A 45210-nucleotide genomic window follows, 5' to 3' on the forward strand; every position below is an offset into this window, starting at 1 on the left:
GTACTGCTCAAGGTTGTCGAGAATTTCAATACCGCGATCGAGCAACTCGGCCAGCGGCAGATAGACCGCAGGTTCCCCCAATTGCTCGAAGCGCAGGCAGGCGGCCTGCAACAGATGCGTACGCCCGACCCCATCCTTGCCCCAAAGGTATATCAGGCTCTCGGTCCAGCCGGCGTCGGCTTCGCACAGCCGCTCGACATAGCCGAGTGCAGCGGCATTGGCGCCTGGGTAGTAATTGATAAAGGTGGCGTCGTCACGCAGACGCACACCTAGGGGCAGCTGAATCGGTTTCATCCTGACTGAACAGTTCCAAAGGAACCGTTAGTGGCCTCTGTGTAAAGTTTGCGAAGTTTATACCCGTGAGCCGGGTCGCACAATGCGACAGACAACAAGCAAAATCAAAGGTTTGCGTTAATGCACCGGTTTTATGACAGTTTCTTTGGCGGTGCATGTGACAGTCGCGCGATGCAAGCAGGCTGATCCGGCATGAACCCGGGCAACCCGCCATCAACCATCGACGCCCCTTACCACTCCGGCTCGTCGACACTCCCGTAGATTTCAGAATCCTTATACAAGTCATGCACATGACGCACCAGCACCATGATCACCGCCGCGACCGGCAATGCCAATAGCACACCGGTAAAGCCAAACAGCTCACCACCGGCCAGAATCGAGAAAATCACCGCCACCGGGTGCAGGCCAATCCGGTCACCAACCAGCAACGGCGTCAGCACCATACCCTCCAGCGCCTGGCCGACCATGAACACCGCGACAATGCCGAGCATCGGATAAAGATCACCACCGAACTGGAACAACCCCGCAAGCAGCGCCGCGCCAATGCCGATGATAAACCCCATGTACGGCACGATCGCTGCCAGACCGGCAATCAGGCCAATCAACAAGCCCAGTTCCAGCCCGACCAGCATCAGGCCCGCTGCGTAGATCACACCCAAGGCCACCATCACCAGCAACTGTCCGCGAACGAACGCGCCGAGCACTTCATGGCATTCACCCGCCAGGGATACCGCGCGCGCTTCACGATCACGGGGCAGCAGGCTGCGGATCTTGGCCATCATCAGGTCCCAATCCCGCAACAAGTAGAAGCTCACCACCGGAATCAACACCAGATTCGCCAGCCAGCCAATCAACGCCAACCCCGAGGCAGTGGCATGACTCAGCACCACGCCGACAATATCGGTGGTTTGGCTCATATGCTCGCTGATGGCGGCCTTGAGCTTGTCGAACTTCCAGAAACCTTCCGACAAGCCAAACTTCGATTGCGCCCAGGGCAACGCCGTGTGCTGTAGCCAGTCGAGCATCTGCGGGGCCAGCTCATACAAACGAAACAACTGCCTGGCGAGCAACGGCACCAATACCAGCAGCAGCGCGGTGAAGATCAATGTAAACAGGGCAAACACCGCCACGACGCCCCAGGTTCGAGACAGGCCTGCCTTCTCCAGCCGATCCACCAGCGGGTCGAACAGGTAGGCCAACAGCAGCGCCACCAGGAATGGCGTCAGGATCGGATGCAACAACCAGACAAACGCACAAAGCAGGACCACCCCACCGAGCCAGAACCAACGCCGCGTATCGGCCATGAACCACTCCATTGCTTCTATATAAAGAAAGAAAAACTACCAGCGATAACGCAGTTGTGGTGTCGGGGCTGGCGCTGGGGCAGGCACCGCACCACCGGCGGCAGGCTGAACCGGCACTGCCGGGGCCGGTGCCTGACCCGCAGGCGCTTCCTGCAGCCTCGCCAGCGACAGTTGTGCACGCAGCTGATCGGCGCTGCCATTGACCCTATAGACAATCCGGTCGCCGTCGACACTTTGCACACGCCCGCCAAATGGCTCCAGCAAGCGCCCAAGGGACGCGTAGTGCTCAAGATTCATGCCTTGCACCTCCAGCAATTGCTCACTCGAAGCACCGGCCTTGGCAACAAACCGCGGCGCCAGGCGCTCGTTGACCGCCAGCATCACCGCATCGGCCACGGCGGCCTGATTGGCGCCTTGCACGCTACCCGCCTCTTTTTTATCCCCCAGCCACAATTGCCACTTGGCTTGCCACTGCCCGCCCTCTTCCTTGGCGTGTACCGCGAGCAGGGCGTCGGCGTTGTAGCGTTCCGATGCCGCTTGCAAAGGCGCGGGATCTGCGCCCTCCAGATTCGGCGCGGTCGCGACGATCTGCTCATTCAAGTCCGCCAACGGCAAGCGCAATGGCAAGCCACGGTGCTGGGCCGCCCGACGCAGCGGCGCCGCGCTGGCCTGACCGTCGCCCACCAGGCTTGAACCCTCGGTGGAGTCATTCAACCACCAGCCGAGGATCGACGGCCGATTGCCCCCCCACATCGCCAGGCCGGCGCGGCGCAAGGCCTGCTCGGTGGTGCCCGGATCGAAATCGACTTTCAGGACTTCCGGCGGCCCCGCCTCAAAGCCGTATTGGCTGATGATCTGTTGCGGGTCTTTGCGAATCGCTACCAGCCCCGGACTTTGAGCGGCCTTGGGGTCGCCGGTCAGGCGCAACACCAAGGTGTCCAACGCACGCTGGGTCGCCTGGTCGCGCTCCTCGGACGATTGGCCATTCACCGGCTCGCGCACCTGGTAAAGGCCTTTGACGGTTTCGGCGTGACTGACCAGGCTGACTACTGACAAACAACTCACAAGCAAGAATTTACAAAAACGCATGGAAGATTCCTGACGACAAGAGCGGCTGGAACAGACCGCATGAAGACGATCGAGCAAGACTGTGACCGTTGCCCGACGCAAAACATTCACACGTTCCGGGTAAGTTTTCGCACTGTCATAACGATAGACGGTTAATCGCGATACCTTATACAGCCATGCAGGATGCCACCGACACCGCGCATCAACGGTTTTTTTTGAACGGATATGGCCCTGCTGTCGGCCTGAGGATGGCCGCTGCGGCTCAAGCCTGATAAAATCGCGCGCCTTCGCAGACCGGCAACAGCCGGGTAGTGTCCGAATAGCGCGCATGGTTCTCGCCTACGCAGTTTCGGCGCTCCCGACGGACTCGGTCGTTACCCAGAAATCCCCCCCTAAAGGCCTGGATCATGAGCAAGCAACCCTCCCTGAGCTACAAGGACGCCGGTGTAGACATCGACGCCGGTGAAGCATTGGTCGAACGCATCAAGAGCGTCGCCAAGCGCACTGCGCGCCCGGAAGTCATGGGCGGCCTGGGCGGTTTCGGCGCCCTCTGCGAAATCCCGGCCGGCTACAAGCAGCCGGTGCTGGTTTCCGGTACTGACGGCGTCGGCACCAAGCTGCGCCTGGCCCTGAACCTGAACAAGCACGACAGCATCGGCATCGACCTGGTCGCCATGTGCGTCAACGACCTGGTGGTGTGTGGCGCCGAGCCGCTGTTCTTCCTCGACTACTACGCCACTGGCAAACTGAACGTCGACACCGCTGCCCAGGTTGTGACCGGTATCGGCGCTGGCTGCGAACTGTCGGGTTGCTCCCTGGTCGGCGGCGAAACCGCTGAAATGCCGGGCATGTACGAAGGCGAAGACTACGACCTGGCCGGTTTCTGCGTCGGCGTCGTGGAAAAATCCGAAATCATCGACGGCTCCAAGGTTGCTGCTGGCGATGCCCTGCTCGCCCTGCCGTCTTCCGGCCCGCACTCCAACGGCTACTCGCTGATCCGCAAGATCATCGAAGTGTCCGGCGCCGACATCGAAAACATCCAGCTCGACGGCAAGCCGCTGACCGACCTGCTGATGGCCCCGACCCGTATCTACGTGAAGCCGCTGCTCAAGCTGATCAAGGAAACCGGCGCTGTCAAAGCCATGGCCCACATCACCGGTGGCGGCCTGCTGGACAACATTCCGCGCGTTCTGCCAAAAGGCGCGCAAGCCGTGGTTGACGTGGCCAGCTGGAACCGCCCGGCAGTGTTCGACTGGCTGCAAGAGAAAGGCAACGTTGACGAGAACGAAATGCACCGCGTGCTGAACTGCGGCGTGGGCATGGTCATCTGCGTGGCTCAGGAGCACGTTGAAGCCGCCCTGAACGTTCTGCGCGAAGCGGGCGAGCAGCCTTGGGTCATCGGCCAGATCGCCACCGCTGCCGAAGGCGCGGCTCAGGTCGAACTGAAGAACCTTAAGGCACACTAATGCCTAAAACCTGTGATGTGGTGGTGCTGTTGTCCGGCACCGGCAGTAACTTGCAGGCCCTGATCGACAGCACGCGGACCGGCGACAGCCCGGTCCGCATCGCTGCGGTGATTTCCAACCGCGCCGACGCCTACGGCCTGCAACGCGCCAGGGACGCGGGTATCGATACCCGCACCCTGGATCACAAGGCTTTCGAAGGTCGCGAGGCCTTCGACGCCGCGCTGATCGAACTGATCGACGCCTTCAACCCCGAACTCGTGGTACTGGCCGGATTCATGCGCATTCTCAGCGCTGGCTTCGTACGCCACTATCAGGGTCGCCTGCTCAATATCCATCCTTCGTTGCTACCCAAATACAAAGGGTTACACACTCATCAGCGCGCACTGGAGGCCGGCGACACCGAGCACGGCTGCTCCGTGCACTTCGTCACCGAGGAACTCGATGGCGGACCACTGGTCGTACAGGCTGTAATACCGGTAGAGTTACAGGATTCGCCGCAGAGTCTGGCGCAGCGGGTCCATGTTCAGGAACACCTGATCTACCCGATGGCCGTACGCTGGTTTGCCGAAGGTCGTCTGACCCTCGACGAGCAAGGTGCTTTACTGGATGGACAGCTACTCGCGGCCAGCGGCCACTTGATTCGAAACTAGGAGATTTTATGCGTCGCGCCCTGCTCTTCGCTTGCGCTCTGCTCGCCTTGCCCTTCGCCCAGGCGGCGGACCTTCAACCCTTCTCCGCCAGCTACACCGCCGACTGGAAACAGCTGCCCATGAGCGGCACTGCCGAGCGCAGCCTCGAAAAAACCAGCGACGGCAAATGGAAGCTCAGTTTCAAGGCGTCGATGATGATCGCCAGCCTGTCCGAGGAAAGCACCCTGACCCCGGACAAGGACACGCTTCTTCCAGTGTCGTACCACTTTGAACGTGGCGGTTTGGGCAAGGCCAAGAAATCGGATCTGGATTTCGACTGGAACACCAAAGTGATCACCGGCACCGATCGCGGCGACGCGGTCAAGGTTGCGCTGAACCGCGGCATGCTCGACAAATCCACCTACCAGTTGGCCTTGCAGCAAGACGTTGCCGCAGGCAAGAAAAGCATGAGCTATCAGGTGGTCGACGGCAATGAAGTCGACACCTATGACTTCCGCGTGCTGGGCACTGAAAAAGTCGACACCAAGGCCGGCAAGATCGATGCGATCAAGGTTGAACGAGTACGCGACCCGACACAAAACAAGCGCATCACCGTGATGTGGTTCGCCAAGGACTGGGATTACCTGCTGGTCCGCCTGCAACAGGTCGAAACCGACGGCAAGGAGTACAACATCATGCTCCTGGACGGCACGGTCAACGGCAAGACTGTCAAAGGCAGCTGATCCGGATCGGTACCATGAAGCCCCGCAATCGCGGGGCTTTTTTGTGGGTTCGAAAATTGGAACACCCGACAAGCGCAATGGTTCTATACCTTCAAGGTCTTTTTTGATCGAATGAGTTTTCCTGATACCTGCGAGGTTTCCCATGACTGTCACCGTCAACACTGTCTGCGCCGAAGGTTTTCGCCACAGCGTACAAATCGATGACCACGAACTCTTCGCCGACGTGCCCGTCACGGCCGGCGGTGATGGCTCTGCGCCGGAACCGCACGATTATTTCGATGCCGCGCTAGGCGCCTGCAAGGCCCTGACCCTGAAGCTGTATGCCAGGAAGAAGGACATCCCGCTGACCGGTGTCGGCGTGGAGGTCAAGCGCGACAACAGTCAGGAACAGAAAGGCCAATACGCGCTGCACGTCAAACTGACCCTCAAGGGCGTACTCACCGACGCCCAGCGTGAAGAACTGCATCGCGTGGCCGATCGCTGCCCGATCCACAAGCTGATGACCACGTCTGAAGTGAGCATCGAAACGCATTTGTCCGAAGGCGCGTTCAGCCAATAGCGGCAAGGGCTGCGCAAGCGGGTTATGCTCGAACGCATCACCCGCTCAGCCTGGAACGCACCATGAACACTCCGCTCGTGATCCGCCCCCGCACCGAAGATGTCGAAGGCCAGCCGATTCTCCGCCCGTTGCCATCGGCCAAGTGCCGCAACGTCGGGCCATTCGTGTTTTTCGACCACATGCTGGAAACCCGTTATCCGCCGGGCAAAGGCATGAACATCCGCCAGCATCCGCACATTGGCCTGTCTACCCTCACCTACTTGTTCCAGGGGCAAATCCAGCACAAGGACAGCCTCGGTTCCGATCAAGTGGTCGGGACTGGCGATGTCAGCTGGATGACGGCCGGTAGCGCCATCGCCCACGTCGAACGCACGCCTGAGGCCCTGAAAGAAAGCGGCTTCACGATGCACGGCTTGCAGATCTGGCTGGCTTCGCCCAAGGACAAAGAGCAAGGTCCGGGACATTACAGTCACCATCCGGCGTCGACTTTGCCGGTCAGCGAAAACCTGGGGGTGAAGATCCGCATGATTGCCGGGTCGGGCTTTTGCCTAGAATCACCAGTGCCGGTGCTTTCTCCTACGCTGTACGCGGAACTGCACCTGCAAACGGCGACGACATTACTGATCCCCACCGAGCATGAAGAACGTGCGCTGTATGTGTTGAGCGGCGAGGTGCAACTGGGTGGCGAGCCGCTGGAGCCGCATTCGCTGGTGGTACTGCCTGCCGGGGAAGAGATGACCCTGTTTGCTGAAAGCGACAGTCACGCCGTGTTGTTTGGCGGTGCTCCGCTGGACGGACCACGGCGGATCAACTGGAACTTTGTCGCGAGCGATCCGGCGGCGATTGATGAAGCACGCCGACGCTGGGCGGCCGGGGATTGGCCGACGGTGCCGGGGGAAAGTGAGCGGATCGAGCTGCCTTAAGCACTGTATTGCCTGCCAGGCCGCCATCGCCGGCAAGCCGGCTCCTACAAGGGAATTGCGTCATACACATTATTTGCCAACGACTCGATCAACTGTAGGAGCTGGCTTGCCAGCGAAAGCGTCCTCAAGATCGCCTTCGCCGGCAAGCCGGCTCCTACAGGGATCCGGATCAGCCCTTGAACACTTCATCCAGCAAGTTATGCATCGACGTGAACGCCCGGGCAGCTACCTTCGCGTCATACATCATCATGCCCGGCACCTTGGCGTGCGGGTCGGTGAACGAGTGGAACGCACCGCCATAGCTCAGCAACTGCCAGTCCACACCCGCCGCGTTCATTTCATCTTCGAACGCCGGCAACTGCTCTTTCGGCACCAATGGATCGGAAGCACCGTGCAGCACCAGGACCTTACCCTTGATGTTTTTCGCATCGACCGGATTCGGTGTGTCCAGCGTGCCGTGAAACGATACCGCGGCCTTCACCGGCGCGCCGGTACGGGCAAACTCCAGGGCGCAGCAACCGCCGAAGCAGAAACCGAAAGTGGCCAGTTTCGAAGTATCGACAGCCACTTCACCCTGGCTTTGCAGCTGTTCGAACGCCACCTGCATGCGCTTGCGCAGCAACGCACGGTCATTCTTCAACGGCATCATCGCCGCGCCCGCCTCGTCATTGTTCGTCGGACGAACCGATTGACCGTAAAGGTCGGCGACCAGCACAACGTAGCCGTTGGCCGCCACCGACTTGGCGATCTCCTCGGCACCGGCGCCGACGCCCATCCAGTTCGGCGCCATCAACAAGCCCGGGCGCGGGCCTTTATGGTCGGCATCGAAGGCCAGACGGCTTTCGTAAGCCTGGCCGTCAATCTGATAGGCAACGGAACGTACAGTGATTTGGCTCATTTCTGACTCCTGATGTTATAGCACCGGAATGAAAAAACCCGCCGAAGCGGGTTTTCTGCAACACAATCAAGCCGATAGTTCGACCAACAGCTTGTTCAGACGGCGCACATAGGCCGCCGGATCTTTCAAACTGTCGCCGGCCGCCAGCGCCGCCTGATCGAAGAGGATGTGCGACAGGTCGCCGAAGCGCTCGTCACTCTGCTCGTTGTCGAGCTTCTCGATCAGCGGGTGCGCCGGGTTGAATTCGAAGATCGGCTTCGAATCCGGAACCTTCTGGCCGCTGGCTTCCAGGATCTGGCGCATCTGCAAGCCCAGGTCCTGCTCGCCGATGGCCAGGATCGCCGGGGAATCGGTCAGGCGGTGGGAAACCCGCACTTCAGCAACGGATTCACCCAGCGCGGCCTTCAAACGCTCGACCAGACCTTCTTTGGACTTGGCGACTTCTTCCGCGGCTTTCTTGTCCTCTTCCGAGTCCAGGTTGCCCAGGTCCAGGTCACCGCGCGCCACGTCGACGAAGCTCTTGCCGTCGAAGTCGCTGAGGTAGCTCATCAACCACTCGTCGATGCGGTCGGTCAACAGCAGCACTTCGATGCCTTTCTTGCGGAAGACTTCCAGGTGCGGGCTGTTTTTGACCTGCGCGTAGGTTTCGCCGGTCAGGTAGTAGATCTTGTCCTGACCTTCCTTGGCGCGCGCCAGGTACTCGACCAGGCCAACAACCTGTTCGCCATCGTCGCCATGGGTCGATGCGAAACGCAGCAGGCCGGCGATTTTTTCCTTGTTGGCGAAATCTTCTGCCGGGCCTTCTTTCATGACCTGACCGAAGTTTTTCCAGAAGCCTTTGTATTGCTCTGGCTCGTTCTTCGCCAGTTTTTCCAGCATGTCCAGAACGCGCTTGGTCAGCGCCGACTTCATGGAATCGATGATCGGGTCTTTCTGCAGGATTTCCCGCGACACGTTCAGCGACAGGTCGTTAGAGTCGACCACGCCTTTGATGAAGCGCAGGTACAGCGGCAGGAAGGACTCGGCCTGATCCATGACGAACACACGCTGCACGTACAGCTTCAGGCCTTTCGGTGCTTCACGCTGGTACAGATCGAACGGAGCGCGGGCCGGCACGTACAGCAGCGAGCTGTATTCCAGCTTGCCTTCGACCTTGTTATGGCTCCAGCTCAGCGGGTTTTCGAAGTCGTGAGCGATGTGCTTGTAGAACTCCTGGTATTCCTCGTCCTTGATCTCGGTACGCGGACGGGTCCACAGGGCGCTGGCGCGGTTGACGGTTTCCCATTCAACAACTGGCTTCTCCTCACCTTCGGCAGCGGCCACTTCTTTCGGCAGTTCGATCGGCAAGGCGATGTGGTCGGAGTACTTCTTGATGATATTGCGCAGACGCCAGCCATCGGCGAACTCGTCTTCACCGGATTTCAGGTGCAGGACGATGCGAGTGCCGCGTTCGGCCTTGTCGATGGTCGCAACTTCGAAGTCACCTTCGCCCTTGGACGACCAGTGCACGCCTTCGCTGGCAGCGCTGCCGGCACGACGACTGAACACATCGACTTTGTCAGCGACGATGAATGCGGAGTAGAAACCGACACCGAATTGGCCGATCAGGTGCGAGTCTTTCTTCTGGTCGCCGGTCAGGTGCTTCATGAAATCGGCGGTGCCGGACTTGGCGATGGTACCCAAGTGGGTGATCGCGTCTTCGCGGCTCATGCCGATACCGTTGTCTTCGAGGGTGACGGTTTTAGCGTCCTTGTCGAAGCTCACGCGGATTTTCAGTTCGGCGCCACCTTCCAGCAGCTCTGGCTTGGCCAGGGCTTCGAAACGTAATTTGTCGACAGCGTCAGAGGCGTTCGAGATCAATTCGCGAAGGAAAATTTCCTTGTTGGAATACAACGAATGGATCATGAGGTGCAGCAGCTGCTTTACCTCGGTCTGGAAGCCCAGGGTTTCCTTTTGAGTTTCCACACTCATGGTCATCAAACTCCAATCAGATGGCATAAGCCGCGACCTTGAGGGTCGACGGCGGGTTGTCCTCAGAGTTTGGGGCACCGTTCAGGATTTCAAGGGCTCTTCGAGTTTGAAATGTGCACGGGCCGTGGCAATGGGCTCGGCTTCGGTGCTTTGCCAGGCGGTAATCGCCACATTGGCGACCCGGCGACCCTGGCGCCAGACCTGGCATCGGGCCCAGGTATCGCGAAACTGCCCGGCTCGCAGGTAATCCAGGGAGAAGTCGATGATCTTCGGTACCCCGGGCGATCCGGTAAACACCAACAGGTGCAGCGCCGCGGCCAACTCCATGAACCCGGCGATCACACCGCCATGAATCGCCGGCAACAAAGGGTTACCGATGTTGTCCTTGTTCGCTGGCAGCTTGAACAGCAACTCATCTCCCACCCGTGAACATTCGACGCCGATCAGCCGGGCATAGGGAATCAAATCCAGCAGCGAGGCGTAATCGCCCTGCTCGTGGGCCTTTTGCAATTGGTCCTTCAGCGACTCGCTCATTGCGCACCTCCGGCAACCGCGCCACCAAAGCCCTTGGTGCCCTTGATGCCCTTGCCCATGCGCATGAAAGTGCCCATCACATGGGCAATCGGTTGCCCAGGGTCATCCTGATAGGCGAAGCCACGGGCAAAAATCACATCGGTGGTGACCCGATAACACTGGGCAAAGCCGTAGACATCTTTATGTGGCTCGGCGGCGTGCATGTAGTCGATGCGCAGGTCGAGGGTCGGGCAGACCTCGAATTCCGGGAGCACGCAGAGCGTCGCCATGCCACAGGCGGTGTCCATCAGCGAGGTCAGCGCCCCGCCATGAATCACGCCGGTTTCCGGATTGCCGACGATCTGCGGGCTGTACGGCAGCATAATCGTCAGCCCTTCGCTGCTGGCGCTGTGAACGTTTAGTCCAAGTACCTGACAATGTCGCAGCGCCGACAGAAAGCGCATCGCACGCTCAAAAACGGGGTTTTCGGCCATTTGATAAAAACTCTTGTTTATGTCCGTACTGTGCGGTGGCGGTCCGGGTAAAAGTTCCGCACTAGAACAAACTTATATATCTGAAAGACTTAAGGAACTTAACCCTGATGCCTGGGCTCTTAATGCCAGTAGATGCTTTTCATCAGGAGAAACACCCCATGCGTAAGACTTTAGCTATTGCCTTGATGTTGACCGCTTCCCTCGGTCTCGCTGCCTGCGATAAAAAATCCGAGGACAAAGCTCAAGATGCTAACCAACATGCTGAGCAAGCCCAGCAAAAAATGAACGAAGCTCAGGATAAAGTGAACGACGCGGCGAAAGAAAACGCCGAAGCCGCCAAAGATCAGGCTGCTCCGGCTGCTCCGGCCGCTCCGGCCACTCCGGCTGCTCCGGAAGCACCTAAGAACTAATACGGTTTTTAGAGTGGCATAAGAAAACCCGCCAAGTGCGGGTTTTTTTTGCCTTGAAAAAAGTGGTTAGAGCAAAATCGTTCGAAAGGTTGGACTAATCATCAACAACAGCGAACAGATTAATCCCACCAGCCAAACCGGACTGCGCTACCGAGCCAGATCCTTCCAGTAACACACTGGATAGCCAGCACGCGGGTACCCGATCAGGCCGCCTCTTTATTCACCTCGGGCAAGGGCGCCTCTGTAGGGGTATAGACCATCACGTCGAGAACGTCGGAGTGAAACTCGCGGCGATACAATACGAACACCACACCGGCACTCATCAACATGAACAGCCATGGACTAACGAACCAGGCCAGCATGGTCATGCCGAAGTAGTATGAACGCAACCCGAAGTTGAACTGGTTGGCGGCCATGGAGATAACGCGGGCTGCCCGACTCGCAAAGGCTTTACGCTCCTGCTCCGAGACATGACGCTCACCGACCATGGGTGCCGAGCCCACCAGGATGGCCGCGAAGTTGTACTGACGCATGCACCAGCTAAAGGTAAAGAACGCATAGACAAACACCAGCGCCAGGCACAGCAACTTGATTTCCGACATGCCTTGGGACGCCTGTTGCACCATCGGGATATCTGCCAGCAACGAAACCGCCCGCTCGGAAGCCCCGAGCACCGTGAGAATACCCGCCAGGATAATCAGCGTGCTGGAGGCGAAGAACGAAGCATTGCGCTCCAGGTTGCCGATCACGCTGGCATCGGCGATGCGGTTGTCGCGCAGCAGCATGCGGCGCATCCAGTCTTCGCGATAAAGGTGCAGAACACTGGCCAGGCACGCCGTATCACGGCCCTTCCATGTGGCATAGCGGGTGTAACCGCCCCAGCAGATAACGAACCAGATAGCGGCAAGAATGTGGATCAGGTTGGCTTGGATGAACGACATGCAGGTCCTTGTGAAGTAGTAACGGAACACTGAAACCTTGTGGGAGCGAGCCTGCTCGCGAAAGCGGTAGTTCAATCAACATTTCCATTGAATGTAAAACCACTATCGCGAGCAGGCTCGCTCCCACATAAGATTTTGGCAACCCTTCGACGTTAGCGCAGGGAAAAAGACACTGCCTGATGCCCATAAAAAATGCCCCGTATCGATTGATACGGGGCATTTCTGTTTCTGCTCAGAACCCGCTTGTGGCGGGTCGTGAAACGACTTAAGCCAAGGCTTCGGCGCGCTTGCCCAGCAGACGATCGCAAACTACCGCGACCACCAGTGTCATCACCGACGGCACCAGCCAGGCCAGACCCTGCTCGCTCAGCGGCAGGTGGGCCATTTGCGTCGGCATCCAGTCCGCCAGGCCTGCCCCCTTGAGGGCGTCGATCAGGCCGAAGATGAACGACACCAGCATGACCGGGCCGAGGATACGACCCTGCTCATGCCAGAAGTCCTTGCAGAAGCTCAACGCCACCAGAACGATACATGGCGGGTAGATCGCGGTCAGTACCGGGATCGAGAACGCAATCAGCTTGGTGAGGCCCAGGTTGGACACCAGCAGGGAGAATGCAGCAAGGATGATGACCAGCGTCTTGTAGGACAGTGGCAGTACACGGCTGAAGTACTCGGCGCAGGCACAGGTCAGGCCGACCGCGGTCACCAGGCACGCCAGTGAGATCAGCACGGCAAGGAAACCACTACCCAGCGAACCGAAGGTGTGCTGCACGTAAGCATGCAATACCGCCGCGCCATTGCTAGCGCCAGCGGCCACTTCATGGCTGCCCGAACCCAGACGGAACAGGCTGACGTAAACCAGCGCCAGACCCACACCGGCAATCAGACCGGCAATGATCGCGTAACGGGTGATCAGTGCAGGCGACTCGACGCCGCGGGAGCGGATGGCGTTGACGATGACGATGCCGAACACCAGGGCGCCCAGGGTATCCATGGTCAGGTAACCATTGATGAAGCCTTGGGAAAACGGCGCCGCCACGTATTCAGGCGTGGCTTGGCCAATGTCACCGGCCGGCAAGGCGAATGCTGCAATGCCCAGCACGGCCAAGGCGATGATCTTCAGCGGCGCGAGAAAGCGCCCTACGGTATCCAGCAGACGGCCCGGATACAGCGAGATGAAGAACACCAGCAGGAAGTAAACCGAACTGTACAGGAACAACGCCAGCGGGCTCTCGCCGGTCAGCGGCGCCAGGCCCACTTCGAACGATACCGTGGCGGTACGTGGCGTCGCGAACAGCGGGCCAACAGCGAGGTAGCACGCAGCCGCCAGCAGGCCACCGGCGACTTTACCGATCGGGCTGCTCAAGGCATCCATTGCACCGCCGACCTTGGCCAGCGCCACAACGGTGATCACCGGCAGACCAACCGCGGTGACCAGAAAGCCCAGCGCCGCCATCCAGACATTAGGTCCGGACTGCAAACCGACGATAGGCGGGAAGATGATGTTGCCAGCCCCGACGAACAGGGCAAACGTCATAAAACCAAGTGCCAGGATGTCCTGGCCTTTCAACACTTTCATTAAGGAAATACCACACTACTGAATCGGAATTTAGAGAGGGATTTCCCTATGGGTGAGGGAAATGCTGTCGGTCCGTATGAGACCAACCCTTTTAGCGCGTTGCTGCCTTGTGGGCCGCAGACGCAAAAATGGCGCGTAGACTAACGAATTCGGCCGATAAACGCACTGATTGAGGGCGAACTATCCGATACACGACATTTCCATGTCGCGTTTACATATTAAAAGATCAAAAGATCGCAGCCTGCGGCAGCTCCTACAGGGAAAAGTGATCTCATGTAGGAGCTGCCGCAGGCTCGGGCCGCGTTCGGACGATCTTTTGATCTTCAAGAATGACAAAGGCCACCCGAAGGTGGCCTTTGTCTGGTGAAGCGTCAGCCAAGCGCGAGGCTTACTTGACAGCCCAACCAGTCAGCTCGGCCAGGGCCTTGCCGATGTCTGCCAGCGAACGCACGGTTTTAACGCCTGCGTCTTGCAGAGCAGCGAATTTCTCGTCTGCAGTGCCTTTGCCGCCAGAGATGATTGCGCCAGCATGGCCCATGCGCTTGCCCGGAGGAGCAGTCACACCAGCGATGTAGGAAACAACCGGCTTGGTCACGTGTGCCTTGATGTAGGCAGCCGCTTCTTCTTCAGCCGAACCGCCGATCTCACCGATCATCACGATCGCTTCGGTCTTCGGGTCTTCCTGGAACAGCTTCAGGATGTCGATGAAGTTCGAACCCGGGATCGGGTCACCACCGATGCCGACGCAAGTCGACTGACCGAAACCGGCATCAGTAGTCTGCTTGACAGCTTCGTAGGTCAGGGTGCCGGAACGGGAAACGATACCGACCTTGCCTGGCAAGTGAATGTGACCTGGCATGATGCCGATCTTGCATTCGCCTGGGGTGATCACGCCTGGGCAGTTAGGGCCGATCAGGACTACGCCCAGCTCGTCACACTTAACTTTAGCGTCCAGCATGTCCAGGGTAGGAATGCCTTCGGTGATGCACACGATCAGTTTGATGCCGCCGAAGGCAGCTTCCAGGATCGAGTCCTTGCAGAAAGGAGCCGGAACGTAGATCACGCTGGCGGTGGCGCCAGTGGCAGCTACAGCGTCTTTCACGGTGTTGAACACTGGCAGGCCCAGGTGCTCGGTGCCGCCTTTGCCTGGAGTTACGCCGCCAACCATCTTGGTGCCGTATTCGATGGCTTGCTGGGTGTGGAAACTACCTTGCGAACCGGTAATACCCTGGCAGATAACTTTGGTGTCTTTATTGATCAGGACGCTCATTATTTGCCCTCCGCAGCTTTGACAACTTGTTGAGCAGCGTCGGTCAGGCTGGTAGCAGCGATGATGTTCAAACCGCTTTCTGCCAGTACTTTAGCGCCCAGCTCAGCGTTGTTGCCTTCAAGGCGAACAACAACCGGGATTTTCACGCCGACTTCTTTCACAGCGCCGATGATGCCTTCGGCAATCATGTCGCAACGAACGATGCCGCCGAAGATGTTGACCAGTACTGCAGCGACGTTAGTGTCGGACAGGATGATCTTGAACGCTTCGGTAACGCGTTCCTTGGTAGCACCGCCGCCCACGTCGAGGAAGTTGGCTGGCTTGCCGCCATGCAGGTTGACGATGTCCATGGTACCCATGGCCAGGCCAGCACCGTTGACCATGCAACCGATGTTGCCTTCCAGCGCTACGTAGTTCAGTTCGAACTTGGCAGCGTGCGCTTCGCGCGGATCGTCCTGCGACGGATCGTGGAAAGTCTTCAGCTTAGGCTGACGGTACATGGCGTTGGCGTCGATGTTGATCTTGGCATCGAGGCAGTGCAGATCGCCGTCAGCCTTGATCACCAGCGGGTTCACTTCCAGCAGGGCCAGGTCGTGATCCTTGAACAGTTTGGCCAGACCTACGAAGATCTTGGCGAACTGGGCAACTTGCTTGCCTTCCAGACCCAACTGGAATGCCAGCTCGCGACCCTGGAATGGCTGAGCGCCAACCAGTGGATCGATAGTGGCTTTCAGAATTTTTTCTGGAGTGTCGTGAGCGATTTTCTCGATGTCCACGCCACCTTCGGTGGAAGCCATGAACACGATACGACGGCTCGAACGATCAACGACAGCGCCCAGGTACAGCTCTTTAGCGATATCAGTGCACGATTCAACCAGGATCTTGGTGACTGGCTGACCATTGGCGTCAGTCTGGTAAGTCACCAGACGCTTGCCCAGCCACTGCTGTGCGAAGGCTTTGGCGTCTTCTTTGCTGCGAACCAGCTTTACGCCGCCCGCTTTACCGCGACCACCGGCGTGGACCTGGGCTTTGACAACCCACTCGCTGCCGCCGATTTTGTCGCAAGCTTCTGCTGCTGCTTCCGGGGTGTCTACCGCGTAACCGGTGGAAACTGGCAGGCCGTACTCAGCGAACAGCTGCTTACCCTGATACTCGTGAAGATTCATGCTTATTACCGTCTTCGTTAGGTACTGCGCATTCGGTGCTGCACTCATTCAAGTGCCGCACCACCTGTGACTGCTGCTTGCATAGCCTTTCCGGATACCCGGTGCAGCTATGCAAGACTGCGTCCAGCGGATATTCCGCGGTGAGTCTTGCATGCAAGGCTCACGACGGGCCAAACCGCCGTGGTTTCTTATTATCTATTAACGCTTCTTGCGGTTGGCGATGTGGATGGCGCCGCCATTCACTGCCAAAGCAGCTTCGTGCAAGGCTTCAGACAGGGTCGGATGGGAGAAAACCATCATGCCCAGGTCTTCAGCGCTGGTGCCGAATTCCATACCGATCGCGCCCTGCTGAACCAGTTCTGCAGCGCTTGGGCCAATCACGTGGACGCCCAGTACGCGGTCTGTCTTGGCATCTGCGATGACCTTGACGAAACCACCGGTGTCGTTGGCAGCCATGGCACGGCCAGAGGCTGCGAACGGGAAGGTGCCGACGTTAACTTCAACGCCTTCAGCTTTCAAGGCCTGCTCGGTTTTACCAACCCACGCGATTTCCGGGTGAGTATAAATAACCGAAGGGATCAGGTCATAGTTCATCTGGGCCTTGTGGCCCTTGATGCGCTCGACAACCATGATGCCCTCTTCCGAGGCCTTGTGCGCCAGCATCATGCCGCGAACCACGTCGCCGATGGCGTAAACGCCCGGTACGGTGGTGGCGCAGTGATCGTCAACGTGCACGAAACCGCGCTCGTCCAGGGTCACGCCGCAGTCGGCAGCCAGCAGATCAGTGGTCACCGGACGGCGACCAACGGCTACGATCAGCTTGTCGAAAGTGATGTTCTGTTCGCCGTTGGAATCGGTGTAGTTCACCACGACTTCGTCGCCGTTCACTTTGGAACCGGTGACGCGAGCGCCCAGCTTGATGTCCAGACCCTGTTTGGTCAGGGTTTTCAGCGCTTCCTTGGAAACGGCGGCGTCAGCGGCCATCAGGAAGGTGTCCAGGGCTTCCAGGACAGTCACTTCTGCACCCAGACGCGACCAGACCGAACCCAGTTCCAGACCGATCACGCCAGCGCCGATCACGCCCAGACGTTTTGGAACGGTTTGGAATTCCAGGGCGCCAGTCGAATCGACGATCACATTCTGGTCGACCGGAGCCGGCGGAATGTCGATCGGACGCGAGCCTGGAGCCAGGATCACGTTCTCGGCCTGGATGATTTCTACCGAGCCGTCCGGCTTGGTGACTTCAACTTGCTTGCCGGCCAGCAGCTTGCCGTGACCTTCAATGGATGTCACACCGTTGGCTTTGAACAGGGTGGCGACACCGGAAGTCAGGCCTTTGACGATGGTGGCCTTGCGGCCGACCATTGCTGGCACGTCCATGGTCACGCCAGCGTGGTTGATACCGTGGATCGCGAAGCCTTCTTTGGCTTCCTTGTACTTCCAGGAGCTGTCCAGCAGGGCCTTGGATGGAATGCAGCCGACGTTCAGGCAAGTACCGCCCAGAGCCAGTTTGCCTTCCTTGTCGGTGTACTTCTCGATGCAGGCCGTCGAAAGACCAAGCTGCGCGGCCTTGATGGCAGCCACGTAACCGCCAGGGCCCGCACCGATCACTACTACGTCAAATTTCTGCGACATTCAAAAAATCCTCTTTAGCGAAAAGCTTCAAGCCGCGAGCGGCAAGCCAGGCTGCGGGTTTTCCGACAGCTCGACTTGCAGCTCATGGCTGCTTCGATCAGATATCCAGCAACAGACGAGCCGGATCTTCCAGCAGGTTCTTGATGGTCACCAGGAAGGTCACAGCTTCTTTGCCATCGATCAGACGGTGATCGTAGGACAGTGCCAGGTACATCATCGGACGGATAACGACCTGACCGTTGATGGCCATAGGACGCTGGATGATGTTGTGCATGCCCAGAATGGCGGCTTGTGGCGGGTTGACGATCGGAGTCGACATCATCGAACCGAAAGTACCACCGTTGGTGATGGTGAAAGTACCACCGGTCATTTCGTCCATCGACAGTTTGCCGTCGCGGGCTTTCTTGCCGAAGGTGGCGATGCCGCCTTCGATTTCAGCCAGGCTCATCAGTTCGGCGTTACGCAGAACCGGTACAACCAGGCCGCGATCGCTGGAAACTGCAACGCCGACGTCAGCGTAGCCGTGGTAAACGATGTCGCCGCCGTCGATCGACGCGTTGACAGCCGGGAAGCGCTTCAGCGCTTCGGTAGCTGCTTTCACGAAGAACGACATGAAGCCCAGGCGTACGCCGTTGTGGGACTTCTCGAACAGATCCTTGTACTTCGAACGCAACGCCATGACTTCGGTCATGTCGACTTCGTTGAACGTGGTCAGCATCGCCATGTTCGACTGAGCTTCAACCAGGCGCTTGGCAACGGTGGCCCGCACACGGGTCATCGGTACGCGCTTTTCGATGCGCTCGCCAGCAGCGAACACCGGAGCAGCAGCGGCAGGTGCAGCAGCCTTGGCAGGCGCGGCAGCCGGAGCGGCTTTCTTGGCAGCAACGGCTGCAACCACGTCTTCCTTGGTCACGCGACCGCCTTTGCCGGTGCCGGCAACGGAAGCGATGTTGATGCCGTTCTCTTCAGCCAGCTTGCGGGCAGCTGGAGCAGCAACAGGATCGTCTTCGCCTTCGGCAGCTGGAGCAGCAGCCTGGGCAGCAGCCGGAGCAGCGGCAGCAGCTGGAGCAGCAGCACCGCCAGCCTGGATGGAGCCCAGCACTTCGTCAGACAGAACGGTATCGCCTTCGTTCTTGACGATAGCGCCCAGCACGCCGTCAGCGGTAGCCAGCACTTCCAGCACGACTTTGTCGGTTTCGATGTCGACGATCAGTTCGTCGCGCTTGACCGCGTCGCCCGGTTGTTTGTGCCAGGTGGCAACGGTGCCATCGGCAACCGATTCCGGGAAAGTGGGGGCTTTGATCTCGATAGCCATTATCTGTGGTTCCTTAAATTCGGTTTCAGGTGCGCGAAGGCGTTAAACAGTAAAGGCGTCTTGCAGCAGTTGTTCCTGCTGCTCGGCGTGCATCGATGCGTAACCGCATGCAGGTGCAGCAGAAGCCTCACGGCCCGCGTACTCGAGTACGAGAGACTTGTTGAGGTTGCCGACGCTGCGACGCAAGTGGTGTTGGCTGCAGTACCAGGCACCCTGGTTCATCGGCTCTTCCTGACACCAAACGATATGTTTGAGGTTGGTATAAGGAGCCAGGACTTCATTCAAGTCGTCCTCAGGGAATGGGTACAGCTGCTCGATACGCACGACGGCGATGTCGTCACGACCTTCGGCACGGCGTTTTTCCAGCAGGTCGTAGTAGACCTTGCCGCTACACAGAACAATGCGCTCGACCTTTTTCGGGTCTTGGGCATCGATTTCCGGGATAACGGTCTGGAACGAACCTTCGGCCAGATCTTCCAGCGTCGAGATGGCCAGCTTGTGGCGCAGCAGCGACTTCGGAGTCAGGACTACCAATGGTTTGCGCAGCGGGCGAATCACCTGACGGCGCAGCAAGTGGTAGATCTGAGCCGGCGTCGTCGGCATGCACACCTGAATGTTGTGCTCGGCGCACAGCTGCAGGTAACGCTCCAGACGAGCCGAGGAGTGCTCCGGACCCTGGCCTTCATAACCGTGCGGCAGCAGCATGGTCAGACCGCACAGACGGCCCCACTTGTGCTCGCCACTGGTGATGAACTGGTCGATAACGACCTGGGCGCCGTTGGCGAAGTCGCCGAACTGGGCTTCCCAGATAACCAGGGCATTCGGCGTGGTGGTCGAGTAACCGTACTCGAACGCCAGTACCGCTTCTTCGGACAGGAACGAGTCGTACAGGTCAAAACGCGGCTGACCGTCGTACAGGTTCTGCAGCGGGATGTAGGTGCCCGCGTCTTTCTGGTTGTGCAGGACAGCATGGCGGTGCGAGAACGTACCGCGGCCGATGTCCTGACCCGTCATGCGAATCGGGTGGCCTTCGAACGCCAAGGTCGCGTACGCCATGGTTTCGGCGTAACCCCAGTTGATCGGCAGGCCGCCGGCTTGCATCTTCTGGCGGTCTTCGTAGATCTTGGCAACCTGGCGCTGAACCACGAAGCCTTCCGGGATTTCCAGCAGCTTGGCGGACAGTTCCTGCAAGGTCTTGAGGTCGAAACGCGTGTCGTGACGCGCGGTCCAGGCGTGACCCAGGTATGGGCGCCAGTCCACGAACAACTCTTTGTTCGGCTCCTTGACCAGGCTCTTCACTACGTGCAGACCGTTGTCCAGCGCGTTGCGGTATTCGTCGACTTTCGCCTGAACACGCTCTGCGTCCAGCACACCGCTCTGGGTCAGACGATCGGCATACAGCTCACGGGTGGTGCGCTGTTTGGTGATCTGCTGATACATCAGAGGCTGGGTGCCACTAGGTTCGTCGGCTTCGTTGTGGCCGCGACGACGGTAGCAGAACATGTCGATTACCACGTCACGCTTGAACTGCATGCGGTAGTCGATGGCCAGCTGCGTCACGAACAATACGGCTTCCGGATCATCGCCATTCACATGGAGGATCGGCGCCTGGATCATTTTCGCAACGTCGGTCGCGTACTCGGTGGAACGAGCGTCCAGCGGGTTGCTGATGGTGAAACCGACCTGGTTGTTGATCACGATGTGCACGGTACCGCCGGTTTTGAAACCGCGGGTCTGCGACATCTGGAAGGTTTCCATGACCACGCCCTGACCTGCGAATGCAGCGTCACCGTGGATGGAGATCGGCAGAACCTTCTCACCGGTCGGGTCGTTGCGACGATCCTGACGGGCGCGAACCGAACCCTCGACCACCGGGGAAACGATTTCCAGGTGGGACGGGTTGAACGCCATCGCCAGGTGAACTTCACCGCCAGTGGTCATCACGTTGGACGAGAAGCCCTGGTGGTATTTGACGTCACCGGAACCCAGCTCGACCTTCTTCTTGCCTTCGAACTCGTCGAACAGCTCGCGCGGGTTCTTGCCGAAGGTGTTGACCAGCACGTTCAGACGGCCACGGTGGGCCATGCCGATGACGATTTCCTTGGTGCCGTAGGAACCGGAACGCTGGATCAGCTCGTCGAGCATCGGAATCAGGCTCTCGCCGCCTTCCAGACCGAAACGCTTGGTACCCGGGTATTTGGTGCCCAGGTATTTTTCCAGGCCTTCGCCGGCGGTCACGCGCTCGAGCAGGTGGCTCTTGATGTCGGCGGAGTACGTCGGACGACCGCGCACGCTTTCCAGACGCTGCTGGAACCACTGGCGCTGCTCGGAATCGGTGATGTGCGTGAATTCAGCGCCGATGGTGCGGCAATATGTCTGCTGCAACGCTTCGTGAATTTCGCGTAGGCTCGCTTCCTCTTTGCCGATGAACAGGTCGCCGGCACGGAAGGTCGTATCAAGATCGGCATTGGTCAAGCCGTAATGATTGATCGACAGGTCTGCAGGTGCAGGACGCTGCCACAGTCCCAGCGGGTCAAGCTGGGCTGCCTGGTGGCCACGCATACGGTAGGCCTGGATCAATCGCAGCACTTCAACTTGCTTCTTCTCGTGCTCACTGCTCACGCTGCCGGCGGAAACCGGTTGGGCGCGGCGCTGGTTCTTTGCCAGCAAGACGAAATGATCGCGAATTGTGGAGTGCGAAACATCGGTGGCAGTGTTGCCGTCAGCAGGCAACTTCTGGAAGTAGGTGCGCCACTCTTCTGGCACAGCGTTAGGGTCGTGCAGGTAGAGCTCGTAGAGCTCTTCCACATAGGCAGCGTTACTACCGGATAGGTAGGCGCTGTTCCACATGCGCTGCATCACGCTTTCTTGCATGCTTGGTCACCCTCGGTTAGGGGAACACCATCGGTGTCGACACCGAGCAAACTTGCAGAAGTCCGAATGCAGCGACCAAAACAAGCCACTAGGATCACACTGATAGTCCGGGTACCAGCCCGGATGCCCCTGCTTGTCTCATTTCTTCAAAATAAGAGCCGCAGCCTTTTAAGCTGCTGCTCAGGTTAAAACTACGGCGCCGGTTGAAGCCCGCGCCGTAGCATCTACGGGTACTGCGGTCCTACGGGTACAGCAGCTGAATCACACGCCGCTCGAGAGCAACATGTTACGGATGTGACCGATGGCCTTAGTCGGGTTCAGGCCTTTCGGACATACGTTGACGCAGTTCATGATCCCGCGGCAGCGGAATACGCTGAACGGGTCATCCAGCGAAGCCAGACGCTCGGACGTCTTGGTGTCACGGCTGTCTGCCAGGAAGCGGTACGCTTGCAGCAGAGCAGCTGGACCCAGGAACTTGTCCGGGTTCCACCAGAAGGACGGGCAGGAAGTCGAGCAGCAAGCGCACAGGATGCACTCGTACAGACCGTCCAGCTTTTCACGCTCTTCAGGGGACTGCAGACGTTCGATGGCCGGAGCCGGCGTGTCGTTCTGCAGGTATGGCTTAACCTTCTCGTATTGCTTGTAGAAGATGCTCATATCGACGACCAGGTCACGGATAACCGGCAAACCTGGCAGAGGACGAACGATCAACTTGTTACCTTTTACGACGGCGGACAGCGGCGTGATGCACGCCAGACCGTTCTTGCCGTTGATGTTCATGCCGTCGGAACCGCAAACACCTTCACGGCAAGAGCGACGATAGGAGAAACCTTCGTCCTGCTCTTTGATCAGGGCCAGTACGTCCAGCACCATCAGGTCCTTACCACCGGTATCGACCTGGAATTCCTGCATGAACGGCGCGGCGTCCTGATCAGGGTTGTAACGATAAACGCTGACTTGCAACATGGCGGCCACCCTTAATAAGTCCGAATCTTAGGTTCAAAAGTCGGAACAGTCTTCGGCGAGAAGTTCACGGCACGCTTGGTCACGCGCTTGTCACCCGGGAAGTACAGGGTGTGGCACAGCCAGTTTTCGTCGTCACGATCTTCGAAGTCTTCACGGGCGTGAGCACCACGGGACTCTTTACGCACTTCTGCAGCGATGGCGGTGGCTTCGGCCACTTCCAGCAGGTTCTGCAGTTCCAGCGCTTCGATACGTGCAGTGTTGAACGCCTGCGACTTATCGTTGATCTTCACGTTGGCGATGCGCTTGCGCAGGTCAGCCAGCTGGGCAATACCCTTCTGCATGTATTCGCCGGTACGGAATACACCGAAGTAGTTCTGCATGCAGTTTTGCAGCTCGCGACGCAGGGTAGCCACGTCTTCACCTTCGGTACGCTCGTTCAGAGCGGACAGGCGCGCCAGGGCCGCATTGATGTCGGCGTCGGTGGCGTCGTCGTAGTCGATACCGTCGGTCAGTGCTTTTTCCAGGTGCAGGCCGGCAGCGCGGCCGAATACCACCAGGTCGAGCAGCGAGTTGCCGCCCAGACGGTTGGCACCGTGAACCGATACGCAAGCCACTTCACCCACTGCGAACAGACCAGGGATGATGGCATCAACACCATCAGCGTCCTGAGTGATCGCCTGACCGTGAATGTTGGTCGCAACGCCGCCCATCATATAGTGGCAGGTCGGAACAACCGGAACCGGAGCAACAACCGGGTCAACGTGCGCAAAAGTCTTCGACAGTTCGCAGATGCCTGGCAGACGGCTGTGCAGCACTTCCTCGCCCAGGTGGTCGAGTTTGAGCATCACGTGGTCGCCATTCGGACCGCAACCGTTGCCGGCGATGATTTCCTTAACCATCGAACGGGCAACGACGTCACGACCGGCAAGGTCTTTGGCGTTCGGAGCATAACGCTCCATGAAACGCTCGCCGTGCTTGTTGATCAGGTATCCACCTTCACCACGGCAACCTTCGGTAACCAGTACACCAGCGCCGGCGATACCGGTCGGGTGGAACTGCCACATTTCAATGTCTTGTACCGGCACGCCAGCACGCAGCGCCATACCAACGCCGTCACCGGTGTTGATCAGGGCGTTGGTGGTCGAAGCGTAGATACGGCCTGCACCGCCGGTCGCCAGCACGGTGGCTTTGGCGCGGATGTAGGTGGTTTCACCGGTTTCGATGCAGATCGCGATCACACCGACGAACTCGCCTTCGCCGTTCTTCACCAGATCAACCGCGTAGTACTCGTTCAGGAACACGGTACCGGCTTTCAGGTTGCCCTGATAAAGGGTGTGCAGCAGTGCGTGACCGGTACGGTCGGACGCAGCGCAAGTACGAGCAGCCTGGCCGCCCTTACCGTAATCCTTCGACTGACCGCCGAATGGACGCTGGTAGATACGACCCTGCTCGGTACGCGAGAATGGCATGCCCATGTGGTCCAGCTCGTAAACGGCAGCCGGGCCCTCCTGACACATGTATTCGATAGCGTCCTGGTCACCGATGTAGTCGGAACCCTTGACGGTATCGTACATGTGCCAGCGCCAGTCATCGTTCGGGTCAGCAGACGCGATTGCGCAGGTGATGCCGCCTTGAGCGGATACAGTGTGCGAGCGGGTCGGGAAAACCTTGGTGATCACGGCAGTCTTGTGACCGCCCTGTGCCAGTTGCAGCGCTGCGCGCATGCCGGCACCGCCACCACCAATAATGATGGCGTCGAAAGAAATCGTTGGAATGTTAGCCATGAATCAGATACCCCAGAGAATCTGCACACCCCAGACGAAGTAAGCGAACATCGCAACGCCGCATACTGCCTGGAAAAGGAAACGCACTGCAGTCGCGGACTTGCCCAGCGCCATCGGCGTCAGGTAGTCGGTCGCGATGGTCCACATGCCGACCCAGGCGTGAGCACCCAGGGCCACAAGGGCCAGCAGACTGAAGATACGCATCCCGTTGTGGGCGAACAGGCCGTGCCATTGGTCGTAGCCAATGCCCGGGTTCGCAGCAAGGTATCCGATCAGGAAAATGAAATAAGCCGCGAGAACGACCGCAGACACACGTTGCGCCATCCAGTCATACAGACCGGAACGCGAAAGGTTCGTAACGCTGGTTACCATATCCAAACTCCTGCCAGAACGATCAACACCACGGAAACGGCGATGATAATTTTCGAGCCCAGGCGGCCGCCTTCCAGCGTCTCACCGATGCCCATGTCCATAATCAAATGGCGCACACCGGCTACCAGGTGATACAGAAGAGCGGACAGGAGGCCCCATGCTACGAACTTGGCCAGCGGGCTGGTCAAGCATGCCTTCACCTCGGCAAAACCTTCCTCGGAACCCAGGGATTTGCCCAATGCATAAAGCATGAAGCCAAGGCCCAGGAAGAGGATGATGCCGGAAACACGGTGAAGAAACGACGTAACGCCGGTGATGGGGAGTTTGATGGTCCTTAGGTCTAGGTTTACAGGTCGTTGGCTTTTCACGGCTTTTTTTTCACACTGAAGAGCCCCTAACAATCAGGGCAAAGTTGTTGGGGAGTGCACTGGTCAGGTAACCACCACCCAGGGATGCGACCCCCAATAAAGCAGGCCCAAAAGCCCCTGGCGGTCGGTGGCCGAGTATAGACAGTTAGGCTACTAATGACAACGCAAAGACCTAACCCAAACAGCTGATTGCGCAACTGACATAAAAGGCGTAAATGGCAGCCAATTTCGAGAAAAAAGTCCGGTTAAAGCCTTCTGGAGCAAGACTTTAGGCAAATTGACATTCGAATTTATCTCACTATAGTGGTGCGGGCCCTGCGTGGGGGGTCTGTCTGATGATTTCAAGCATAAATAGGAGGCCACATGGCTGACAAAAAAGCGCAGTTGATCATCGAGGGCGCAGCCCCCGTCGAGCTGCCCATTTTAACCGGCACCGTTGGTCCCGATGTTATCGATGTTCGGGGCCTGACGGTCACGGGCCGTTTCACCTTTGACCCGGGTTTCATGTCGACCGCCTCGTGCGAGTCGAAGATCACCTATATTGATGGCGACAACGGCATTCTGCTGCACCGCGGCTACCCGATCGAACAGTTGGCCGAGAAGTCGGACTATCTGGAGACCTGCTACCTGCTGCTCAACGGCGAACTGCCGACCGCAGAACAGAAGGCACAGTTCGTCAGCACCGTGAAGAACCACACCATGGTCCACGAGCAGCTGAAGACCTTCTTCAACGGCTTCCGTCGCGACGCCCACCCGATGGCCGTCATGTGCGGCGTAGTCGGTGCCCTCTCGGCCTTCTACCACGACTCCCTGGACATCAAGAACCCGCAGCATCGCGAAATTTCCGCGATCCGCCTGGTTGCCAAGATGCCGACCCTGGCAGCAATGGTTTACAAGTACTCCATGGGCCAACCCATGATGTACCCGCGCAACGACCTGTCGTACGCGGAAAACTTCCTGCACATGATGTTCAACACCCCGTGCGAGATCAAACCGATCAGCCCGGTACTCGCCAAGGCCATGGACCGGATCTTCATCCTCCATGCCGACCACGAGCAGAACGCATCGACTTCCACCGTGCGCCTGGCGGGCTCTTCGGGCGCCAACCCGTTCGCCTGTATCGCCGCCGGTATCGCTGCACTGTGGGGCCCTGCCCACGGCGGTGCAAACGAAGCCGTTCTGACCATGCTTGACGAGATTGGCGATGTTTCGAACATCGACAAGTACATCGCCAAGGCCAAGGACAAGAACGATCCGTTCAAACTGATGGGCTTCGGTCACCGGGTTTACAAAAACCGCGACCCACGTGCCACCGTCATGAAGCAGACCTGCGACGAAGTACTGAAGGAACTGGGCATCAACAACGATCCGCAACTCGAACTGGCCATGCGCCTGGAAGAGATCGCGCTGACCGACCCTTACTTCATCGAGCGCTCGCTGTACCCGAACGTCGACTTCTACTCGGGGATCATCCTCAAGGCGATCGGCATTCCAACCAGCATGTTCACCGTGATCTTCGCCCTGGCGCGGACCGTCGGCTGGATCTCCCACTGGAAAGAAATGCTCTCCAGCCCGTACAAGATCGGCCGTCCGCGCCAGCTGTACACCGGCTACGAGTCGCGTGATATCACCAAGCTGGAAGACCGCAAGTAAGCGCTGTCTTGCTGTAGGGTGTTGAGTTGTACCGGGAACGGCCTCTGCTTTTTATATAAAGAGCAGGAGGCCGTTTTTGTTTGTGCGCTTTGTCGCGTTTTTTTTTGATCGAGCGCATATCCGTTTCTTCGGTAACGGCCACTTAGGGTTCCGCTCTTACAGCGGGTCACTTGGAAAAGCGGAACGCCGCCCGGCCCCAAGTAACCAAGGGCTCTTGCCCCTGACATTCGGTGCCTCGCCTAGGCTCGGCATTCCCTCGCTCCGGTCCTGCTCCGTGGGCCCGCCGCCATCGGCCATCCATGGCCGGGGGCGGCCTACCGGCCGGCCTGTTTGCTGGGGTCGTTCGTCTGTGAGGTACCTGGTCGGCTGGCAGGCCGCCATCGCGAGCAAGCTCGCTCCCACAGAAGAGCAAAGACAGAGCGGTGTACACAGTCGCTCTTCACCACTCATCAGGCCGAGCGTTAGCTCGCCTGCAGCTTTTGATCTTGATCCACCCGCCCCCTCGGGAGGCTGAACGGAGGTGTTCATCCGGGGATGGGCGCGCAGCGCCGTTCGACGCAGTCGAACTCATTGCATGTAGGTCGAAGCGAAGCCGACCGGAGGGCAATGCCCCGGATGAATACCGCAGCGAGGGGCCGTACGTAAGGGGCGAGACCTTTGGTTACTTTGGGGCGTTTGCCAAAGTGACCCGCTGTAAGAGCGGAACCATAAGCCGCCGTTACCGCAGGAATGGATATGTACGCGGTCAACAAAAGACAGGTCGGCTGTCAGGCCGCCTTCGCGAGCAGGCTAGTTCCTACAGTAAATCGGCACATCCACGAAATTCAGGTCGATTACCGCCCAATAAAAAAATGCCCCGATCTCTCGACCAGGGCATTTCCATACAACACAACTTAAACAGTCAAACCCAAACGCTTAGTGCGAAACAGCACCACTCGCCCCAAGACCCGTCTGCGAACGAACAAACTGCGGGAAGAACAGCGCCCGCTCATTGTCCGCAGCAGTGGACTTGTCGGTAACCGAGAAGAACCAGATCCCGACAAAGGCAATCATCATCGAGAACAGCGCCGGGTACTCATACGGGAAGATGGCCTTCTCGTGATGCAGGATCTGCACCCAGATGGTCGGACCAAGCACCATCAGGCCCACGGCACTGATCAGTCCCATCCACCCACCGATCATCGCACCGCGAGTGGTCAGCTTCTTCCAGTACATGGAAAGCAGCAGCACCGGGAAGTTGCAGCTCGCCGCGATGGAGAACGCCAGCCCCACCATGAACGCAATGTTCTGGCTCTCGAACAGGATACCCAGGCCAATTGCCAGCACCGCCAAGAAGATGGTGGTGATTTTCGAGACGCGAATCTCGTCCTTCTCGTTGGCCTTGCCTTTCTTGATCACGCTGGCGTACAGGTCGTGGGACACCGCCGAAGCACCGGCCAGGGTCAGACCGGCAACCACTGCCAGAATGGTCGCGAACGCTACCGCCGAGATGAAGCCCAGGAAGATACTGCCGCCCACCGCGTTGGCCAGGTGCACCGCCGCCATGTTGTTACCACCCAACAAGGCGCCAGCAGCGTCTTTGAAGGCCGGGTTGGTGCTGACCAGCAGGATCGCGCCGAAGCCGATGATGAAGGTCAGGATGTAGAAGTAACCAATGAAACCGGTTGCGTACAACACGCTCTTGCGGGCTTCTTTTGCGTCACTCACGGTGAAGAAGCGCATCAGGATGTGCGGCAGGCCAGCGGTACCGAACATCAGCGCCAGACCGAGGGAAAACGCCGAGACCGGATCTTTCACCAGACCGCCCGGGCTCATGATCGCTTCAGCTTTCGGGTGAACCTTGATCGCCTCGGAGAACAGCATGTTGAAGTCGAAGTTGACGTGCTTCATCACCATCAGTGCCATGAAGGAAGCACCGGACAGCAGCAGGACTGCCTTGATGATCTGCACCCAGGTGGTCGCCAGCATGCCGCCGAACAACACGTACAGGCACATCAGAATACCGACCAGGATCACCGCAACGTGGTAATCGAGACCGAACAACAACTGGATCAGCTTGCCGGCACCGACCATTTGCGCGATCAGGTAGAACGCCACCACCACCAGCGAACCGCAAGCGGACAGCGAGCGGATCTGGGTTTGCCCCAGGCGATAGGACGCCACGTCGGCAAAGGTGTATTTGCCCAGGTTACGCAGGCGCTCGGCGATCAGGAACAGAATGATCGGCCAGCCCACCAGGAAACCGATCGAATAGATCAGGCCGTCGTAGCCGGAGGTGAACACCAGCGCGGAAATACCCAGGAAGGACGCTGCCGACATGTAGTCACCGGCAATCGCCAGACCGTTCTGGAAACCGGTGATCTTGCCGCCAGCGGCATAGTAGTCGGCTGCCGAATTATTACGCTTGGAAGCCCAATAGGTGATGCACAGGGTGGCACCGACGAAGGCGACAAACATCAAGATCGCCGACACATTAAGCGGTTGCTTCTGCACGGCACCGGTCAGGGCGTCAGCCGCCCAGGCGCCAGGCGCGAAAGCTGCGATACTCAAAAGAGCCATTAGACGGCGGATCATTGCTGAGCCTCCTTGAGAATCGCATTGTTCAGGTCGTCGAATTCGCCGTTGGCGCGTCGTACGTAAATACCGGTCAGGACGAAAGCCGAAACAATCAGCCCGACACCGATCGGTATGCCCCAGGTAATCGAGGACTCAGGGCTGATTTTCGCCCCCAGCACCTGAGGTCCATAGGCAATCAGAAGGATGAATCCGGAGTAAAGCCCTAGCATGATCGCCGACAGAATCCAGGCGAATCGTTCCCTCTTGCTAACCAGCTCCTTGAAGCGCGGGCTGTTTTGAATCGAGAGGTAAATGCTGTCGTTCATTGTTTTTATCCTCGCAGCACAGATTGAGTTGCAACGGTATCCACTCTATGCGGCTGCGGGGCAGGTTCCAGACGACCTTAGTCTTAGACCCACATGGTGTTTTCGCCAATTATCAGCATGAACATATAAATGTAGGAGCGAGCCTGCTCGCGATAGCGTCGTGTCAGGCGACTTCTCAGTTAACTGACAGACTGCTATCGCGAGCAGGCTCGCTCCTACAGAGTACAGCGACGTGCCTGTTATTTAGTCCAGTCAGCAACACGATCAGGGTGTTTGGCGACCCAATCCTTCGCCGCCGCTTCAGGCTTGGCACCGTCCTGGATCGCCAGCATCACCTGGCCGATTTCATCCTTGGATTCCCACTGGAAGTTCTTCAGGAACTTGGCCACTTCCGGCGCCTTGGCCTCCAGGCCTTTGCTGCCGATGCTGTTCACGGTTTCAGCCGCGCCATACACGCCTTTCGGATCTTCGAGGAAGCGCAGTTTCCACTTGGCGAACATCCAGTGCGGCACCCAGCCGGTCACTGCGATGGATTCGTTCTTCTTCTCGGCACGGGTCAGCTCGGCGATCATGCCGGCGCCAGAACTGGCCTTGAGTTGATAGCCGGTCAGGTCGTAGTCCTTGATCGCCTGATCGGTCTTGAGCATCACGCCCGAACCGGCGTCGATGCCGACAATGCGGTTCTTGAAGGTGTCGTCGGTCTTGAGGTCGTCAATGGACTTCGCCTTGACGTATTCCGGCACGATCAGGCCGATTTTCGCGTCCTTGAAGTTCGGGCCGTAATCGACGACCTGATCCTTGTTCTTCGTCCAGTAATCGCCGTGGGTCACCGGCAGCCAGGCCGACAGCATGGCGTCGAGCTTGCCGGTGGCCACGCCTTGCCACATGATCCCGGTGGCGACGGCTTGCAGCTTCACGTCATAACCGAGTTTCTGCCTGATCACTTCGGCAGCCACGTTGGTCGTGGCAACACTGTCCGACCAGCCGTCGACATAACCGATCGTCACTTCCTTCCCAGCGGCACTGGCCACGGTAGAACTGATCGCCAGCACCAAAGCGGCACCTGCGCCCAAGAGTCGTCGCATCTTCATCGTTACTTCCCCGAAAGTGCTGCGCTCGACGGATGCCGAGTCGCTTAAACGTATTGTTATGGTGCACAGCGCCCCCATCACGCCTTACCGCAAACTCGTTCGAACATCAGCGGAGTACTGACGCCTTCGATGATCAACCTGACGCTCTTGGCGACCTGCTCTGCCAGCGACCTCAAGGCAACGAGAAACGACATCAGAACGCCATTAATCTTGAGCGCGACCAACGCACCGCAGACTCCGCCCGAACTTTGCATATCAAAATCATGCAAGCCACCAAGCACACGGTAAATGCAGGTAACATGCGCCGCTTTGCTCCCACACGGCCTTTCCATGTCCGCGACATCCCGCTTCCCTTTTGCCGCTTATCTATTCGCTTGCCTGCTCGGGCTGTTTGCCCTGGGCGGCTTCTGGTACGGCCTCGGCAAACCGGTGATATTGCCGGACGTGGCCAGCGCAACGCACAAGCTGCAATGCGCGTCCTACACGCCGTTCGACAAAGACCAATCGCCGTTCGACCAGCCCTTCAAGCTGCGCCCCGAGCGCATGGATGCCGACCTCGCGCTGCTGTCCAAAAGCTTCGAATGCATCCGCACCTATTCCATGACCGGCCTCGAAGCCCTGCCGGAACTGGCGCGCAAGCACGGCTTGAAAATGATGATTGGCGCTTGGGTCAACAGCAACCCGGTGGACACGGAAAAAGAAGTCGACCTGCTGATCGCCTCGGCCAATGCCAACCCGGATGTGGTGAGCGCCGTGATCGTCGGCAACGAAACCCTGCTGCGCAAGGAAGTCACTGGCGCGCAATTGGCGAAACTGATCAACAAGGTCCATAGCCAGGTCAAACAGCCTGTCACCTATGCCGACGTCTGGGAGTTCTGGCTCAAGCACCCGGAAATCGCCCCCGCCGTGGACTTCCTGACCATCCATTTGCTGCCGTACTGGGAAGATGATCCATCGAACATCGACGCCGCCCTGCAACATGTGGCCGAAGTACGCCAGGTGTTCGGCAACAAGTTCGCGCCCAAGGATGTACTGATTGGCGAAACCGGCTGGCCCAGCGAAGGCCGTCAGCGCGAAACAGCGCTGCCGAGCCGGGTCAACGAAGCCAGGTTCATTCGCGGTTTTGTCGCCATGGCCGAGCAACGGGGCTGGCACTACAACCTGATCGAAGCCTTCGACCAGCCATGGAAACGCGCCAGTGAAGGTGCAGTGGGTGGTTACTGGGGGCTGTTCGATGCCGATCGCCAGGACAAGGGCGTGCTGGCCGGGCCAGTGACAAACGTACCCTACTGGTCGCAATGGCTGGCGGTGGGTGGCTTGATCTTCATCGGCACGTTGCTGCTCGGCGGCAGGGTTCGCACGACGCGTTCGGCGCTGGTGCTGCCCTTGCTCGGCGCGTTGGCGGCGTGTTCGATAGGCGCCTGGGGTGACCTGGCACGGGTGACCACGCGTTTTACCAGTGAATGGCTATGGGTCGGATTGCTGACCGCTCTGAATCTGCTGGTGCTGGCCCATGCTGCGCTGACGTTGAGCCCTCGTACCGGTTGGCGCGGCCAGGCTTTCAACTTGCTGGAACGCCGTGCTGGCTGGCTGGTTGCAACGACAGGTTTCGCTGCAGCCGTGATGATGCTGGAACTGCTGTTCGATCCGCGTTATCGCAGCTTCCCGAGTGTCGCGTTCATCGTGCCGGCGCTGGTTTATCTGTGCCGCCCGGTGAATGTGCCGCGCCGCGAGATTGCGTTGCTGACCTTCATCATCGGTGCCGGCATTGCGCCGCAGTTGTTTCGTGAAGGCTTGCAGAATCAGCAGGCCTGGGGTTGGGCGCTGGTGAGTGTGTTGATGGTGGCAGCATTGTGGCGTTGCTTGCGCGTTCGCAAGGCTTAACTCTTTAGCGACCTGACTGGCCTCATTGCGAGCAAGCTCGCTCCCACATTTGATCTTTGTCGCACGCAAATTTTGTGTTCACTGAAGATCTACTGTGGGAGCGACGGTGCGGCGATCCGACCTGCTCGCGAAAGCGTCGGCTCAGACGCCGCGAGACTCTCTGACCAACCGCAACCCCGCTATCACCACCGCAAACACCGCCAGCGTCGTGTTGTACAACGCCAGCGCCGGAAACCCGAACACCAGCGCCAGCACCGCCAGCCACCAGCCTGCCCGCCCCGGCACGACAAAGCCGATGATCGCCGCGCCCAGCGCAGCCCAGCCCAGAACGCCGAAATGGATCATCAGCCCCAGATTCGATCGCACCTGGCATTCCCAGCGACTTGCCTCATCCACGCAAATGCCGACCCACTGTGCATCCTCCATGAAGCCATAACGCGCGCCATAACTGGCGGCCAGCCATACAGGCAGCAATACAAGCAGCAATACAAGCAGCAGAATCACGGGCAGACGGCGAGACATGAAACACTCCAATTGGCGAAAAACGGCGGCCAGCTTAATCGCCCGAAGGCGTTTCGCAAGCGATAACAACTGTTAACTGGTCTTTCAATCGCGGCGAAGTGTATCGTCCAGCTACTACTACTGCACAATCAGGCCTGTTTCGTGCCGATGGTTGGCACTTTGGCGCAGATCCGATGGTCATAGCCTGCGAAAATCATTCGGCACCTTCTTCTAAGGGATTTAGTCATGCTCCGTTCCTTGCGCTTCGCCGCCCTGTTTGGCGGCCTTATTTTGAGTGCGTCCGCACTGGCGGTCGATATAGATGCCGCCAGTTATGGTTACCCCCTGACCAACCCGTTCGAGGCGACCATCGCGACCACGCCGCCGGACTTGCGTCCGGAGTTGCCCCTGGACGATGACATCGATCAGACAGTGCGCAGCGTCACCTTGCGTCCGGAACGGGCGTTCGAATTGCCGGACAATTTCTGGGCGGTCAAGAAACTCGACTACCGCATTGCCACGCAAGATCACGCCGCACCGCTGATTTTCCTGATCGCCGGCACCGGTGCGCGCTATGACAGCAGCCTGAATGAATACCTGAAGAAGCTCTATTACAAAGCCGGCTACCACGTGGTGCAGTTGTCATCGCCTACCAGCTATGACTTCATGAGCGCCGCATCACGCTTCGCCACGCCGGGTGTGTCCAAGGAAGATGCCGAAGATTTGTACCGGGTGATGCAGGCCGTGCGGGCACAGAACCCGAAAGTGCCGGTCACCGATTACTACCTGACCGGCTACAGCCTGGGTGGACTGGATGCCGCTTTCGTCGCGCACCTGGACGAAACCCGCCGCAGCTTCAACTTCAAGAAAGTCCTGCTGCTCAACCCGCCGGTCAACCTCTACACCTCGATCACCAACCTCGACAAGCTGGTCCAGACCGAGGTCAAGGGCATCAACAACAGCACCACGTTCTATGAACTGGTACTGAACAAACTGACCCGCTACTTCCAGCAGAAGGGCTACATCGACCTCAACGACGCCCTGCTCTACGACTTCCAGCAGTCCAAACAGCACCTGACCAACGAACAGATGGCCATGCTGATCGGTACCTCGTTCCGCTTTTCGGCAGCCGACATTGCCTTCACTTCAGACCTGATCAACCGTCGCGGCCTGATCACCCCACCCAAGTTCCCGATCACCGAGGGCACCAGCCTCACGCCATTCCTCAAGCGTGCACTGCAATGCGACTTCGACTGCTACATCACCGAACAAGTCATCCCGATGTGGCGCGCCCGTACCGACGGTGGCAGCCTGCTGCAACTGATTGACCAGGTGAGCCTGTATGCGCTGAAGGACTATCTGCACGACAGCCCGAAAATCGCCGTCATGCACAACGCCGACGACGTGATCCTCGGCCCTGGCGACCTCGGTTTCCTGCGCCGGACCTTCGGCGATCGCCTGACCGTTTACCCGCTGGGCGGCCATTGCGGCAACATTAACTACCGCGTCAACAGCGACGCCATGCTGGAGTTCTTCCGTGGCTAAATACCTCCTGCTTTTCGCAGCGTTACTCTGTGCAGGCGTCGCCAATGCCGACAACAGCAAAGCCAACGCCCCCGTGGTCGTCGACAGTGATGGTTTCAAGGAACCGCTGAGCAAACTCAAATTCAACCCGGGCCTGGACCAGCGCGAGTTCGAGCGTTCGACGCTCAGCGCGCTGGCCGTCTACGATCCGCTGGAAGAGTGGAACCGGCGCGTCTATCACTTCAACTACCGCTTCGACCAATGGGTGTTCCTGCCGGTGGTCAATGGTTACCGCTACGTCACCCCGAGCTTTCTGCGTACCGGTGTCAGCAACTTCTTCAACAATCTCGGCGACGTGCCGAACCTGTTGAACAGCCTGCTGCAACTCAAGGGCCAGCGCTCGATGGAGACCACCGGACGCCTGCTGCTCAACACCACCATCGGCATCGCCGGCCTGTGGGACCCGGCCACCGCCATGGGTCTGCCGCGCCAAAGCGAAGACTTCGGCCAGACCCTGGGCTTCTACGGCGTGCCGGGCGGCGCTTATTTCGTCCTGCCGATCCTCGGTCCGTCGAACCTGCGCGACACCGGCGGCCTGGCGGTGGATTACACGGCCGAGAATGCGATCAACTTCCTCAACGTGGCCGAAGTCAGTTCCAACCATCCGGAAGTCTGGATCCTGCGCAGCATCGACAAGCGCCACCAGACCACCTTCCGCTATGGCCAGACGAACTCGCCATTCGAATACGAGAAAGTGCGTTACGTCTACACCGAGGCGCGCAAGTTGCAGATCGCCGAGTAATCCCGGCACCCCAAAAACACTGTGGGAGCGAGCCTGCTCGCTCCCACACTTGTCAGGTGTTGTCTTTAGCTTTTCAGTGCTTTCCAGATTTTGCTGGCAGCCAAAACGCCCACCAACACCGTCGCCCCAGCCACAATCCCCGCCAACCCATTGAGCAGCATCGACACGAAAAACCCGCCACCGCCCGCCCCGGCGCTGACATTTTCGATCCAGTGATGCACCACCGACACACCGTGGGTCAGGATGCCGCCACCGACCAGAAACATCGCCGCGGTGCCGATCACCGACAGGCTCTTCATCATGTACGGCGCAGCACGCAGAATGGCGCCACCGATGCTTTTCGCCATCTGCCCGGGCTTTTGAGTCAACCAGAGTCCAAGGTCATCCAGCTTGACGATACCCGCCACCAGGCCATAGACGCCGATGGTCATGACGATTGCGATCCCCGACAGCACGATGACTTGCTGGCTCAACGGCGCACCGGCCACGGTGCCGAGGGTGATGGCGATGATTTCTGCCGAGAGAATGAAGTCGGTGCGGATCGCGCCCTTGATCTTGTCCTTTTCGAACGCCACCAGATCCACTTCCGGGTCTGCCACCGCCTCGACCAGCTCAGCATGTTCGACCTGATCTTCGGCCTTGCTGTGCAGAAACTTGTGGGCAAGTTTTTCAAACCCTTCGAAGCACAGATAGGCACCGCCGACCATCAACAATGGCGTGACCAGCCACGGAATGAATGCACTGATGGCCAGCGCCGACGGCACCAGGATCAGTTTATTGATGAACGAACCCTTGGCGACCGCCCAGACCACCGGGATTTCCCGCTCGGCACGCACGCCGCTGACTTGCTGGGCATTGAGGGCAAGGTCGTCACCGAGTACGCCGGCCGTTTTCTTGGCGGCCATTTGGGTCATCAATGACACGTCGTCCAGTACGGCGGCGATGTCGTCAATCAGCACCAGCAAACTGCTTCCTGCCATAAATCGGGTTTCCTTCTGCAATGAATGCGCAGCAGCATAGCGCGGCATAACGGGTCGCGGTGCATTCTTGAGCGTCGCGCGAGGCCGGTGATACCATGCGCAACCGCCAGAACAGGCAAGGAATCACCCGGTTTATGAGCACTATCCGCGAGCGCAACAAACAACTGATCCTGCGTGCCGCCAGTGAGGAATTCGCCGACAAAGGCTTCGCTGCGACCAAAACCAGCGACATCGCAGCCAAGGCGGGATTGCCCAAGCCCAACGTCTACTACTACTTCAAATCCAAGGAAAACCTCTACCGCGAGGTCCTGGAAAGCATCATCGAGCCCATCCTGCAGGCGTCGACACCGTTCAACGCCGACGGCGTGCCCAGCGAAGTGCTCAGTGGCTACATCCGCTCGAAAATCCGCATTTCCCGCGACCTGCCCTTCGCCTCCAAGGTGTTCGCCAGCGAAATCATGCACGGCGCCCCGCATTTGAGCCCCGACCTGGTCGAGCAGCTCAACGGCCAGGCCAGGCACAACATCGACTGCATCCAGACCTGGATCGACCGCGGGCAAATCGCCCCCATCGACCCCAACCACCTGATGTTCAGCATCTGGGCCGCGACCCAGACCTACGCCGACTTCGACTGGCAGATCACCGCCATCACCGGCAAGGCCAGGCTGGATGAAGAAGATTACGAAGCGGCAGCGCAGACGATTATCCGGTTGGTGCTCAAGGGGTGTGAGCCGGACTGATAGCGGCCCAGGATCAATGCCGACTCGGCAGTCCATGAAAACTGCCGGTCGGGATTGCATGTTTCCGCCCTCTAAACCTTCGGCAGCGGATTCAACGCCACGGCTGCCCCGGGTTTTCTGAAGAAGATCCAGTAGACAACCGTGAGGATCAGCAGGAAAGGCACACCGAATACCAAGGTCATTTTGAAGGCATCGGTGAAGTAGGTGGTGATCATCACCGCGCCCATCAGCAGCAACCCCAACAGCGTGGTGTATCCAGCGGTCGCTGCAGCATGCCTTCCAGCGACTCGCTCATGGCGACGCGGGTGATCACCACCTGGACTTTGCGACAGTCGCCAGAGATCTCCAGCATCTGGTTCTCATTCGGGGAAATGATCCCCCCTTGATCGCGGTTGGATCTCACCACGCTGCCGTTCTTGCTCAGTTCCTGCTCGCCCACCAACGGCAAACTCAGGCTGTAGCTGCTGAAGTGTTCGGCGTCTTCGATATCGATGGTGACATCGGTGCCATATGAGAGAGTGCCCAGGGTCGTAGCCATCGACTTGAACACATTGGCGCTGTGATGAAAGCGGATCCGCTCAGGCGTCGAAGTCTGGAGGCGGTGCGGCCCGCAGATACCAGACATCCAGTTCCTTGCACCCTCGAGGTCATAGTGATCGATACAAATGTCGCGAAACTGCGGATCAGCGTTGCTACTCATCACGACGCACCCACGGCAATATTTTTCAGCGCGCTCTGATAGCGCGTATCAGGCTTGAAAAGAGCAAGTTCCACGCCACAAAACGGCTGTTTTGTCCGTTTAAAAAGCCCCGTAACTCATTGAATGTCGGGGCTTTTGTCAGGGGAAGGCTATTGAACCACCGGCAAGGCCCTATCCTTGGCCATACGCATCCGGTAAAAGCCGAAGATGATCAACATCCACACCGGTATGGCGAAGACTGAAGCACGTATCCCTGGAATCATCAGCATGACGCAGACGATCATGGCCATGAAGGCCAGGCACAGGTAATTACTGTAGGGGAACCAGAACGCTTTGAAACCCGGCACGATGCCTTGCTGGCCCATGACTTTGCGAAATTTCAGGTGCGTCAGGCTGATCATCGCCCAGTTGATCATCAGCGATGCGACCACCAGTGCAAAGAGCAACTCAAGCGCTTCATGCGGGGCGAGGTAGTTAACCAGCACGGACAGCATGGTGATCAACGCAGATACGCCCAGCGCCAGTAGGGGCACGCCCTGCTTGTTCAGTTTCATCAGCGCCTTGGGCGCGTCGCCCTGTTCGGCCAGACCATAGAGCATGCGGCTGTTGCAGTAGACGCCACTGTTATAGACAGAGAGCGCCGCGGTGAGCACCACGAAGTTGAGGATGTGCGCTGCGGTGTCGCTGCCGATCAAGGAGAAGATCTGCACGAACGGGCTGCCGCTATAGGCATCGCCCGAAGCGCCCAGTGTCTGTAGCAGTTGATCCCACGGATACAGCGATAGCAACACGGTGAGTGCGCCGACGTAGAAGATCAGCACGCGATAAACCACCTGGTTGATCGCCTTGGGAATCACTTTTCCCGGTTCTCTGGCTTCAGCGGCGGTGATACCGACCAGCTCCAGACCGCCGAAGGAGAACATGATGAACGCCATGGACATCAGCAATCCGGTGGTGCCGTTGGGAAAGAAGCCGCCGTGACTCCACAGATTGCTGACTGAGGCCTGCGGGCCGCCCGTTCCGCTGAACAACATGTAACAGCCCAGGGCAATCATGCCAATGATCGCTACGACCTTGATGATTGCAAACCAGAACTCCATCTCGCCGAAGACTTTGACGTTCATCATATTGATCAAATTGACCAGAACGAAGAACACCGCCGCGCTGACCCAAGAGGGGATTTCCGGCCACCAGAACTGCACGTACTTGCCGACAGCCGTCAACTCGGCCATGCCCACCAGCACATACAGCACCCAGTAGTTCCAGCCGGACAGAAAGCCGGCATAGCCGCCCCAGTACTTGTGGGCAAAATGACTGAAGGAGCCGGCTACCGGTTCCTCGACTATCATCTCGCCCAGCTGGCGCATGATCAGAAAGGCAATGAAGCCGGCAATCGCATAGCCGAGGATCATCGACGGCCCGGCCGATTTGAGTACTCCGGCAGAGCCGAGAAACAACCCGGTACCTATCGCTCCGCCCAATGCGATCAGCTGAATATGACGATTTTTCAGCCCTCGCTTGAGCTCGCCTTGTCGCAAGATTTCATCCGCCATCTGGTTACCTTCTAATTGTTATGGTCAGGCATGGTTTGAATGCATCAATTTATTCAATTGCCGCTCGGTTTAAGCGTTCAGACATTACTCTCGGTAAATTAGAGAGTTGAGCGCACTCGCCACAACTCCGGGAACAACACGGTATCGAGCATCTTGCGCAGATAACCGACACCTTCTGTGCCGCCGGTCCCTGGTTGAAAGCCGATGATCCGCTCGACTGTGGTCACATGCCGGAAGCGCCATTGACGGAACGAATCCTCAAGGTCGATGAGTTTCTCCGCCAACTGATAGAGATCCCAATAACGCGAAGGGTCGGTGTAGACCTCGCGCCAGGCTGCTTCGACCGACGCGTCATGCGCCGTCGGACTGGTCGGATCGCGCTCGAAACGCTGTGGGTCGATGGTCAAGCCAGCGCGGACCATCAAGCGAATCGCCTCGTCATACAGCGACGGTGTGGCAATCGCTTTTTCAAGCGACTGCAACAGTTCCGGCCGATGCGCATGGGGGCGCAACAGGGTCGCGCTTTTATTGCCCAGAATGAATTCGATCTCGCGGTACTGGAATGACTGGAAGCCCGATGACTGCCCCAGAAAGGGCCGTATCGCGTGGTACTCGGTGGGTGTCATGGTGGCCAACACCGTCCAGGCATGCACCAGTTGATCAAAAATCCGCGAGACCCGCGCCAGCATCTTGAAAGCGGGTGGCAACTCTCCCAGTCGAATGTGTTCGCGGGCGGCTTTGAGCTCGTGCAGCATCAGCTTCATCCACAGCTCTGACGTCTGATGCTGGATGATGAACAGCATCTCGTTATGGTCCGGAGATAACGGGTGCTGTGCGCTGAGAATGCGCCCCAGATCCAGGTAGTCGCCGTAGCTCATGGAGTCGGAAAAATTCAGCTCGGCGTTATGCCATTCTTCCGTCTGGTTTGCAGGTGAATAGGGGCATTGGCTCATTGAGTCGGCTCCTCAAGTTGCAGTTTATTCAGTGGATTATTCAGTGGACGCAAAATCGCCCTGACCGGACTGGCGTCCAGATGGGCAAAACGCAGCGGCAGCGCGATCAATTCATAGTCCCCTTCCGGGACGTCATCGAGCACGATGCCCTCGAGGATGGCCATGCCATGTCGGGCTACGGCATTGTGCGAATCCATGGTTTTGGATTGCTGAGGGTCCAGCGACGGCGTATCGATACCGATCAAGCGCACGCCGAGGCTCGCCAGCAGGTCGACGGTTTCTTTGGCGACTGCGGTGAAATCCGGATCCCAGGAGCTCAACGGCGCTTGTCGCCAGGTGCGCAGCAGCACCCGTTCAGGCAGGTCTTGCAAGCGACCTTCAAGCTGCTCGGGGTGCACCAGCCGGCCGCTGTTCAGGCAATGCAGCACACGGCAAGGCCCCATATAGACATCGAGTGACACATCGCCAATGGCCGCGCCATCAGCGCTGTAATGCAGCGGCGCGTCGACATGGGCACCCGTGTGAGGCGACAGGGTGATACGCCCGACATTCACCGGACACTCGGGTCCGAAGCTCCACACGCGCTCTTCCTGAAAAGGTGTGTCACCCGGCCAGGTAGGTGTAGCGGTGCTCAAAGGCGGGCTGATATCCCACCACGATAGTGTTGTTTTCATTGCAAAGCTCTCGGCTTGTTCCGAGAGAATGATACGAGTGATACCTGTGAATATTCTTGCGAAAATATTCGGCAATACCCAAATGTTTCGCACAAAATTCTAAAAAACAGGAATTTACCGGATGGAAATTTCAACGGGAAAAGCAGGCAGCTAAAAAGCTGTTCTGGGGCGAAAGTGCGGAGGAAAGTAGTTCGCGAATGGCTGCGCGAAATGGCGCAGACTTTCAGCTGGATGAGTCTGGGAGATTGCTTTCGCGAGCAAGCCCGCGAAAGCGGTAAATCAGACGCCGAAGATCAACCAGCCACCCCCGCATCCGCCTTCAACCCCTGCCCCTCGATCGCGCGGATCGCACATTGCTCGTCAACATCTGACAGATCCCCGCTGATGCCCACCGCCCCCAATACAGTCCCGTCCTGATCCCGAACCAACACGCCGCCCGGCACCGGCACGACGCTGCCCTGCCCCAGGCTGTTCAACGCGGCGATGAACGCCGGGCGTTGCTGGGCGTCCAGTGCCAGCAGGCGTGAACCCTTGCCCAGCGCGATGGCGCCCCAGGCTTTGCCGATGGCGACATGCGGGCGCAGCAGGCTGGCGCCGTCTTCACGTTGCAGGGTGATCAGATGCCCGCCGGCATCCAGTACCGCAATGGTCAAGGGCGCCGCGGATATTGCACGCCCTGCGGTGATGGCCTCGTTGACCAGGTTGACTGCGACTTTCAAGGTTAAAGCGCTCATGGTGCCGTCCTCATTTTGTTTTTCGGAAAGCCGGTGGGCTGCGCGGCAGCCCGATGCAACAAATAGAACACAATGAGTTATTTTTTTGTATACAATAATTCTCGAAAGGCGCCACATGCGACGAAAAGCCACAGTAGATTGGCCTTCCGACGAATGAAACAAGCGCTTGAGAAAATGGATTGACCTGCGCCGTCCGCCGTGAATACACTCTGCGCAAAGCCACTTGTATACAATTACAAAACGTAAAGAGGCACAAAACCATGAGCAAAATGAGAGCAATCGAAGCCGCCGTTCTGGTGATGCGCCGTGAAGGGGTCGATACCGCTTTTGGCATCCCCGGTGCCGCCATCAACCCGCTGTACTCCGCCTTGCAAAAGGTCGGCGGCATCGATCACGTACTCGCTCGCCACGTTGAAGGCGCCTCGCACATGGCCGAGGGCTACACCCGCACCAAGGCCGGCAACATCGGCGTGTGCATCGGTACTTCCGGCCCTGCCGGCACCGACATGGTCACCGGGCTCTACAGCGCCTCGGCCGACTCGATTCCAATCCTCTGCATTACCGGCCAGGCACCCCGCGCCCGTATGCACAAGGAAGACTTCCAGGCTGTCGATATCACCACCATCGTCAAGCCAGTCACCAAGTGGTCGACCACCGTCATGGAACCGGGCCAGGTGCCTTACGCGTTCCAGAAAGCCTTCTACGAAATGCGCTCCGGCCGTCCAGGCCCGGTGCTGATCGATCTGCCGTTCGACGTGCAGATGGCTGAAATCGAATTCGACATCGACGCTTACCAGCCACTGCCACTGGCCAAGCCGAGCGCTACCCGCGTCCAGGTTGAAAAAGCCTTGGCCATGCTGGATCAGGCCGAGCGTCCATTGCTGGTGGCCGGTGGCGGCATCATCAATGCCGATGCCAGTGACCTGCTGGTGGAGTTCGCCGAGCTGACCGGCATTCCGGTGATCCCGACCTTGATGGGCTGGGGCACCATCCCGGACGATCACCCGCTGATGGTGGGCATGGTTGGCTTGCAGACTTCGCACCGCTACGGCAATGCCACGATGCTCAAATCCGACGTCGTGCTCGGCGTGGGCAACCGTTGGGCCAACCGCCACACCGGTTCCGTTGACGTGTACACCGAAGGCCGCAAGTTCATTCATGTTGATATCGAACCGACCCAGATCGGCCGCGTGTTCACCCCGGACCTGGGCATCGTTTCCGACGCCGCTGCCGCGCTGACCGTGTTCATCGAAGTCGCTCGCGAATGGCAAGCCGCCGGCAAGCTGAAGAACCGCAGTGCCTGGCTGCAAGACTGCCAGCAGCGCAAAGCCAGCCTGCAGCGCAAGACTCACTTCGACAACGTGCCGGTCAAGCCGCAACGCGTTTACGAAGAAATGAACCAGGTGTTCGGCAAAGACACCTGCTACGTCAGCACCATCGGGCTGTCGCAGATTGCCGGCGCGCAGTTCCTGCACGTCTACAAGCCACGTCACTGGATCAACTGCGGTCAGGCAGGCCCGTTGGGCTGGACCATTCCGGCAGCGCTGGGTGTGGTCAAGGCCGATCCGAACCGTAAAGTCGTGGCCCTGTCGGGGGACTATGACTTCCAGTTCATGATCGAGGAATTGGCGGTGGGCGCGCAGTTCAAGCTGCCGTACATCCATGTTGTGGTGAACAACTCGTACCTGGGTCTGATCCGTCAGGCGCAGCGCGGTTTCGACATGGACTACTGCGTACAGCTGTCCTTCGACAACCTCAACGCTCCGGAACTCAACGGTTACGGTGTCGACCACGTCGCAGTGGCCGAAGGCCTCGGCTGCAAGGCACTGCGTGTGTTCGAACCGGCTCAGATCCAGCCTGCCCTGCGCAAGGCCCAGGAGCTGATCGAAGAGTTCAAGGTTCCAGTGATCGTCGAGATTATCCTGGAGCGTGTGACCAACATTTCCATGGGCACCGAGATCAACGCCGTCAACGAGTTCGAAGACCTGGCGCTGGTTGGCGACGACGCACCGACTGCGATTTCGTTGCTCGATTAACTGCTGACCGCTCCCCCTGTGGGAGCGGGCTTGCTCGCGAAGACTGCTTCACATCCAACAGAGATGTTGACTGACCCACCGCTTTCGCGAGCAAGCTCGCTCCTACAAGGGGCCTTCACACATTTACGGGAGACCACCATGCCGCGTTTCGCAGCCAACCTGTCCATGCTGTTCACCGAACAGGACTTTCTTGCCCGTTTCGAAGCGGCCGCCAAGGCCGGCTTCAGTGGTGTCGAATACCTGTTCCCGTACGACTTCAGCTCCGCCGAAATCAAGGCCAAGCTCGACGCCAACGGTCTGACCCAAGTGCTGTTCAACCTGCCGGCCGGTGACTGGGCCAAGGGCGAACGCGGTATCGCGTGCCTGCCGGACCGGGTTGAAGAGTTCCGTGCCGGTGTCGACCTGGCTATCGCTTACGCGCAAGTGCTGGGCAACACCCAGGTCAACTGCCTGGCCGGTATTCGTCCTCAGGGCTTTGACGATGCCACCGTGGAAAAAACCTTCGTCGCCAACCTCAAGTACGCCGCCGACAAGCTGCAAGCGGCGGGTATCAAGCTGGTGATGGAAGCGATCAACACCCGTGACATTCCAGGCTTCTACCTGAACAACACGGCGCAAGCCCTGTCGATTCGCGAGCAGGTCGGCAGCGCCAACCTGTTCCTGCAATACGACATCTATCACATGCAAATCATGGAAGGCGATCTGGCCCGCACCCTGCAATCGCACCTGGACGAGATCAACCATGTGCAGCTCGCGGACAACCCGGGACGCAACGAACCAGGTACCGGTGAAATCAACTACCGCTTCCTGTTCGAACACCTGGACCGCATCGGTTATCAGGGTTGGGTCGGTTGCGAATACAAGCCGCTGACCACCACTGAAGCGGGCTTGGGTTGGCTCAAGACCCACAACGCAATCTGATAGAACACGGTCATCACTGTAGGAGCTGCCGCAGGCTGCG

General features: G+C 58.6%; 40 protein-coding genes and 3 pseudogenes (1 of these 43 cut by a window edge). 13 read left to right on the forward strand and 30 right to left on the reverse strand.

The genetic code is table 11. The annotated features are described in order from the left end of the window. From hda to AC1DWG_RS24565, 3 genes are all read right to left on the reverse strand, one after another. Window positions 1-294, reverse strand: the start of a protein-coding gene (gene hda, locus AC1DWG_RS24555; protein WP_007898944.1) for a DnaA regulatory inactivator Hda. 411 nt of this gene lie to the left of the window's left edge; the window shows 294 of its 705 coding nt (coding positions 1-294); the start codon lies at window positions 292-294; its stop codon lies off the left edge, out of view. A gap of 230 nt (window positions 295-524) precedes the next feature. Beyond that, on the reverse strand, window positions 525-1598 hold the full coding sequence (locus tag AC1DWG_RS24560; protein ID WP_477753345.1) for an AI-2E family transporter: 1074 nt from the start codon (window positions 1596-1598) through the stop codon (window positions 525-527). 36 nt (window positions 1599-1634) lie between these two features. After that, a complete protein-coding gene (locus AC1DWG_RS24565) occupies window positions 1635-2687 on the reverse strand; it encodes a DUF2066 domain-containing protein (RefSeq protein WP_477788453.1) in 1053 nt (350 codons plus the stop codon). A gap of 386 nt (window positions 2688-3073) precedes the next feature. Here AC1DWG_RS24565 and purM point away from each other — a divergent pair, with 386 nt between their 5' ends. The 5 genes from purM to AC1DWG_RS24590 all read left to right on the forward strand — a co-directional run bounded on the left by purM (window position 3074) and on the right by AC1DWG_RS24590 (window position 6986). Next, window positions 3074-4132 carry a phosphoribosylformylglycinamidine cyclo-ligase gene (gene purM, locus AC1DWG_RS24570; protein ID WP_057399405.1) on the forward strand — a complete coding sequence of 353 codons (1059 nt, stop codon included), beginning with the start codon at window positions 3074-3076 and terminating at the stop codon, window positions 4130-4132. Beyond that, complete coding sequence (gene purN / locus AC1DWG_RS24575; RefSeq protein ID WP_477762471.1) at window positions 4132-4782, forward strand: phosphoribosylglycinamide formyltransferase; 651 nt, start codon at window positions 4132-4134, stop codon at window positions 4780-4782. Before purM ends, purN begins: the two co-directional genes overlap by 1 nt. An 8-nt stretch (window positions 4783-4790) precedes the next feature. Further along, complete coding sequence (locus tag AC1DWG_RS24580) at window positions 4791-5504, forward strand: DUF3108 domain-containing protein (RefSeq protein ID WP_477762472.1); 714 nt, start codon at window positions 4791-4793, stop codon at window positions 5502-5504. Between the two features lie 142 nt (window positions 5505-5646). Further along, a complete protein-coding gene (locus tag AC1DWG_RS24585; RefSeq protein WP_477753349.1) occupies window positions 5647-6063 on the forward strand; it encodes an OsmC family protein in 417 nt (138 codons plus the stop codon). Window positions 6064-6125: 62 nt separating this feature from the next. Further along, complete coding sequence (locus AC1DWG_RS24590; protein ID WP_477788454.1) at window positions 6126-6986, forward strand: pirin family protein; 861 nt, start codon at window positions 6126-6128, stop codon at window positions 6984-6986. Window positions 6987-7155: 169 nt separating this feature from the next. Here AC1DWG_RS24590 and AC1DWG_RS24595 read toward each other — a convergent pair whose 3' ends face one another. The 4 genes from AC1DWG_RS24595 to AC1DWG_RS24610 form a co-directional block, all read right to left on the reverse strand. Then, window positions 7156-7884 carry a dienelactone hydrolase family protein gene (locus AC1DWG_RS24595; RefSeq protein WP_477762474.1) on the reverse strand — a complete coding sequence of 243 codons (729 nt, stop codon included), beginning with the start codon at window positions 7882-7884 and terminating at the stop codon, window positions 7156-7158. 66 nt (window positions 7885-7950) lie between these two features. Continuing rightward, a complete protein-coding gene (htpG, locus tag AC1DWG_RS24600; protein WP_477762475.1) occupies window positions 7951-9855 on the reverse strand; it encodes a molecular chaperone HtpG in 1905 nt (634 codons plus the stop codon). An 81-nt stretch (window positions 9856-9936) separates the two neighbouring features. Then, window positions 9937-10389 carry a PaaI family thioesterase gene (locus tag AC1DWG_RS24605; protein ID WP_110659453.1) on the reverse strand — a complete coding sequence of 151 codons (453 nt, stop codon included), beginning with the start codon at window positions 10387-10389 and terminating at the stop codon, window positions 9937-9939. After that, complete coding sequence (locus AC1DWG_RS24610; protein WP_477762476.1) at window positions 10386-10862, reverse strand: PaaI family thioesterase; 477 nt, start codon at window positions 10860-10862, stop codon at window positions 10386-10388. The genes AC1DWG_RS24605 and AC1DWG_RS24610 overlap by 4 nt, the downstream gene beginning before the upstream one ends. Before the next feature lie 158 nt (window positions 10863-11020). On the opposite strand from AC1DWG_RS24610, the gene AC1DWG_RS24615 reads away from it, so the two are divergent. After that, the gene (locus AC1DWG_RS24615; protein WP_477788455.1) at window positions 11021-11272 is read left to right on the forward strand and encodes a hypothetical protein; all 252 of its coding nucleotides are present in this window, start codon (window positions 11021-11023) and stop codon (window positions 11270-11272) included. Between the two features lie 66 nt (window positions 11273-11338). Here AC1DWG_RS24615 and AC1DWG_RS24620 read toward each other — a convergent pair. From AC1DWG_RS24620 to sdhC, 12 genes and pseudogenes are all read right to left on the reverse strand, one after another. Continuing rightward, window positions 11339-11419, reverse strand: a pseudogene (locus AC1DWG_RS24620) (MAPEG family protein); the annotation flags it as partial. A 56-nt stretch (window positions 11420-11475) separates the two neighbouring features. Beyond that, window positions 11476-12213 carry a DUF599 domain-containing protein gene (locus AC1DWG_RS24625; protein WP_477760055.1) on the reverse strand — a complete coding sequence of 246 codons (738 nt, stop codon included), beginning with the start codon at window positions 12211-12213 and terminating at the stop codon, window positions 11476-11478. Window positions 12214-12478: 265 nt separating this feature from the next. Beyond that, window positions 12479-13792, reverse strand: a complete 1314-nt coding sequence (gene brnQ / locus AC1DWG_RS24630; RefSeq protein WP_477755726.1) for a branched-chain amino acid transport system II carrier protein — start codon at window positions 13790-13792, stop codon at window positions 12479-12481. Between the two features lie 388 nt (window positions 13793-14180). Next, window positions 14181-15062, reverse strand: a complete 882-nt coding sequence (gene sucD, locus AC1DWG_RS24635; protein WP_007919877.1) for a succinate--CoA ligase subunit alpha — start codon at window positions 15060-15062, stop codon at window positions 14181-14183. Continuing rightward, window positions 15062-16228 (reverse strand): ADP-forming succinate--CoA ligase subunit beta, encoded by a 1167-nt coding sequence (gene sucC / locus AC1DWG_RS24640; RefSeq protein WP_007919879.1) that lies wholly within the window; start codon window positions 16226-16228, stop codon window positions 15062-15064. Before sucC ends, sucD begins: the two co-directional genes overlap by 1 nt. Window positions 16229-16426: 198 nt before the next feature. After that, window positions 16427-17863, reverse strand: a complete 1437-nt coding sequence (lpdA, locus tag AC1DWG_RS24645) for a dihydrolipoyl dehydrogenase (protein ID WP_477755727.1) — start codon at window positions 17861-17863, stop codon at window positions 16427-16429. 97 nt (window positions 17864-17960) lie between these two features. Continuing rightward, on the reverse strand, window positions 17961-19178 hold the full coding sequence (gene odhB / locus AC1DWG_RS24650; protein WP_477755728.1) for a 2-oxoglutarate dehydrogenase complex dihydrolipoyllysine-residue succinyltransferase: 1218 nt from the start codon (window positions 19176-19178) through the stop codon (window positions 17961-17963). Window positions 19179-19220: 42 nt separating this feature from the next. Beyond that, window positions 19221-22052 carry a 2-oxoglutarate dehydrogenase E1 component gene (locus AC1DWG_RS24655; RefSeq protein WP_477760054.1) on the reverse strand — a complete coding sequence of 944 codons (2832 nt, stop codon included), beginning with the start codon at window positions 22050-22052 and terminating at the stop codon, window positions 19221-19223. A gap of 261 nt (window positions 22053-22313) precedes the next feature. Beyond that, complete coding sequence (locus AC1DWG_RS24660; protein ID WP_003223007.1) at window positions 22314-23018, reverse strand: succinate dehydrogenase iron-sulfur subunit; 705 nt, start codon at window positions 23016-23018, stop codon at window positions 22314-22316. 11 nt (window positions 23019-23029) lie between these two features. Further along, window positions 23030-24802, reverse strand: a complete 1773-nt coding sequence (sdhA, locus tag AC1DWG_RS24665) for a succinate dehydrogenase flavoprotein subunit (protein WP_477762479.1) — start codon at window positions 24800-24802, stop codon at window positions 23030-23032. Window positions 24803-24805: 3 nt separating this feature from the next. Next, window positions 24806-25174 carry a succinate dehydrogenase, hydrophobic membrane anchor protein gene (gene sdhD / locus AC1DWG_RS24670; RefSeq protein WP_007977503.1) on the reverse strand — a complete coding sequence of 123 codons (369 nt, stop codon included), beginning with the start codon at window positions 25172-25174 and terminating at the stop codon, window positions 24806-24808. Continuing rightward, the gene (gene sdhC, locus AC1DWG_RS24675) at window positions 25168-25542 is read right to left on the reverse strand and encodes a succinate dehydrogenase, cytochrome b556 subunit (protein ID WP_015096190.1); all 375 of its coding nucleotides are present in this window, start codon (window positions 25540-25542) and stop codon (window positions 25168-25170) included. The genes sdhD and sdhC overlap by 7 nt, the downstream gene beginning before the upstream one ends. 363 nt (window positions 25543-25905) lie before the next feature. Between sdhC and gltA the strand changes: the two genes are divergently transcribed. After that, complete coding sequence (gene gltA / locus AC1DWG_RS24680) at window positions 25906-27195, forward strand: citrate synthase (RefSeq protein ID WP_477754857.1); 1290 nt, start codon at window positions 25906-25908, stop codon at window positions 27193-27195. Window positions 27196-28110: 915 nt separating this feature from the next. Here the strand turns inward: gltA and AC1DWG_RS24685 are convergent. The 3 genes from AC1DWG_RS24685 to AC1DWG_RS24695 form a co-directional block, all read right to left on the reverse strand. Further along, window positions 28111-29769, reverse strand: a complete 1659-nt coding sequence (locus AC1DWG_RS24685; protein WP_477754858.1) for a cation acetate symporter — start codon at window positions 29767-29769, stop codon at window positions 28111-28113. Further along, window positions 29766-30077: a DUF485 domain-containing protein gene (locus tag AC1DWG_RS24690; protein WP_110746318.1), complete on the reverse strand. Its 312-nt coding sequence runs from the start codon at window positions 30075-30077 to the stop codon at window positions 29766-29768. Before AC1DWG_RS24690 ends, AC1DWG_RS24685 begins: the two co-directional genes overlap by 4 nt. Window positions 30078-30316: 239 nt before the next feature. Continuing rightward, window positions 30317-31168, reverse strand: a complete 852-nt coding sequence (locus tag AC1DWG_RS24695; protein WP_477754859.1) for a glycine betaine ABC transporter substrate-binding protein — start codon at window positions 31166-31168, stop codon at window positions 30317-30319. Between the two features lie 288 nt (window positions 31169-31456). Between AC1DWG_RS24695 and AC1DWG_RS24700 the strand changes: the two genes are divergently transcribed. Then, window positions 31457-33052, forward strand: coding sequence for a glycoside hydrolase family 17 protein (locus tag AC1DWG_RS24700; RefSeq protein WP_477762480.1), 1596 nt, complete (start codon window positions 31457-31459; stop codon window positions 33050-33052). A gap of 141 nt (window positions 33053-33193) precedes the next feature. Here the strand turns inward: AC1DWG_RS24700 and AC1DWG_RS24705 are convergent, their stop codons facing one another. Further along, on the reverse strand, window positions 33194-33574 hold the full coding sequence (locus AC1DWG_RS24705) for a hypothetical protein (RefSeq protein WP_477788456.1): 381 nt from the start codon (window positions 33572-33574) through the stop codon (window positions 33194-33196). A 225-nt stretch (window positions 33575-33799) separates the two neighbouring features. Here AC1DWG_RS24705 and AC1DWG_RS24710 point away from each other — a divergent pair, with 225 nt between their 5' ends. Then, complete coding sequence (locus AC1DWG_RS24710; RefSeq protein WP_477762482.1) at window positions 33800-35098, forward strand: serine/threonine protein kinase; 1299 nt, start codon at window positions 33800-33802, stop codon at window positions 35096-35098. Then, window positions 35091-35879 (forward strand): MlaA family lipoprotein, encoded by a 789-nt coding sequence (locus tag AC1DWG_RS24715; RefSeq protein WP_477754863.1) that lies wholly within the window; start codon window positions 35091-35093, stop codon window positions 35877-35879. The genes AC1DWG_RS24710 and AC1DWG_RS24715 overlap by 8 nt, the downstream gene beginning before the upstream one ends. A gap of 65 nt (window positions 35880-35944) precedes the next feature. Here the strand turns inward: AC1DWG_RS24715 and AC1DWG_RS24720 are convergent, their stop codons facing one another. Next, window positions 35945-36859 (reverse strand): DUF808 domain-containing protein, encoded by a 915-nt coding sequence (locus AC1DWG_RS24720; protein ID WP_477788457.1) that lies wholly within the window; start codon window positions 36857-36859, stop codon window positions 35945-35947. 134 nt (window positions 36860-36993) lie between these two features. Here AC1DWG_RS24720 and AC1DWG_RS24725 point away from each other — a divergent pair, with 134 nt between their 5' ends. Then, window positions 36994-37599, forward strand: a complete 606-nt coding sequence (locus tag AC1DWG_RS24725) for a TetR/AcrR family transcriptional regulator (RefSeq protein WP_477762484.1) — start codon at window positions 36994-36996, stop codon at window positions 37597-37599. A 71-nt stretch (window positions 37600-37670) separates the two neighbouring features. Here the strand turns inward: AC1DWG_RS24725 and AC1DWG_RS24730 are convergent. The 6 genes and pseudogenes from AC1DWG_RS24730 to AC1DWG_RS24755 form a co-directional block, all read right to left on the reverse strand. Beyond that, a pseudogene (locus AC1DWG_RS24730) lies at window positions 37671-37853 on the reverse strand (amino acid permease); the annotation flags it as partial. After that, window positions 37847-38299, reverse strand: a pseudogene (locus AC1DWG_RS24735) (cupin domain-containing protein); the annotation flags it as partial. The pseudogenes AC1DWG_RS24735 and AC1DWG_RS24730, both read right to left, overlap by 7 nt. Window positions 38300-38448: 149 nt before the next feature. After that, entirely contained in the window at window positions 38449-39852 is a 1404-nt protein-coding gene (locus AC1DWG_RS24740; protein WP_477788458.1) for an amino acid permease, read from the reverse strand. Window positions 39853-39950: 98 nt separating this feature from the next. Then, on the reverse strand, window positions 39951-40805 hold the full coding sequence (gene kynA, locus AC1DWG_RS24745) for a tryptophan 2,3-dioxygenase (RefSeq protein ID WP_477762486.1): 855 nt from the start codon (window positions 40803-40805) through the stop codon (window positions 39951-39953). Then, on the reverse strand, window positions 40802-41479 hold the full coding sequence (kynB, locus tag AC1DWG_RS24750; RefSeq protein ID WP_477762487.1) for an arylformamidase: 678 nt from the start codon (window positions 41477-41479) through the stop codon (window positions 40802-40804). The genes kynA and kynB overlap by 4 nt, the downstream gene beginning before the upstream one ends. A 293-nt stretch (window positions 41480-41772) precedes the next feature. Beyond that, the gene (locus AC1DWG_RS24755; RefSeq protein ID WP_477762488.1) at window positions 41773-42213 is read right to left on the reverse strand and encodes a GlcG/HbpS family heme-binding protein; all 441 of its coding nucleotides are present in this window, start codon (window positions 42211-42213) and stop codon (window positions 41773-41775) included. A 260-nt stretch (window positions 42214-42473) separates the two neighbouring features. On the opposite strand from AC1DWG_RS24755, the gene gcl reads away from it, so the two are divergent. Then, on the forward strand, window positions 42474-44249 hold the full coding sequence (gene gcl / locus AC1DWG_RS24760; RefSeq protein ID WP_108218690.1) for a glyoxylate carboligase: 1776 nt from the start codon (window positions 42474-42476) through the stop codon (window positions 44247-44249). 138 nt (window positions 44250-44387) lie between these two features. Next, the gene (gene hyi, locus AC1DWG_RS24765) at window positions 44388-45170 is read left to right on the forward strand and encodes a hydroxypyruvate isomerase (RefSeq protein ID WP_477762490.1); all 783 of its coding nucleotides are present in this window, start codon (window positions 44388-44390) and stop codon (window positions 45168-45170) included. Window positions 45171-45210 lie beyond the last annotated feature (40 nt).

The organism is Pseudomonas sp. P4_B3, from assembly GCF_056402295.1.

Coding starts and splice junctions, on each gene's coding strand:
- AC1DWG_RS24560 (WP_477753345.1), bottom strand. CDS start 1,598: ATGGCCGATACGCGGCGTTGGTTCTGGCTCGGTGGGGTGGTCCTGCTT.
- AC1DWG_RS24565 (WP_477788453.1), bottom strand. CDS start 2,687: ATGCGTTTTTGTAAATTCTTGCTTGTGAGTTGTTTGTCAGTAGTCAGC.
- purM (WP_057399405.1), top strand. CDS start 3,074: ATGAGCAAGCAACCCTCCCTGAGCTACAAGGACGCCGGTGTAGACATC.
- purN (WP_477762471.1), top strand. CDS start 4,132: ATGCCTAAAACCTGTGATGTGGTGGTGCTGTTGTCCGGCACCGGCAGT.
- AC1DWG_RS24580 (WP_477762472.1), top strand. CDS start 4,791: ATGCGTCGCGCCCTGCTCTTCGCTTGCGCTCTGCTCGCCTTGCCCTTC.
- AC1DWG_RS24585 (WP_477753349.1), top strand. CDS start 5,647: ATGACTGTCACCGTCAACACTGTCTGCGCCGAAGGTTTTCGCCACAGC.
- AC1DWG_RS24590 (WP_477788454.1), top strand. CDS start 6,126: ATGAACACTCCGCTCGTGATCCGCCCCCGCACCGAAGATGTCGAAGGC.
- AC1DWG_RS24595 (WP_477762474.1), bottom strand. CDS start 7,884: ATGAGCCAAATCACTGTACGTTCCGTTGCCTATCAGATTGACGGCCAG.
- htpG (WP_477762475.1), bottom strand. CDS start 9,855: ATGAGTGTGGAAACTCAAAAGGAAACCCTGGGCTTCCAGACCGAGGTA.
- AC1DWG_RS24605 (WP_110659453.1), bottom strand. CDS start 10,389: ATGAGCGAGTCGCTGAAGGACCAATTGCAAAAGGCCCACGAGCAGGGC.
- AC1DWG_RS24610 (WP_477762476.1), bottom strand. CDS start 10,862: ATGGCCGAAAACCCCGTTTTTGAGCGTGCGATGCGCTTTCTGTCGGCG.
- AC1DWG_RS24615 (WP_477788455.1), top strand. CDS start 11,021: ATGCGTAAGACTTTAGCTATTGCCTTGATGTTGACCGCTTCCCTCGGT.
- AC1DWG_RS24625 (WP_477760055.1), bottom strand. CDS start 12,213: ATGTCGTTCATCCAAGCCAACCTGATCCACATTCTTGCCGCTATCTGG.
- brnQ (WP_477755726.1), bottom strand. CDS start 13,792: ATGAAAGTGTTGAAAGGCCAGGACATCCTGGCACTTGGTTTTATGACG.
- sucD (WP_007919877.1), bottom strand. CDS start 15,062: ATGAGCGTCCTGATCAATAAAGACACCAAAGTTATCTGCCAGGGTATT.
- sucC (WP_007919879.1), bottom strand. CDS start 16,228: ATGAATCTTCACGAGTATCAGGGTAAGCAGCTGTTCGCTGAGTACGGC.
- lpdA (WP_477755727.1), bottom strand. CDS start 17,863: ATGTCGCAGAAATTTGACGTAGTAGTGATCGGTGCGGGCCCTGGCGGT.
- odhB (WP_477755728.1), bottom strand. CDS start 19,178: ATGGCTATCGAGATCAAAGCCCCCACTTTCCCGGAATCGGTTGCCGAT.
- AC1DWG_RS24655 (WP_477760054.1), bottom strand. CDS start 22,052: ATGCAAGAAAGCGTGATGCAGCGCATGTGGAACAGCGCCTACCTATCC.
- AC1DWG_RS24660 (WP_003223007.1), bottom strand. CDS start 23,018: ATGTTGCAAGTCAGCGTTTATCGTTACAACCCTGATCAGGACGCCGCG.
- sdhA (WP_477762479.1), bottom strand. CDS start 24,802: ATGGCTAACATTCCAACGATTTCTTTCGACGCCATCATTATTGGTGGT.
- sdhD (WP_007977503.1), bottom strand. CDS start 25,174: ATGGTAACCAGCGTTACGAACCTTTCGCGTTCCGGTCTGTATGACTGG.
- gltA (WP_477754857.1), top strand. CDS start 25,906: ATGGCTGACAAAAAAGCGCAGTTGATCATCGAGGGCGCAGCCCCCGTC.
- AC1DWG_RS24685 (WP_477754858.1), bottom strand. CDS start 29,769: ATGATCCGCCGTCTAATGGCTCTTTTGAGTATCGCAGCTTTCGCGCCT.
- AC1DWG_RS24690 (WP_110746318.1), bottom strand. CDS start 30,077: ATGAACGACAGCATTTACCTCTCGATTCAAAACAGCCCGCGCTTCAAG.
- AC1DWG_RS24695 (WP_477754859.1), bottom strand. CDS start 31,168: ATGAAGATGCGACGACTCTTGGGCGCAGGTGCCGCTTTGGTGCTGGCG.
- AC1DWG_RS24700 (WP_477762480.1), top strand. CDS start 31,457: ATGCAGGTAACATGCGCCGCTTTGCTCCCACACGGCCTTTCCATGTCC.
- AC1DWG_RS24705 (WP_477788456.1), bottom strand. CDS start 33,574: ATGTCTCGCCGTCTGCCCGTGATTCTGCTGCTTGTATTGCTGCTTGTA.
- AC1DWG_RS24710 (WP_477762482.1), top strand. CDS start 33,800: ATGCTCCGTTCCTTGCGCTTCGCCGCCCTGTTTGGCGGCCTTATTTTG.
- AC1DWG_RS24720 (WP_477788457.1), bottom strand. CDS start 36,859: ATGGCAGGAAGCAGTTTGCTGGTGCTGATTGACGACATCGCCGCCGTA.
- AC1DWG_RS24725 (WP_477762484.1), top strand. CDS start 36,994: ATGAGCACTATCCGCGAGCGCAACAAACAACTGATCCTGCGTGCCGCC.
- AC1DWG_RS24740 (WP_477788458.1), bottom strand. CDS start 39,852: ATGGCGGATGAAATCTTGCGACAAGGCGAGCTCAAGCGAGGGCTGAAA.
- kynA (WP_477762486.1), bottom strand. CDS start 40,805: ATGAGCCAATGCCCCTATTCACCTGCAAACCAGACGGAAGAATGGCAT.
- kynB (WP_477762487.1), bottom strand. CDS start 41,479: ATGAAAACAACACTATCGTGGTGGGATATCAGCCCGCCTTTGAGCACC.
- AC1DWG_RS24755 (WP_477762488.1), bottom strand. CDS start 42,213: ATGAGCGCTTTAACCTTGAAAGTCGCAGTCAACCTGGTCAACGAGGCC.
- gcl (WP_108218690.1), top strand. CDS start 42,474: ATGAGCAAAATGAGAGCAATCGAAGCCGCCGTTCTGGTGATGCGCCGT.
- hyi (WP_477762490.1), top strand. CDS start 44,388: ATGCCGCGTTTCGCAGCCAACCTGTCCATGCTGTTCACCGAACAGGAC.